The sequence below is a fragment of the Acidiphilium sp. MT5 genome (genome assembly GCF_054767495.1).
This window is the reverse complement of record NZ_BAABMR010000005.1, coordinates 171910-229580: the sequence shown is the minus strand read 5'-3', so window position 1 is coordinate 229580 and position 57671 is coordinate 171910. Positions and strand designations below refer to the sequence as shown.

Here is a 57671-nt window from a genome sequence, read left to right as displayed (position 1 = left end):
CCATCGGGCCGGAACTGGCAACTTCGCGGGCGCGCGCCAGCTCGTGATTGAAGGCGTACAGCAGGAACAAAGCAGGGCGCTTGGCGGCGGGGGCGAAGGCAGCCGCCAGCATCCGATCCGGATCGGCGCGGCGCAGCGCATGGAGGTACGATTGATCGATCATTGGTCTCGCTGGTTCGGGCGGGTTGACGGGGAGCGGGTTGGTTCATAGCTAGGAGTGACAGCCCGATGCGGTTCGCGCGGCGGGAGCGTATTTCATTCCACCAATTTGCGGAGGATAACCATGGCGTTCGAACTCCACTCGCTGCCCTATGCGCATGGCGCGCTGGCATCTCATGGCATGAGCCAAGAGACGCTGGAATTGCATCATGGCAAGCATCATCAGGCCTATGTCACGGCTCTGAACGGGTTTGTCGAGAAAAATCCCGACCTGCAGGGCAAACCTCTGGAGGAAATCATTCATTTCACCCACGGCAAAGCTGATATGGCGCCGGTCTTTAACAATGCTGGGCAGGATTGGAACCATAAATTATTCTGGTCATGCATGTCGCCGACCGATGGCGGGAAAATTCCGGGCAAGCTGGAAGCCAAGCTGATTGAGGATTTCGGCAGCGTGGCGCAATTTAAGGACGCGTTCAAAACCGCCGCGACCACTCAATTCGGCTCGGGCTGGGCCTGGTTGATCTTGAAGACCGACGGCAAATTGGCAGTGACCAAAACGCCGAACGGCTCGAACCCGTTGGCAACGGGCGAGGGGCATGCGCTGCTTGGGCTCGATGTGTGGGAGCATTCTTATTATTTGGATTTCCGCAATCGCCGTCCGGATTACGTGACCAACTGGCTTGATAAATTGTGCCATTATGAGCATGCCGAATATCGGATGCATCACAAGGGCTGAGCAATAGGAAAGGGCCGCGCCCGGTTTGGGGCGCGGCTTTTTTTATTTCGCCGGTTTTTTGGCCGACGGCTTGGTATCATTGGCCGGGGAATCGGCTCTGCCACCGGTCAGCACGGTGGTGATGGTGCTGCGCAGCACGGTCACGCGCATGTTGGGTGCCAGATCGACCTCGATTTCCTCGGCGCCTTCCGGCGCTTTGGCGACTTCGGCGATGATGCCGCCGGCGGTGACCACCTTATCGCCGCGCCGGATGGCAGCGAGCCTAGTTTTTAGCGATTTTTGCGCGGTTTGTTGCGGACGGATCAACAAAAAATAGAACACGAGAATGATCAACACGATCGGGCCGAAATTGATCAATGTCGCGAGCGTGCTGTCGGGTGCCGTGGCGACGCCCAGGGCGGCCTGTGCGAAAAGAGGGTTGGTCATGCTTGGTCCTGATTTGTGGCTTTGAACGCCGCGGACCATAGATGGCGCGAGCGGCACGTCAAGCAGGGGCGATGCGATCAGGGATTACGGTTTGGTTTGGAGATGGTGATGAGTGATGCGACGATGATGACGTTGCTGGAGCGAATTGCAACGGCTTTGGAGCGATTGGCACCGATGCCGCCCAAAGCCGTGGCGCTGGATGCGGCGGATGGGTTCGTTTGGCATGCGGATACAAGCCGCCTCGCGCCGGTGGCGCAGATTGCGCATGTTGGCATTGATTTATTGCAGGGCATTGACCGCCCCAAGGCGCTGTTGGTTGAAAATACCAGGCGGTTTGCGCGTGGATTGCCCGCGAATAATGCGATGCTGTGGGGTGCGCGCGGCACCGGGAAATCTTCATTAGTCAAAGCGGCGCATGCGCTGGTGAACCGAGAATGCGGTGCGGGGCAGGGGCGGATCGGGTTGATTGAGATCCATCGCGAAGAGATCGAAACGCTGCCAATATTGCTGGGGTTATTGCGCGGGCAGACCAAGCGCTGCATCATTTTTTGCGATGATTTGAGTTTTGAGCGGGAGGATGCCGCCTACAAGGCCCTGAAATCGGTGCTCGATGGTGGGATCGAGGGGCGGCCGGAGCATGTATTATTCTATGCGACCTCGAACCGCCGGCATTTGATGCCGCGCGACATGATTGAGAATGAGCGGGAACGGGCGGTGCATGCTTCCGAGGCGGTGGAGGAGAAAGTTTCGCTGTCTGATCGCTTTGGCTTGTGGATTGGGTTTCATAATATCGATCAGACCCAATATCTCGCGATGATTGATGGGTATGCCGCGCATTATCGCTTGCCGATAGAGCGAACAGCATTGCATGCGGCGGCCCTGGAATGGGCGGTGACGCGCGGCGCGCGGTCGGGGCGGGTCGCGTGGCAATGTGTGCAGGACGTGGCCGGGCAGTTAGGGGTTCGACTGGAGGAATGATTCGGCAAAAATTGCCGGTGACGTGGCGCGAATATGGGGCTGAGGGGCGGAATCAAGCCCTGTTGCATGAATTATTGCAATCGATTGCAAAATTATCGCAACGTGGTCCTCGCGTATAAGATTGATTATGTTAAAATAAATGTCAAATTAATTATTTAATTGCGTTTATCGCAGGCTTTTCCTTGTTTTGATATCGATTCGACAATCGGTTTGCTGTTTTGATTTTGTTGCAAAATCAAGGCAGTAAACTTGTTGGGCGGTTTGGATTCATCGGAGCGAGATCGGGCTGTGGCACATGGCTGATCAGCGAAATTGACTGTTCAACGCCTTGGCCCTATGTCGGTCGCGGTTTGACAATCTCGACAGATCGCTTTGCCTGTTGCTCCCGCGCCGTGGCGGCTTGAAAAGCTTCTTCAGGACGGAAAACAGCCTTCGGACCGGTCGCATATTTATGCGGCTTGATCCGAAGTTGTAGGTATCGGTTGAACTATTGTTGCTGATTTGAATTGCGCAAAGGGGTGCCACCCGTGCAATTTGATAAGACTGGCACAGTACGAGGGGGACTTTGAGTGGATTTTGCTGGCGATCGCAGACCAAGTACGGGTAAAATAATCGGAATTATCGCCGTTCTCTTGCTGCACGTCTTTTTGATTTACGCGCTGGTCAGCGGTTTGGCGACGAGCGCGGTTGAATTGATCAAAAAGCCGCTGGAGATCAAGATTATCAAGGCGACACCGCCGCCGCCGCCGCCGCCACCAAAAGTGGTGCTGCCGCCGCCGCCGCCGCTCGCGGCGCCGCCGCCTCCTTATGTGCCGCCGCCGCTGATCCATATTCAGGCGCCGCCGCAGACGGTGTTTGCGATCACCACGACGAAAAAACCGACCGCACCGCCTGCGACCGCACCCGCGGCGCCGAACACCAATGTTGGTGTTGTGTGCCCGAACGTGGTGCAGATTGCTGGCGATTTGTCGCGGCAGTTTGGCCGCATCTCGCAAGAGACGGGCGTTAATCAGGCCAATGTCACCGTTGAGGTGACGATTTCGCCGACGGGCCAAGTGAGCGCGCCGCGCATCGTGTCGTCGAGTTCGGGCGCGATGAATGATCTTGCCATTCGCGGTGCGGCGCAATTGCGATGCAAAGGACAGGGTCAGGCGGTGAACGTCATGGTTCCGTTCGAGTTCCGCTCGTCAAACTGATCAGGGCTTCAACCAATGCTCGATATCTTACGTTTCTTGTCCACCCATTCACCTGAGAGACCTGCTATGAACATCAAGAAATTGGCGCTTCCCCTCGTTTTCGCTGTGGCGCTGGGCGCTGGCGGAAGTTTTGCCACCATCGGCACCGCGATCGCACAATCCTCGACGCCCGCGCCGGTAGCGCCGCCGGTCGCGCCGCCCGCGACGGCGACGACGAATGCGACGACCAATGCGGCGGCGGATGCGACCACGAACGCGACGACCAATGCCACGACGAACGATACCACCAACGCGACAACCAACAGCGCGACCACGAATACTGCGACGACGAATAGTGCGACGACTAATAGTGCCACGGGGCCCGCCGCGACGCCGCCGATTGCGCCGCCGAGTGGTGGTGGCATCACCACGACCCATGTGGCCAACCCATATGGTTTGGGGGCGCTGTGGGATTCGGGCGATTTCGTTGCGCGCGGCGCGCTGGTGTTGCTGGCCCTGATGTCGATGGGTAGCTGGTATGTGATGATCACCAAGGCGTTGCAGCAGGGCAAGATGCTGCGCGAGGGCAAGCTGGTTGCTGGTGATTATTGGACCAAGAATTCGGTGCGCACTGCCGCTTCGACGCTCAAGCAGGGCACTGCGTTCCAATTTGTCGCACAAGCCGGTGTTGATGCGCTCGATAACCATGTTGGGTTGCTCGACAAGGTTGGCATTGCCTCGTTCGCCGAAAGCTCGGTGCAGGATGGTGTCGATGTGGTGCAGAGCCGGATGCAAGAAGGCCTGGCGCTGTTGGCGACGGTGGGTTCGACCGCGCCGTTCGTTGGGTTGTTCGGCACGGTTTGGGGCATTTATCATGCGTTGACCGCGATCGGCATTGCTGGTCAGGCGAGCATTGGTAAAGTGGCTGGCCCGGTCGGTGAGGCGTTGATCATGACCGCGATTGGTCTTGCGGTCGCGGTGCCGGCGGTGTTTGGCTATAATATTCTGATCCGCCGCAATAAGCGGGTGATGGATCAGACCCGCCGCTTCTCGAAGAAGGTGTTGTTCGTGCTGCTGAGCAACGACGCCGCGACGAGCCGGAGCTAAGATCATGGCCGTTCAGCTTGGCGGCAATGAGGGTGGCGAAGACGAGGTGATGGCCACCATCAATACGACCCCGCTGGTGGACGTGATGCTGGTGTTGCTGATCATCTTTTTGATCACGATCCCGGTGGTGACCCATACGGTGCCGGTGCATTTGCCCCGGTATCGTAACCAGCCGCTGCAAACCAAGCCGCAGAATATCAATTTGTCGGTCAATAAGCAGGGTCAGGTTTATTGGAACTTGACCTTGCTGCCGAACCGCCAAGCCTTGATCAAAAAGCTGGAACATATTGCACCGATGGTGCCGCAGCCGGTGATTGAGGTGCGGGGCGATGCGAATGCGCCGTATAAATATATCGGCAAGGTGCTGTATGCGTGTCAGCGCGTTGGCATTCTGAAGGTCGGCTTTATTACTAAACCGAAGCCGCACGGCTGAGGGGGAGACGCGTCATGGCGATGAATTTGGGACGCAGCAAGTCCGAAGATCCAGAGGAAATGGTGGATATCAACACCACGCCGCTGATCGACGTGATGCTGGTGCTGCTGACGATGCTGATTATCACGATTCCGGTGCAGCTTCATGCGGTGAATTTGAATTTGCCGCATGGCCATCCGCCGCCGCCGCCGACACCGCCGCCGGTGGTGCAGATTGATATTAATTATGACGGGACGGTTTATTGGAATGGCACGCAAATTCCGAACCGGGCGGCGTTGGAGACGAAATTGAAGGCGGCGGCCAATGAGGTTGTGCAGCCGGAAATTCACGTCAACCCGAACAAGCTGGCCAATTATAGCTCGGTGATCAGCGTGATGGCGGCGGCTGAGCATGATGGGCTGACCAAGATTGGTATTGTCGGGAATGAGCAATATAGCCAGTGATGCTGGTTTTGATCCAAAGGGTCGGTTTATGAAGTCTTTTGCTCCTTGTTTGCTTGTTGCCGCACTGGCGATCGGTTCCGCGCCAGTTGCGTTGGCGCAGACCATGTCACCGGCCGTTGGGAAGCCGCTGTTGGCGGCTGAGCAGGATTTGAACGCGCATCGTTATATCGATGCGCTGGCGCAGGTGAACCGCGCTGCTGCACAGCCTAACAAGACTCCGGCGGAAATTTTGGCGATTGATCAGTTGCGCGCGGCGATTGATGCCGGGCGGGGCGATCATGCGGCGGCGGCGCAGGATTATGCGACGTTGATGGCCACCGGCCAGCTTTCGCCGGGCCAGATGACGCAGATGGCCGAGGGAATGGCGAGTTCGCAATATCAGGCGGGGAATTACGCGGCGACGATTGCGACGATTAACCGATATTTGCGGAATGTGCCGCAATTTCATCAGATTATGCTGCAATCCTATTACCAGATGCATGAGTGTAAATCGCTCAATGCGATGGTGCTGATGCAGCATCCGCCGGCGAAGGCCGGGCTTGATTTGGTCGAGAATTGCTACAGCAACGCCAAGGATATGGCGGGGGTGAGTGCGACGATCATCGAGCAGGTGAAATATTATCCAACGCCGGAAAACTGGCAGAATTTAATCGGTCAGTTGCAGGCGGAGCCAGTGTTCAACCAGCGGCTGGCGCTGAGTTTTTTCCGGCTGCGGCAAGCGGTTGGGCTATCAGCCACGCATCATGATTATATTCGGTTCGCCGAGGATGCGGTGGCGCGCGGTTTGCCGAATGAGGCGCTGACCATCATGCAGGCGGGGACCAAGGACGGGGTGCTCGGGGTGGGCGCGAAGGCGGCGAGTGACACGCATTTGCAGCAATTTATCGCCAAACGGCAGGCGGCGTGGCAGGCGGCGCTGCCCGCTAATTTGGCGCAGGCGAAGGCGAATAAAGACGCAGCCTCGATGTTTTCCATCGGGTTTAATCAGGTTTATGGCGGCGACAAGGCCGGTTTGGCGCTGATGGAGGATGCGATTCGCAGTGGCGGCTTGGCGCATAATGGCCAGGCGGAGCTGGATATGGGGATTGCGTTTGCGCTGAGCGGGCAGCGGGCCAACGCGTTGGCGATGTGGCATTCGGTGAAGGGGAGTAAGGGTGCTGAGCAGCTCGCGAAGCTTTGGCCCCTGGTAAAATAAGGATTTTTACGCGGCTTTAGTTGGGCCGTTTTGGGTTGATCGTTAGCCCCATGATCGCTTCGGCGGTCATGGGGTTTTTTATGGGCGTCAAGTGATTCTGCGCACATCACGAATTCGTGAAAATATTTTTAAGTGACCGTAAAGGTAATGTTGCATCGCTAATCGGCATTTTGCGGGATGAAATGTTCGCAATCATGAATTTGGAAGAAATAAAGCAATTTTAACGGGCTATTTCGATCTCTGGTGGTGGTGGGTGGGGTGAAATCAGGTTGGATTATGGCGAAGTGTTGCAAAAAGACCCTTGGCAGGCGCGCTGCTGTCATGCCAGATACACGCAACTGTAATGCCTTGGTCATAAGAACGAAGGCGGTGCGGGACGTTGGTGTCACGTTGGATCATGGGCGACGGTGCTGAATTCAGGGATTGGCGCCGGGAATTTTCAAGAGCCCAAATGGGCAGGGGAGTTGTGATGAGAGCAGTTTCAACGCGCAAGCGTTTGGTGATTTTGACCGCGTGCTCGGTTGCGAGCGGCATGGTGTTTTCAACGCGGGTTTGGGCGCAAACGGCGCCTGCAGCCAGCACGACCAGCCCTGCGGGCGGCGCTGCAACGCCGGCGCAGAATACGCAGAGTATTCAGGCGATTAAGGTGATTTATAAGAAATTGCTGCTGCGTGAGAAGAACGTTGCGGCGGCGGTCTCGCATATTAGCAAACAAGAGATTGAATCAGCGGGCACTGAGACGAGCTCCATTCAGTCACTATTGAAGCAAACGCCTTCGGTTAACGAGTATCAGCAAAATGTTGGGCAGGGCGTTCCTGTGCTCACTGTGCGTGGTGTCCGAAATTCCCAGTTGGCCGAGACTTTGAATGGCATGATCCCATTGCAAGATCTTGCCAATGGTGGACAGGGCTCGTTTTTATCCAATAATATTGGATCGCCAATCACGCTGGGTCAATTGAGTGGCACGACCGTTTATCCTGGTGTTGCGCCGCCGGACAAGCAAGGTTTCGCGACTATCGGCGGAACGATCGCCTATACGACAAAGAAGCCTTCGGCCAAGCCCTACGCAGAAATTTTTGGTGGCTTTGGTTCACTTGATTCGAGCAATGCCGGGTTTGAGATTAACACGGGTAATATTGGCAAGGGCATTGATGCGCCGCGCGCATTGTTGCGTTACAATCAGAGTTATACGGCTGGGTTCCCGGATGGCAATTCCATTCGTTCGGGGAATATGTTGTTTGACATTGTTAAGCCCTATGATGATGGGCTTTCGCATTTGTCTGCGACTGTTATTTTTAACCGAGCTGATGGCTATCTCGCGACAGCTCCGGTGCCTGTGCCGTTGATGAATGCCAATAGCTACAGCTTCAACTTCCCTCATTCTCTGTCATTCTCGAAGCAAAACAATAAGTTTCTGACAGTGATCTTGGGTGATCACACGTACGTTAATTCGCATCTCTTGCTATCTGGGAAGGTTTTTTACCTCCGGACGTCGAATGAGTTTTCGAGTTACGTTAATCCGCTGGCGATTTACAATCCGGCTGATCCAGGTGTTTATCCGAGCACCTATCCGTATGGTGGAAGTTATCCATATCAGGTCAACTTCCAGGTTCCGTTTTTCCCAAATGGTCCTTATTTTGGGCCGCAGATTCCTTTGATTCAACAGAATTCAATTCCTTTGGTGGGGTCCTTTGATCCGACTGGCGCATATCCAAACGGTTATCTCCCGCCATACGCAACATACAATCCACAGTCTTTGGGCTTGACGCTCGTGCCTGGTCAGCCGAATGGATCAGGGACGGCGACCGGTGTGATTGAGCAGGGTTTGAACGCTGAGCAGAGCTACGGTGGTTCGCAGACGATCGGTTTCACCCCGCGCGCCAACATCTTTTTACCGCATAACGACATCACAATTGGTGGCATTATTGCTAAGGAGATGGGTATTGGCGGTTCGGCCTATTACGGAAGTTCACTGCCAATTCCGCAAGACTCCGCTCATTTGGTTGGTCTCTCTGCAGGTGGGACGCAACGAACGATCTACCAAATGTTTGCTCAGGATAAAATAAATCTTTATCATGATCGTCTGCATATCGAACCCGGTTTCCAGCTAACTGGCGTATATAGCAGTTCAATATCCGGTTACTCGGCCAGTCAGTCTACGGTGACGCCTTACAATCAGGTCATCGGTGCAGGTGTAAACCCGACGGGTGACTATAAACTTAAGAATTTCTCAGCTCAAATTGATCCGTATATCGGGGTTTCGTTCGATTTTCCTGATCATATCGTGGCTTACGCTGCGTATGGTAAAGGGGCGAGATTTGCTCCGACTACCGATTATACTCTGGGTACTGCCTCAACTGGCGTTGGGGTAAGTACAACGTCTGCTCCAAAGCCCGAGGTTGTTCACGCCTATAACGCCGGTATTCGTTATGACACCTCGCGTCTTTATCTGAACGCCGATATTTATTATCAGAAGTTGACGAGTGGATTTTCGTTCTACACGAACTATGCAACTGGACAACAAAATTATCAAAACGTTGGTGTCCAGCAGTTCCGCGGTTACGAGTTATCCGGTAAGTACAAAATCTTCAAACATATCGAGTTGTTTGGGAACGGTTCATACAATCAGGCTGAATATCTGAACTCATATTTTGCTCAGGACACGCCGTTCGAGGGGCAATATGGTTTCGTGTTTAAAGGTGATCCTTTGGCGGGTATTCCCAATTGGCTCGGCAATTTTGGTATCCAATACAAGGATGGTCCGTTCACAGGTCGGTTGTCGGGACAATATACCGGACAGCAATATATCACTTTTGACCTTTCGCCCGCTCTTGCGAACATTACCAGCCCGATCATTTCGCCGGTTGCTGCAGCGGCTGATCCGGCGAGTCCGAATACGCCGCTTGGTCTTGCCACGACGCCTCTTTACCCGACACCTTCCGCTAATTTGGCGCAGCAAGTGGCGGGGCTGCCACCGATCCAGAACTTCAAATTGCCTGGTTATTTGTTGATGAACCTTTACCTAAGCTACGATATGAAGGTTCACGGCTACCATGCGTTGAAGTCGGTTAAGTTTTCGCTCCATGTTCAGAACCTGCTTGGTCTTCGTTATTACCAACATTATTTCTTGGCTCCGAGCGAGTCGATCTCGATCACGTCGCCGTTTAACGGATTTATTAACAATCCGTCTTACGCTTCAGCGTTTGCTGGTCCGCCACGTTCGATTTATTTGAGCGTGTCCGCGAAGTTCTGATCGCGGTTGGTTGTGATGCGGGGGCGGTGCTTTGGCGCCGCCCCGTTGCATTTTTCTCCCTGATTTCGATGATTTGATGGGTTTTGGGGCGTTGCTGCGCGGCATTTGGCGTGCGGTGTGCTATGGTTGGGCTTGGTCGCGCTTGTTGGTGGTTTGGCCATCGTTTCGCGGTTAACGGGTCTGGCGGTTGCGGGGGTTTTGGCATGGCGGCATGGTTCCGGCGGTTTTTGCTCGTTTGGTTGGTGCTGGTTTGGCCGGTTGTGGGATTAGCGACTGGCGCGGGGGCTGCGGCGCCGCGTGTGTGTGGCACGGTGATTGTGCCGCCAGGGGTGGGATTGGGCACGCCGCCGACGTCGGTTCCGGAATTGAATTTCTTTTTTGCCGGGTCAACCTATGACAGCGAAGCACTCGGCATCATGTATTACAATTTGCTCTGGATTAACCGGGAGCATCAGATTGATTTTTCGCGCAGTTTGGCGACAAAAATTGATGTTTCAAAAGATGACACCGTGTTTACGGTGTCGCTCAAGCCGTGGAAATGGTCGGATGGGCAGCCGGTCACCAGCGCCGATGTGAAGTACACGTTCGACATGATCAAGAAATTAGGGCCGACTTTTCTTGATTATGGGATTGGCGGCATCCCAACGGTGGTCAAAAGCTTCAAGCTGCTGGGGCCTGAGCAGTTTCAGATCACAACGATCCATCCGGTCAATCCGGATTGGTTTGAGCTGGCTGGTTTGTCGATCCTGACGCCCATGCCCAAGCATGTGTGGGGTAAATATAGCGTCAATCAGTTGTTTCGCCGGCAATCGACGCCGAGCATGTTTAAAGTTGTCGATGGGCCGTTTCGGCTGGTCAGTTTCAAGATTGGTCGGCATATCGTGTTTGGGCCAAACCCGACTTATCAGGGGCATAAGCCGCAAATTCATCGGTTCATCATGAAGTTTCTGCACTCATCGGGGTCCGAGATCGAAGGGTTGCGCACCGGTTCGCTCGATATGAGCAATTTGCCGTTCTCGCTGTGGAATGAGGGGAGAGCGTTGAATGGGGTGCGGCTGATCCGGATGATTCCCAATTTTGGGTTCAATTATCTTCAGCTCAATTTCAAGAATCCGAAGGTTTCATTTTTCCGGGACGTGCGGGTGCGGCAAGCGATTGCGGATGCGTTGGATCAGAAACGGGCCAGTCATTTGCTCTATCATGATTTGGTGCCGGTGGAATATGGGCCGGTGCCGGTGGTGCCGACGACATTTCTCTCGCCGTCAGCCAAGGCGGGGCAGTATCCGGTGGGGTATGATCCGGCGAAGGCACGGGCTTTGCTGCGAGCGGCGGGGTGGAAAAAGGGGCCGGATGGAATCAGGGTCAAGAACGGCAAGCGGTTATCGTTCACCTATCTGGCCTATTCGGGCGGGGCGACGGCGCTGCTGGATACTGAGTTGCAGCAGCAGGAATTGCGGGCGGTTGGTATCGAGATGAAAATCCGCATTGTCACGTTCAATCAATTGCTCGCGATATCGCAACGGCCGCTGGCCTGGGAAGCGACGGGGTTTGGCTGGTCGTTGGGGAATTATCCGTCGGATGGTGTGCAGTTGCGGACCAACGCACCCTATAATCAATCGGGCTATAGCGACAAAAAGATGGACCGGCTGCTGAATGATGTTGATACCCAGCCGGGAATGCAGGCTTTATATGCGTATCAGGATTATGCAGCGGAGCAGCAGCCGGAGATTTTTGAGGGTTCACCCGGTTCGATTTTGTTGGTGCGGCGCGGCATTCGGGGGGTGAATAAGTTTTTGAGCCCGACGGGGGCGTGGTCGCCGCAATATCTGCACTATACCACGCCGGATTGCCGAGGCGCGAAAGTGACGCCGAAAGGAGCAGGAGCATAAATCGGGTTTTTGCGCGGCTCCGACGCTTGTTGGCGATGGTGCCGGTGGCGGCGCTGCTGGCGGGGCTGTCTGGATTTTGGGTGGCAATGAAGCAGGCTGACGCGGCGGCGCGGGTGTGTGGCACGGTGATTGTGCCGACGGCTTTGGGAACTGGTGTGCCGCCGGGGTCAGTGACCTCGCTCAATCCGCTGTTTGCCGCTTCGGGCGATGATGATGAGGCGATTGGGCTGCTGTTTTACGGGTTGATTTGGGTTAATCGGGCGCACAAAATTGAATGGTCGCGCAGCATGGCGACCTCGATTGATGTTTCGAAGGATGACACGGTGTTCACGGTGACGATGAAGCCGTGGGTGTGGTCGGATGGGGTTCCGGTGACTAGTTCGGACGTCAAATATATGTTCGATATGATCAAGAAGATGGGGCCGACCTATCGGGGTTATGGCGATGGCGGGATTCCGACGCTGGTTAAGCATTTCACGTTGCTGGGGCCGGAAAAATTTCAGGTGACGATGGTGCATCCGGTTAATCCGGAATGGTTCGAACTGACCGGGTTAGCGACATTGGAGCCGCTGCCCGCGCATGTTTGGGGGCGCTACAGCGTTAATCAGATGTGGCGGCGGCAATCCGATCCGGCGTTTTTCAAAGTGGTGGACGGGCCTTATCAGATTGAGAGCTATGCGATGGGGCGGCATATGATTTTTGTGCCGAACCCCAGCTATAGGGGGCATAAATCGCAGATTAAGCGGTTTATTGTGAAGTTTTTGCATTCGGCTGGCTCGGAAATTGAGGGCTTGCGCACCGGCACATTGGATATGAGTAATTTGCCGTTCTCGCTATGGCCGGAGCAATATCGGTTGAGCGGGGTGCGGCGGATCAAGATGGCGCCGTCATTTCGCACCGGATTTACGCTCCTGAATTTCCGCAACCCGAAAGTGGCGTTTTTTCGCGATGTGCGGGTGCGCCAGGCGTTGGCTGATGCGATTGATCAGGCGGAGATTAGTAAATTACTGGAGCATGGGCTGGCCCCGACGCAGTACGGCCCGGTGCCGACGGTCCCGCCGACTTTTTTATCGCCCTCGGCGCGGGCGGGGCAGTATCCGGTGGGGTTTGATCCGGCGAAGGCGCGGGCGCTGTTGCGGGCGGCGGGTTGGCTGCGCGGGCCGGATGGTATCCGGGTGAAAGACGGAAAGCGACTGTCCTTTGTGGTGAAGCTGCCCTCCGGGGGGGCAACATCGATGCTGGGGACCGAGTTTATCCAGCAAGAATGGCGGGCGATTGGCGTGGAGATGAAAATTCGGGTGGTGACGCTTAATCAAGCGATTGCCATGCTCGGCAATCCGGATGAATGGGAAGCGACGATCCTGAGTATTGGTGACGGTAATTTCCCGAGTGGCGGGCCGTTTTTCCGCACCGGCGCCCCGATCAATGTTGAGGGATATAGCGATAAAAAGATGGATCGGCTGTTGGCAAAGGTCGATACCGCGCCGGGCATGAAGGCATTTTATCGCTATGAGGATTATGCCGAAGAGCAGCAGCCGGAGATTTTTTCGGGGGTGACCGGCTCGATTGTGTTGGCCCGGAAAGGCATTCGGGGGGTGAATATGTTTTTGAGCCCGATGGGAACTTGGTCGCCGCAATATCTCTATTTTACCCGGCCCGATTGCCGGGCTGCCAAGGTGAAGCCGTTGCCGCCTGCGATCATGGCGGAACAAGGAGCGAAAAAATGATCAGGATGATCACCAAGCGATTACTGACCTCGATATTGACGCTGATTATTCTGGTCAGCGTGGTGTTCGCGATGACCCATGCGACGCCGGGCGGGCCGGCCTTTTCGATTTTGGGGCAGAAGGCGACGCCGGCGGCGGTGAAGGCGCTGAATGCGCGGCTGGGGCTGAATGTGCCCTGGTGGGACCAGTATTTCATCTGGTGGTGGCATTTGTTGCAGGGGCGGTTGGGTTTTTCCTATTTGCTCAATCGGCCGGTGACGGAGCTGATTGCGGAATATTTGGGCAATACGCTGTTGCTGTATATTGGCGCGATTGTGCTCGCGGTGGTGTTATCGATTGGCATTGGGCTGGTGCAGGGCGTGACCTGGGGGCGCTGGCCGGCGCGGTTGATCGGGGCGTTTCAGTTGGCGGCGTATGCGCTGCCGACCTTTTTTGTTGGCACCATGTTCATTTTGTATTTCGGGGTTGAATGGCAGGTATTGCCGACCGGCGGGATTACGGATTTGCGGATCGCGCATCCGGGTGCGCTTGATTATGCGCGGCATTTGATTTTGCCGATTTTGACTGTGGGTTTGCTCGGTGTGTCGGGGTTGTCGCGCTATTTCGGCGCCTCGGTGCATGAGGAGTTGAACAAGGATTATGTGCGCACGGCCCTGGCCAAGGGGCTGACCTTCCGGGCGGTACTGTTTGGCCATGTGCTGCGCAATGCGCTGCGGCCTTTGGTGACGATTTTGGGGCTGTCGTTTCCGGGGATTTTTGTCGGCTCGGTGTTGGTGGAATCGGTGTTTAACTATCCGGGGCTTGGATATTTATTGTGGCGTTCGGCATTGTCGCAGGATTATCCGGTGGTTTCGGGGATTGTGCTGTTGCTCGGGGTGATCACCGTGGTTGGCAATTTGCTGGCTGATCTGGTGAATGGTTTGCTTGATCCACGCGAAATTTACGATTGAGGAGGGCGCGATGAGTCTCTCATTGGCGGAAAATATGGCGGCTCCGGGGGGCGCATTGCGCCGGAGTGCGACGGCGCGGCTGCTCGGTTGGATGGGCGATCGGACCATGTTGGTCAGCGGTTTGGTGCTGATGGCGCTGATTTTGCTGTTTTGCTTTCTGGGCGGGCTGGTTTACCCGGCGAGCCCGGTCGCGATCCATGGGCATCACGCGTTTCAGCCGCCGAGCGGGGCGTTTCCGCTGGGCACGGACCAGATTGGGCGCGACGAACTGGCAAGGCTGATCCAAGGCGGGTTTACCACCATGGTCGTGGCGATCCCGGCGGCGTTGCTCACCTTTGCCATCGGGCTGATTTATGGGTTGGCGTCCGCTTTGCTGCCGGCCTGGGTGGATAAGGTGTTGATGCGGGTGCTTGATGCGTTTTTGGCGCTCCCTGGTTTGGTGGTGTTGATTTTTTTCGCGTCGCTCTTGGCGCCGAGTAATTCCGAGCTGATTTTGCTGCTCGGGCTGACCTCGTGGCCGGGGCTGGCGCGGTTGGTGCGCAATGAGGCGATTTCGCAGCGGGGGCGGGATTTTGTGCTGGCGACGCGGCAATTTGGCGGCGGCACCTGGTATGTGGCGCGGGTGCATTTGCTGCGGGTGATGGCGCCGATTTTGGTGGTGAATTTCACCTTTTTGCTCGGTGATTCGGTGCTGGCGCTGTCGGGCTTGAGCTTTCTGGGGCTGGGGGTGAAGCCGCCGATGACCAGTTGGGGCGGGTTGTTGCAAACCGGGCTGAATTTGATCGCGCTCAATCCGTGGTGGATGATTTTTCCATCGGCGATCATGATTTTCGCGTCGATCGTGGCGACCAATTTGATTGGCCAGGGCATCCTGGCGCGTTTGGGCGAGGGGCGCTGAGATGAGTGCGGTATTGACGCTGGATCAATTCTCGGTGGCGCTCAAGCGCGGGCGCGGCAAGAATGTGCCGATTTTGGATGATATTAATCTCACCGTCGCGGCGGGGGAGATGACGGCTTTGGTGGGCGAAAGCGGCTCGGGCAAGACGATTGCCTCGTTGGGGGTGATCCGGCTGCTGCCGCGCGGGGCGAGCACGTCGGGCCGGGTGATGCTGGGCGCGCAGGATTTGACCACATTGTCGGATGCCGCGATGCGCAAGGTGCGCGGGCGCGACATTGGCATGGTGTTTCAAAATCCGCTTTCGGCGCTGAACCCTTCGACGCGGGTGGGGGCGCAGATTACCGAGGTTTATCGGCTGCATACCGGTGAGAGCGACCGGGCGGCGCGGGCGCGGGCGTTGGAATTGTTCGGCGAGGTGGGGATTCCCAACCCGGCGGACCGGCTTGATGATTATCCGCATCAATTTTCCGGCGGGATGCGCCAGCGGGTGATGATTGCGATGGCGCTGGCCTGTTCGCCCAAATTGCTGATTGCCGATGAGCCGACGACGGGGTTGGATTTGCTGGTGGCGCGGCAGATCATGGCGTTGCTGACCCGGCTGCGGCGCGAGCGGCAGATGGGGGTGTTGTTCATCACCCATGATTTGTCGGTGGTGGAGGAGCATGCCGATCAGGTGCATGTGCTCTATGCGGGACGGTCGGTGGAGTGGGGCCGTGCGCGGTCGTTTTTTGAGCAGCCCCGCCATCCCTATAGTCAGGCCTTGTTGGGCGCGGTGCCACGGCTGGGGCAGGCGCGGCTGGTCTCGATCCCGGGGAATTTGCCTGATCCAGAGACCCGCCCGCCCGGCTGCCGGTTTGCGCCGCGCTGCGCCTATCGGGAGGATGCGTGCGACGAAGCCTATCCGGCCGCGGACAGCATGGGCGGCACGATGTTTGCGTGCCGCCGGGGGCGGACGATCACGCCGGAGCCGTTGGGCGTGAGCGAGCAGGCGGTGGCGCATGCGCACAATACCGGCCCGGTGGTGTTGCAGGCCGATGCGGTGGGCGTTGATTATGCGCGCAGTGCGACGAGCTTTGTGCGCGGCTTGTTTGGCGGGCGCGATCGGCTGCGGGCGCTGAGCGATATTTCGTTTTCGCTCCGGCGCGGCCAGTGTTTGGGGGTAGTGGGCGAAAGCGGATCGGGAAAATCGACGCTGGGGCGCGCTGTGTTGCAAATGATCCCGTATCATGGGCGGGTGATTTTGGATGGGCATGATTTCTCGGTGATGCACGGGCGCGAGCGGCGCGCGGCGCGGCGCGGTGTGCAGGTGGTGTTTCAAGACCCGCGGGAATCGCTCAATCCGCGCATGCGCATTGGCGAGATTGTGGCCGAGCCGCTGAAATTGGCCGGTATGGTCGGTGCGCGGGCGCGCCGGGATGCGGCGGTGGCGCTGCTGGACCGGGTTGGGTTGAATGAGCGGATGATGTCGCAGTTTCCGATGGCGGTGTCCGGCGGGCAGGCGCAGCGCATTGCGATTGCGCGGGCGCTGGCGACCAAGCCGGCGATTATCGTGCTTGATGAGCCGACATCGAGTTTGGATGTCTCGACGCAAGCGATGTTGTTGAATTTGTTGAAGGATTTGGCCGAAAGTGACGGGTTGAGCTATATTTTGATCAGTCATGACATCGCGGCGGTCAGTTATATGGCCGATACGATTGCGGTGTTGCGGGGCGGGCAGTTGATGGAAATGGGCGATGCGGCATCGGTGCTTGGTGCGCCGCAAAGTTCCTATACCCAGGAGCTGGTCGCGGCCTCGCCGCATTTCCGTGCGATCAATCAGGCGGGGGCGGTGAGCGGGGCTGTCGCGGTCGCGGATAAGACAGGTTGAGAGCGTGACAGCGCCGTGCTCGGCGGTGGATTTCCGCGCCGCGTATTTGGCGCATCTGGCTGGCGAGCGGCGCGCGGCGGCGCTGACGGTTGCGACCTATGGGCGCGATATTGCCGAGTTTTTGGGGTTTTTGAGTCGGCATTTTGGCGCGGAGCCGGATGGTGCGGCGCTGGCGGCGGTTAGTCTCGGCGATTTGCGGGCCTATTTGGCGGACCGGGCGCAGGCGGGGATTGATGGGGCGACGCGGGCGAAGAAACTGGCGGCGATCCGTGGGTTTTTTCGGTTTTTGGAGCGGCGCTACGCGATTGCCAATCAGGCGCCGCGCTTGATCGGCACGCCGCGCGCCAAGCGGCCTTTGGCGCGGGCGCTGGAGGAGGTGCAGGCGCGCACGGTGGTGTCGGCGATTGGCGATGGCGCGATGGCGGCGCGGGATACGGCGCTGATGGCGCTGTTATACGGCGCGGGCTTGCGGATCAGTGAGGCTTTGGCGCTCGATTGGCGTGATTGGCCAAGTGCGGCGGCACCGCTCTTGGTGCGCGGCAAAGGCGGCAAGCAAAGGCTGGTGCCGGTTTTGGCGGTGGTGCGTGATGCGGTTGAGGCGTGGCGGCGGGAGATTGGCGGTGCTGCGGATCAGCCGATGTTTCCGGGCGTGCGGAGCAACAGGCTCAATCCGGGGGTGGTGCAGCGCTTGCTGCGCAATTTCCGGCGGGCGCAGGGTTTGCCTGAGCACACCACGCCGCACGCGCTGCGCCATTCTTTTGCGACACATTTGCTGCGGGCGGGCGCGGATTTGCGTGCGATCCAGGAATTGCTGGGGCATGCCAGCCTCTCGACCACCCAGCGCTATACGGCCCTCGATGAGGCGGCGTTGCTCAAGGTTTGGCGCGCGGCGCATCCGCGCGCGTGACCGGATTACTGGTTCGGTGATGCGGGAAGTGACGGGGTGGAAAGTGACGGGGCGGAAAGTGGGGGCGCGTTGAGCGGTTGGGCAGCGATGCCGCTCATGCCGGGATTGCTGGGTGGGGTGGCTGAGGGCATCGCCGCGCCATAGGCCAACCAGTCAGGCAGGCTGCGCTGGACCTGGTATTGGAATTGAACATTCATGTCGTTCATCATGTGCTCGGTCATTTGGTAGAGCGCCGCGCGGATCCGCGCTTGGCTGGCACCGACGCTGGGTGCGGGTTCGCTGCGCGAGACCGAGGCTTCGGCATAGCCGACTTGCTGGCCGTTGCTGGTGCGGATCAGAAGTTCGACGGCGAGGGTGCCGGTGAGTTGGCCGCCGATTTGATCGAGCGAGGCGCGTTTGATGATGAAGGTGGCCGCGCCGGGCGCGCCATCGGCGACCAGTCGTTGCTGCGCCATGGTGGTGAGGGCGGTGGCGGGTGCTTCGGGCGCTTGAGCAATCATGGTGGCGGCGCCGGGGCTGGGCACATAGCGATCCCGCACCCGAATACTGGCCACTTTCAGTGTGATTGGCGGCAAGTAGCTGTAGCTGAGCGGCGCGAAACGGGTTGGCACCGGCGTTGATGTGCAGGCAGCAAGGCTGAGCGGGAGCAGAAGGGTGGTGCTGAAGAGCAGGCGGCGATTGAGGGTCATGGAGGCTCCTTCCGGTGTCGGGTTAGGCATTCGGGCGTGGATGGGCGGTTTGCGCGTCTGGCTCGGCAGCGTCTGGCTCGGCAGCGTCGGATTGGCCGATCGGGGCGCGCGGGAAGCGGAAATCGACATTGCAGAACTCGCAGGTCATGGTGATGGTGCCCTCGATGGCCATGTGATCGAGATCATCCGGGGCGAAGCCGTTCAGCAGGTCCGCGAGGCGCGCGCGCGAGCAGCGGCAGCCATAGGCCAGCGGGCGCGGGCGATCGGCGGCGACGCCTTCGCCGTGGAACAGCCGGTACAGCACGCGCTCGGCGGGCAGGGTGTCATCGAGCAATTCGGCATCGGTGATGGTGGCGGCGAGGATTTTGGCGGTGCGCCAGGCTTCGTCTTGCTCGGCTTCGGAGAGGGCAGGATCGACGCCGCCAGCGCCGGCGATCCGCTCGACGATCAGGGCGGCGGCGCGCCAGCCATGCGGGGTCTCGGCGCAGGCGAGGTGGATGGCGCAGGGGAGCTGCTCGCTGGTCGAGAAATAATGCAGCGCCATATCGGCGAGGGTTTCCCCTTCGAGCGTGACGATGCCTTGGTGGCGTTCTGAGTCTGGCCCTTGATCGACGGTGAGGGCGAGATAGCCATCGCCCATCAGCGCGCGGGCTTGGTGCGTTTCGGGGAGCGGCAGATCATCGGCGATGCGGGCATAGCCGCGCAGGGCGCCGGTATCGGTGCAATCGGCGAGCAGCAGCGGCACCGCGCCATCGCCTTTGGCTTGCAGCGAGAAGGAGCCGGAGAATTTCAGGGCGGTGGCAAGACCGGCGACCAGGGCCAAGGCCTGGCCGAGCAGGGCGCGCACCGGGGCGGGATGATCATGGCGGGTCAATAGCGCATCGGCGAGCGGGCCAAGGCGCACCAGACGGCCGCGCACGGGCAGCTTGGGCAAAAAGAACGGGGTGACGCCGCGTGGCACGGACAGGTCAGGGACGTCGGGGCGGGAAACATCGAGAAAATCGGGGGTCTGGGTCATCGTGATCCCTAGATAGGGGGTTTGACGCGGATTTGCCATCATGGTGCTTGCCGGAATGCGTTTGGCAAGCTAGCCATCACCTATGGGTGAAAACCGATGAGCGAGTTGGGCGATGGCGATCTGATCGGGGCGGTCGGGCAGTTGGCACGGGCGAATGTGCTGGTGGTCGGCGATCTGATGCTGGATCGGTATGTTTATGGTCGGGTGGAGCGGATCAGTCCCGAAGCGCCGGTGCCGATTTTCACGGTGACCCGTGAGATTGCGATGCCGGGCGGAGCGGGCAATGTGGTGCGCAACCTGACGGCGCTGGATGCGGCGACGGCTTTTGTCTCGGTGGTCGGCGATGATCAGGAAGGCTCGGATTTGACCGCGCTGATTGGCGGGCAAAATCAGGTCGAGCCATGGTTGCTGGTGGAGAATGGCCGGGCCACGACGGTCAAGACCCGGTTTATCGCGGCGGGGCAGCATTTGCTGCGCTCGGATCGTGAGCAGGTGCGGCAATTGCCCGATAAATTGGCTGATCGGCTGGTGCGCATCGCCTCGGATGCGATGGCGGCGACTTCGGTGACGATCCTCTCGGATTATCGCAAAGGCGTGCTGGCGCCGGGGATTGCCCGCAGCTTGATCAGTCAGGCCCGTGGCTTGGGGCGCACGTTGATTGTTGATCCGAAAGGGGCCGATTGGTCGCATTATGCGGGGGCGGATTTGCTGACGCCAAACCGGCGCGAATTGGCGGAGGCGAGCGGATTGCCGGTGGAGGATGAGGCGCAGATTGTGGCGGCGACGCGCAGCCTGATCGAGCGGCTGGGCTTTGGAGCGATTTTGGTCACCCGATCGGAAGATGGGATGAGTTTGGTGACCAATGACGGAACAGTGCGCCATTACCCGGCGGAGGCGGCGGAGGTTTATGACGTGTCCGGCGCGGGGGATACTGTTGTGGCCGTGGTGGCGGCGGGGCTGGCGGCGGGGTTGGAACTGCCGGTGGCTTGCCGGTTGGCCAATATCGCGGCGGGTCTGGTGGTGGGCAAGGTGGGCACCGCGACGGCGCGGCCCCATGATTTAATCGACGCGATCAAGCCGGCATCGGGGGCGTTGCGCAAGGTGGTGACCCGGGCCACGGCGGCGGAGGCGGCTGAGCGTTGGCGCCAGCGCGGCTGGCGGGTGGGCTTTACCAATGGGTGTTTTGATTTGCTGCATCCGGGGCATGTGCATTTGCTGGAGCAATGCCGGGCGGCGTGTGACCGGTTGATTGTGGGGATCAACGCCGATGCCTCGGTGCGGCGGCTGAAGGGGGTGAGCCGGCCCGTGCAATCGGAGGCCGCGCGAGCGGCGGTTTTGGCCTCGCTCGCCAGTGTCGATTTGGTGGTGATTTTCGAGGAGGATACGCCGCTGGATTTGCTCTCGATGATCCGGCCCGATGTGTTGATCAAGGGGTCAGATTATACCCGCGACACGGTGGTGGGCGCCCGTGAGGTGGAATCCTGGGGCGGCAAAGTCATGTTGGCGGATTTACTGCCCGGCCATTCGACGACGGCAACGGTGCAGCGGCTACGCGGCTGAGCGAAACTCATTTAGCCACGGCGTGACAGGCAAAAAAAGAGGGCGCGGGAGTAACCCCGCGCCCTGATGCGTCATAAAGCGACGCAGGGGGGTTATTGGGCCGGCGAGGTGGGTGCCGACGATGCAGGTGCCGCGTTGGTGCCGGTTGAAGCCGGGCTGGATGATGGCGATGCGGCGGCCGGTGTGGCGGTGGCGGCAGTCATCGTGATCATCGCCGGATCGGCTTCGCCGCTGGCGGCTGGTGATTTCGGGTTCGGATCAGCAAGGTTGCCGGGGCCTTCCAGATACGGGAATTTTGCAGCCATTTTGGCCCCGAGCAGAGGCTTGTAGGCGCCCTGGTGGCAGGTGGCGCAATTGATTTTCGCCACATCACCGCTCGGACCTAGCATGGCGTGCGGGAAGGTTCCCGTTAGCGGCACCATGTAGTCGTTATTGAGGGCGCGAACCATGTGCAGGCCGTAATAGGCGATCACCCGTTGCGGTGTGCTTTCGCTCCATTTGTTGAAGGCGCGGGTATTGTGGCAATAATCGCAATTAACGCCGAGCGCGCTCGAATAGCTCATCATCAGCGCGTAGGTCCATTCGGTTTGCTGCACTGACATCCGATTGCCGTTCGGCAGTGCGGTGGTGCCGCTCACCCGGATTTTATCATGCCCGAGCAGGAAGGGGGTGAAGGGGTCTGAGGCGAGAGCCGAGCCATCGGCGGCGGCGGAGGGCAAGGCTTCGCCGGTGAAGCCTTGGGTCAGCCCGCCGGCTGCGATGCTGGGCACGCCTTTAAACCAAACCTGGCTCGGTGCGTTATTGCCACGATGGCACGTCTCGCACGTGACGCCGACATTCTTGACGTGTTGTTTCCAATTCGAATTGATGTAAAGCGTCATTTGGATCATGCGCCGGGCGACGCGTTTGGTATATTTCGCATCGGAGGCAAAATTACCAGCGACATGGCAATAGCCGCAGCCTTGTTTTGGCGCCACCCATTGGGTCATCGACACCATGATGCCAGCAAAGGCGCTGACCGGCACGTTTTTCAGCACTTGCACGTTCTTGTAGATGGTGCCGGCAGCGGGGCCGGCATTGGTGAGAGGGATGACGGCGGGTGCTTGGTTGGTCTTGAACGTCGTTTCGATTTGATGCGGCGTATATTCAAGCTGCATGCCGGTGCCACGATAGCCGCGCTGGATCGAGACGACCGGCGGACGGCTGAGCGTGAGGACGGCGACCACACCGAGTGCGAGGGCGCCGACCATACCGAGGAGCGGGATGGAGACTCTCATTGTTTTGCTCCCATAGCAGCCGGATCGGTCACGCTGCCATAAATATGGGGGTAGGGGGCGGTGATATGATGTTTCACGGCCCAGAGGAACCAATCATCGACCACCGTGCCGGTGAGCAGAATGCCGATGCCGCCGGTGAGTGGGCAGAGCACCGCGAACCACCACGCCCAGCGATGGATTGACTCCATGGTGGCGTTAAAGCCCATGGTCCAGCGCCAGAACAAGCCAGCGCGCTCCGAGGCGGTGCCACGATCAACCGTTTGTTCCACTTCGCGCTCGCCGCCAAAGCGCCCGACGGCCAGGATGGTGGCGGCATGCATCGCAAACAGCAGAACCGAGCCATAGAGGAACACGATGGAGAGCATGTGGAACGGATCGTAATAGAGATTGCCGTAGCGGAGCGAAAACGCAACCGTCCAGTCCAGATGCGGGAAGATGCCAAAGGGTGGTGCTTCGCCCCAGCTGCCCATTAGGATCGGGCGGATGAAGCCGAGCACCAGATAGAGCCAGATGGCCGAGGCAAAGGCCCAGGCGGTATGGGTGCCGATGCCGAGTTGGCGCGAGCGGCGATAGATGCGCGCACACCAGAGAATGAGCGAGGTGGTGAGGAAGAAACCAGCCAACAGCCACCAGCCGCCTTGCGCTAATGGCGGCAGATGCAGGCCGTAGGAGGGCGGCGGTGGTTCGAGCGCGAGCCAGGGCAGATCGCGCACGAACAGGATCGGGTTCCAATGGACCGAGGCCCACATATTCAGCCCGATGATTTCAAAGGCGATGAAGCCGCAGATCAGCGAGGCCATTCCCAACGTGCCGAGATAGACCGGGCCGACCTGAGCGTTGCCGATTTGGCCGAGCAGATGGCTGAATATCGGCTTGCCTTGCCGGTTCCAGATTCCGCCCGGTGCCACGGGAATGCCGTGACTTGCCGGACCGCGCACTTGCACGCGGGAGAACAGGTTTTGATATTCAGGCATGATAGACCTCTAACTGACGGGTTGTTATGATTGTCGTCATGTTCATGCTCCTGTCTAATGGCCTGCCGCAGTCCAGATCGGCAGATGCAGCCACCAGCCCCACCAGGAGGGCCATCCTTGGGTCCAGAACGGGCCCGAAATCAGAATACAGGCGGCTGACGCGAACACCGCACCCAGCGCGAGGAACAGGCCAAGACGATGGATGCCCAATGTGCCGATTGAATAGCCGATGATATCGCGGAAGAACGTGTCTTCATGTTCGGCGAATTTCACGACCTCGCCTTTGGCCGGGTTGATCGCCCCCAGCACCAGGGAGCCATGCAGCGACAAAGCGAGGGTGGTGGTGAAGAACAAGGTTACCGCGACCATGTGCATCGGGTTATATTCGAAATTGACGTAGGCGTAGCCGGTGTTCGAGACCCAATCGAGATGGCTCATGATGCCATAAGGAAATGCCACCCCCCAGGCGCCCATTAATAACGGCCGGATCACTTCGAGCGAGACATAAGCAAAGATCGCGACGCCGAAGGCGGCGGGCACATGCAGGCCGATGCCAAGTTTGCGAGAGATTTCCACTTCGCGCAGGGCCCATGAGAAGAATGCGCCGAGAGCACAGACCGTGATGATTTGCCAAAGGCCGCCATGGGCGAGCGGAGCGAGGCCGAGCCCGTAATGCAGGGCAGGGGGGGCTATGTTGATGCGCCAGATATTCCAGGTCGGCCCGATTGCGGCCCCCCAGACGATCAGCAGGGTGCCGAGGAGTGAGAAAAATGCAGTGGTGACCCCAAAGAAGCCGACATAGAAGGGGCCAACCCAGAAGTCGAATAAATCGCCGCCAATTAACGTACCGCCGCGGACGCGGTATTTTTGTTCAAAACTGAGCATCGCCATCGGGTTGGTCCTTTCCGTGCCCTAACCTGTTAGTGTCGGTGGTCCCCGAGCCTCGCAAAGCGAGCCTCGGGGTTCCGATCACGCTGAGCGTGAAGGCTATTTGCTCGCCGGCATTGACGACATTTGTGCCGCCGTCACGGCCGGTGCGCCACCCAGCCAATCGAACCGGGGGGTGCTGAGCAGGATGAAGTGAATCAGCAGAGCCAACACAAACAGGAATACCCCGAGTGCGGTGAGAACTCTGCGCGGATCGAACAGCAGCCACATGCGCCACATGATCTATCCTCCTTAACCAATGAGCGTGGTCAGATGACTGACCCCGACCCGTGCATGATCGAGCATCAGCATGGCGTAGCCATGGGGTCCCGGAATCCAGGGGCGCCATTGCCAGACCAGGAAATGCGCGATCGCGGCGATCACGACAAAAGCGACAAAGCTCATCATGAAAATTCCATGAAACTCTTTCGCTTCCCGTTCGGTGAGCCCGCTAAGCGAGCCTTCCCGTTCCTGAGTTGAGGTTGACATAATTACTCCGTTACCAAAGAACATAATGCCTTGCGGCACCATGCCGTTTCCGTGCGCACTCCGCGCGGGGAGATGGAACCACCGGTGAGGATGGCGTCCATGGGGTTGCCCGGCCAAGGCCGGTGCATGCTGTGCCGCACCATCATGCCGGCACCCGATCAGGGGCGGCGCTGGCGAGATGGCTGAGGGTTACGCGATCGCTGCCGGCGGCGCGGGCCGCCGTTTCGGCACGATCGCGCAGGCGTTTGGCGGCGGAAATGCGGATCAGGAACGGCTCACTCGCCACGGCTTGATCAAGCGCGCGCAACGCGGTGTCATCCCAGAGCAGAACCGCATCGGATTTCGCGGGTGTCGGATCGATTTTATCAAGCTCGGTGCCGAGCGGCAGGATGAAGAACAAGGCATCGAACAAAGCGTTGCAATATTCTTGAACAATGTAGGTTGCACCTGCATATCCCATGAACGGCGTGCCCGTGGCACGGCGAATGATCGCGCCGGGAAATGAGGCCGGGATATACATTGAACGGCCACCGCGCTCAGCGGCGTACATGCGCTCATTATAGGAGCCAAATAACACCAGTGGCGGGTTTTCGGCGATTTTCCGGCGCACGGCGTCATTGTCAGGTTTAACGCCTGGTTTGCGCTCGACCGTGAAACTGCAGGGGATGCCCAGCTCCTCATGCAGCAGGCGATGAATGCCCCGGGCATAGGTTTGGGTGGCGACCACGCCGAAGCTGGCGGTGGCGAAGAAATCCTGGGTGACGCTGCGCCAGAGATCCCAGATCGGCTTGATGGTTTCGGTTTTTTCGCGGGCGATGAAGGGTTCGGGGTCAAGGCCGGTCAATTCGCCGAGCTTGCGCAGGAAATTGGTGGTCGCGAAGAACCCCATCGGCGCCATCAAATAGGGCTTGCCCAATTCCTCGCAGAGTTTGCGACCAAATTCATGATAGAGACAGATATTGACGCTGGCATCGGCCAGTTTCGGAATATCCTTGATTGGCGCACCGAGCGGGAACACCATGTTGATTTCAGCGCCGATCCCCTCGACCAGACGGCGGATTTCCGCGAGGTCCGAGGGCATGTTGAAGGTGCCATACATCGGGCCGATCAGATTGATCAGCGGTTTTTCGGTTTTGCGCTCCGGACGCTTGGCTTTGGCGTTGCCAAATTCGTGCCACAGCCAAACCAAGGCCCGGTCCGCACTTTGCCATTGATCTTCATCGATGGTGCGCGGCAGGAACCGCTTGAGGTTGGAGCCTTCGGGGGTGACGCCGCCGCCGATCATCTCAGCGATGCTGCCGGTGACCACCACGGCGGGTAGTTTTTGATCGCCCGCCGCGGCGGCGCGCTTCATCGGCCCTTCGGTGCCGGTCATTGAGAGCGAATCTTCATCCAACCCGGTGACCACGATGGGTAATTCATGCGGGGGCAGCGCGTCGGTATAATGTAGCACGGCGGTGACGGGCAGGTTTTCGCACCCGACCGGCCCATCAATCACCACGCGCAGGCCCTTTACCGCGCTGAACGCATAGACCGCCCCCCAATAGCCGCCGGCGCGATCATGATCCTGCACTAACATGATGCGGGCTCCTTATGCGCGGTTTGGGCGGTGGCTTTGGGTGGATCGAAAAAGCTGATCATGCGCGAGAAGCGCTCGCGCCCTTTGCTTTGGGTGTTGACAATGGCGGGCAACGCGGCAGCGCCGGCAGCGCCGAACACCGGGCGGGCGGAGACGATGTTGGTGAAATAGACCGCCGGTGTGCCTTGCTCTTTGGCGGCTTGGACAAGCGGGGTGGTGCCCAAGGCGAGGTCAGGGTTAACCTCGCGCATCGCTGCGATGTCTTGTTCCAGCGAGGCGCGATATTGCACATGGGTGCCTTGGGCTTCGAGCCATTCGCGATCAGGATCGCTCCATTCGGTGCGCGGCAAAGCGGTGCCGACATAGGGAATGGTGGCACCCGCTTCGATCAGCAGCCGGGCGATCAAGAGTTCGGAGCCTTCGTAGCCCGAGACGATCATGCGCGCATCGACCGGGTTGGCGGCCATGACAGCACGGATGGGTGCTAGGGCTTTGGCTTTGGCAAGATCGATGGTTTTGGCATCGATATTCACGGCCCGGCCAATGGCATCGAGCCAATCGGCGGTGGCGGCCTCGCCAACCGGGGCTGATCCGACGACGGCACGGCCCGCTTCGCGAAATTCGCGGATACTCGCGGTGTAGAACGGATGCACCGCAGCGGCGATTGCGCAATCAAGCGCGCCATATAGATCACGCCATTCGCGCGCGGGAACTGCTGGGCTGAGCGATAGGCCCATCGGCGCGAGCAGGGCGGCGATTCCTGGCGGGTCGGCGGGGAATAATTCGCCGATCAGCGTTACTTTCGGGCCTGCAGCGAGCGGGCCACGGGGCCGTGCCACCGCACCCGCTTCGGCTTCGAGCCTAGCGTAGCGCAGCATGGCGCCGGTCAGCACGTCTTTGGCTTCGGCATGGGTGGGCACGCCAAAGCCTGGCACGTCGATCCCGATGATCCGCACCCCATCGATTTCTTTGGGCAGCAAATCGAGCGGCACGCCGGAGGCGGTGGGGACGCAAAGATTGATAATGACGACGGCATCATAATCGGCGGGCCGCGCGGTTTCACGCACCGCTTTGCGGATGTCTTCGAAGAGCTGGCCGGTGACCAGGGTTTCGGAGTCGAACGGCACATACCCCACGCTGCGGCGGGCGCCATAGAAATGCGAGGTGAAGGTCAGGCCATAGACGCAGCAGGCCGAGCCAGAGAGAATGGTCGCGACCCGGCGCATCCGCAAACCAACGCGCAGCGAGCCGAAAGCGGGGCACATGGATTGCGGTTGATCGTGCGGGCCTTGCGGGTAATCGGCGGCCAGCTTGGCCAGGGTTGCGGATTTGCCGGCGGCGCGGGCGGCCTGCTGCATGGTTTCCTTGCCGCCATGACAGGATGCAGCGACGGGCGGCACCGGGATGGGCGGCGCCGGAATGGGCGGCGCGGGGGTGGGGGCAAGACCATCAGGCGGGGTCATGGCTCAGGCCCCCTCGTAAACCACTTCGAGCGAGGGCTTATTCAGCACGTCCGATCCACACATATCCTCCAATGTTGCCGGATTGAGGGTCACGCCCCGGCCAACGGCATCGCCTTTGAACAGACCGAGCAGCCCCTCATGGCTCAGCGGCTTTGGCCGGATCGGTGGGGCATCGGCCACTTGCACGCCGAGCGCCTCGAATAATGGCGCCCAACGCCCGCCGAGCTGGCCGACGATTTCGTAATTGGCGGATTTGCGGCGAATATCTTCATCGGCAGGGATCGCTGCGAGCACGGGGATGCCGACAGCTTCGGCAAAGGCCTGGGCTTCGCCGGTGCCATCATCCTTATTGATCACGAGGCCAGCGACGCCCACATTGCCGCCGAGATTGCGGAAATAATCAACCGCCGAGCAGACATTGTTCGCGACATAGAGCGATTGCAAATCGTTCGAGCCGACCACGATGACTTTCTGGCATAAATCGCGGGCGATCGGCAGACCAAAGCCGCCGCACACCACGTCACCAAGGAAATCGAGCAGCACGTAATCGAAATCCCATTGGTGAAAACCGAGCTTATCGAGCAGTTCGAACCCGTGAATGATGCCGCGCCCGCCGCAACCGCGACCAACTTCCGGCCCGCCTAATTCCATGGCAAAGACGCCATCGCGCTTGAAGCACACATCGCCGATTTGGACGGCTTCGCCTGCGGCTTTTTTGCGCGAGGAGGTTTCGATGATGGTGGGGCAGGAGCGGCCACCAAATAGGAGCGACGTGGTATCGCTTTTGGGATCGCAACCGATCAGCAGCACGCGCTTGCCGAGCTGTGACATCATGTAAGAGAGATTGGCGAGGGTGAAGCTTTTACCGATGCCGCCCTTGCCATAGATTGCGATGATCTGGGTTTTTTTGGGCGACGCCGCGCTGAGGCTGGCGGCGATGTCAGTATCCGGGGCGATGCGGCCAGGGTTGGCGTTCATGCGCTATGTCTCCAGTCGATGAGCAGCTTCAAACAATCGGCGGCGCCGAAAGCGGTATGGTAAGCGTCGGCCGCAGCGTGGGCCGGGGCGTGATGGGTGATCAGCCCGTCGAGCGAGAGTTTTTGGTGTTGCAGGCAGGCCAGCACATGATCGAGGTCGGCGGGCTGCCATTCGGCGGCGATGGCGATGCTGGCTTCACGCATGAAAGCCGGCGCGAAGGCGAAATCGAGCCGGCCAGGGTAAAAGCCGGCGAGCACGATCCGCCCACCCCGGGTGAGGCGCGCAACCACGAGATCGATGATTTTGGCATCGCCACTGGCATCGATCACGCAGCGATAATCGCGGCGCTGATCCGCCTCGGGGTGGAGGACGTGGTAGCCAGCCTCGCTCTCCTGGCGTGCTGGATTGGTCTCCCACACGATCGGTGCATGACCGGCGGCGACGGCGAGGCGCGCCATCAGGCGCCCAAGCACGCCATGGCCGATAATCAGGTCCGGCGCTTGGCCAGCGATGGCGAGGGCATGTTGGGCGGTGGCGGCGAGGGCGAGCAGCACACCGCGATCGCCGAGATCGGCATCGATGGTGATCGCACGGGCGGCAGGCAGCACCACCCGCGCGGCATTGCCGCCGAACAGGCCGCGCACATCGCCAAAGCAACGTGCGCCGGGCACGAACACGGTTTGGCCGATGCGGGCTTTGGCAGTGCCGAGAGCATCGGTAATGCGTCCGACCGCCTCATAGCCCGGCACCAGCGGATAGCCCATGCCGGGGAAGGGCGGCATGGTGCCAGACCAAAGCAGCTTTTCGGTGCCAGCGCTGATGCTGCTCCAGTCGATCTCGACCAACACATCGCCATCGGCCATCGGGTCCAACGTCAGGCGGCGCAAGGCGACCTGCTTGGGCGCGTCGATGACGACGGCGAGGCTATCGAGGATGGGTGACTGGGGCAATTGTTTCTCCGGTTAATTTTTATCGGCGGCGCGGTGCCATCGACGATGGCTTGACTGTCAGATTAAACCGACACGTAAACTTGTCAATCAAAACTTACATATGGAAGTGAATTGACCCGATTTCTTTTCATGATTGGCGGTCCGCCGCCGTTGCGACCATGATTGAGGTCAGCAAAGGCTGGCTGGTCTCGATTGAGCGCGGGTGCGCGAATCCGGCTTGGCGCAGCATCGCGGCGATTTCGGCGGCGCGACGGGGGCGGCCGCGCCCCATGGCCCGGAGATAAAAGCCAAAATAGGCGTCGCCCATCGCGGCGGCACCCTTCGCACCGGCCATCGGTTCGGCGATCAGGATGATGCCGCCGGGTGCCAAGGCGGCGCGGGCGTTGGCGAGCAGGGTTTGGGCTTCGGCGTCGTTATGGTCGTGCAGAACCCGCACCAGCGTGATTAAGTCGGCACCCATCGGGAATCCGCCTTGATGCATATCGCCGCCGAACACGTGAGCGCGCGCGGCCAAGCCATGAGCGGCGAAACGTTGTTCGGCCAGGGCGGCAACCGGCGGCAAGTCGAACAAGCGCAGCGCCAAATGCGGTGCGTGCGCGGCGAGTGCGGTCAGGAAACTGCCATCGCCCCCGCCGATATCGAGCACCAGCCGATGCTGGCGAAACGGATAGGAGGCGAGGATTTCGGCGGTGACCATCGGCTGAGAATCGGCCATCAACTGCGAATAGGTGCGCGCTTGCTGCGCATCGGCGCCGTCATATGGCCAGAACTGGGCCAAATCGCCGGGCTCTTCACGCCGCAACAAAGCGAGCGGATCCGCGAGGTCGCGATAGAGGATTTTATGGTGCCTGATCATCGCGACCGCGCCGGGATTGCCGCGCAGCGCGGCACCGAGGGGGCCGAGCCTGACCGTTTCGCCCTCGAGTTGCAGCAGGCGCAGCGAGTCGGCACCGCGAAGCAGACAGAGCATCGCCGATTGATCGAGCTGATGGGCGTCGGCGAGCAGCGCAATCGTATGGGGGCCGCTGGCCAGCGTTTCGAACAGATCAAGCTCGACGCAGGCGGTGAGAATTTGAGTGTAGACAAAGCCGGCGCAGAGATCGAACAGCGCGTTGGCCTCGCGCCGCGCCATCGGGCGGGTGAGGGGAAAGCGTGCCGCTCGCTGCTGAAACCGGGTATCGGCCAGCAGCCGGTCGCGCAGGCTGCGCCAACGCTCACGGGCGGCGGCGACCCAACTCATTGGCAGCGCGGGCAGGGTGGCGCCCATATTATGATCAGGCGGCGACCCGGGCCAGCGATTTCGGCACCAAGCGTTTCGCCTCCTGGATCATCAGGGCTTGCAGACCGGCGCGGCCAGGGCAAGGTGGGATTGAGGCGGCGGCGGCATCGGCGAGTTGGTCGAGATAATCGAGCGCGCCTTCGATGCCGCGCTCGCGCACCATGCTCGGGCGGGCTTTGGCGGCGTCGCGTCCGGGTAATTTGCCGGATTCGGCGAGCGAACCGGCTGCATCGCATAGATCATCGGCCACTTGATACGCATCGCCCAAGGCTTCGCCTAATCCGCGCCACGGATCGGCGGGTTGGCCCGCCGCCGTCGCCCCGGCCATCGCGGCACCGGCGAATAAGGCGCCGGTTTTCGCGCGTTGATAGCGTGCGACATCGATTTGCGCCTCACTTTCCCAGGCTTGTCCGGCGACGATGCCGCTCGGCATGCCCACGGCTTGAGCGATGATTAAGGTCAACGGGGCGAAACGCGTCTGATCGGCCATGCAGCCATGGGCCAATGTTTGAAAGGCCAGCACGATCAGCGCATCACCGGCGAGCACGGCGATGGCCTCGCCGAAAGCGGCATGGACGGATGGTTTGCCGCGCCGCAAGCTCGCATCATCGAAACAAGGCAAATCATCATGCACCAAGGACGCACAATGGAGCAGTTCGAGCGCGGCACCGGCCGCGATGGCCGGGGCAAAGGCGGTGGCGCCGCAAGCCGCTGCAACCGCAATGGCGAGTCGCGGTCGCACGCGGGCGCCGCGCGGAAATAGTGCGTGGCGCATGGCGCTTGCCAGCTTGGGCGGTGCGCCGTTGGCTTCGGCGCGGAGCATCGCACCTGTTAATTCGGCTTCGATGAGGGCGAGTGCGTCCATGCGAGCCTCCCGGCAACTGTCAACTTAACTTGTCATTTAATACTGTGATACGAGATTGACAGATGGTCAAGCGATTTCGCATACTGCAACGCGCAACCGGATCGGATGCGCTCAAAGTTCGATTCGACTGAGAAAATTATGCGATAAACGCCTCAAATTACTCACGTTAAGGAGTGCGCCAGTGCGCGTCCGTCGTGCCCGGCCCGATCAAGAGAGTGCTGCGGATGGACAGGGCGCAGCATCGCGGGGGTCAAGCCTGCCGATTGTGGTGATCGGCGCTGGCATGGGCGGGCTGGTGGCGGCGCTGGAGCTGGCCGTGGCCGGGCGCGATGTCATTTTATGTGAAAAGGCGGCACAGCCGGGCGGTAAATTGCGCCAAGTACGACTGGGTGACGCGATGATCGATGCCGGGCCGACGGTGCTGACCATGCGGCCCGTTTTTGAGCAGATTTTCGCTCATGCCGGTGCCGATTTATCGGCTTTACTCCCGCTGCGCCCGCTTGAGATATTGGCGCGCCATGTGTGGAGCGGCTCACAAGCGTTTGATTTGAATGCTAATCCAGAAATTAGCACAACAGCGATCGAAGCCTATTTCGGTGCGGCTTCGGCGGCGGGCTATCGGCGATTTTGTGGCCTGAGTGCGCGGATTTATGACGCGCTCGACGCGAGCTTCATGCGAATGCCGGTGCCGAGTCTGCCGGCACTGATTGCGCGCACTGGGATTAGTGGGCTGGCGGCGCTGCGCAGCGTCTCACCGTTCGCGAGTCTGTGGACGGCCTTGGGCAAGAATTTCCGCGATCCGCGCCTGCGCCAGCTTTTCGCCCGGTATGCGACCTATAGCGGTGCGTCACCCTTTTTGGCACCCGCGACGTTGATGCTGATTGCGCATGTCGAACAAAGCGGGGTCTGGCGGATTGAGGGGGGGTTGACCCGGCTGGCCACCGCGCTGGCCGACCTCGCGACAGCGCATGGGGCGCAATTGCGCTACGATAGTGCGGTTGAGGAAATTTTGATCGATCACGGGCGGGTGGATGGGGTGCGCCTGCGCGGCGGGGCAACGATTCGCACCGATCGGGTGATTGCCAATGTTGAATTAGGCGCCCTGGCGGCGGGGCAGTTCGGCGCGGCGGTGCAAACGGCGGTGGCACCGGCGGCGCGCGGCGCGAAACGCTCGCTCTCGGCGGTAACATGGCAGGTGGTGGCGCGCACGCGCGGATTTGCGTTGAGCCATCATAATGTCTTTTTCAGCGCCGATTATCCGGCAGAATTTGCGCAGATTGCGCGCGGCGCGCTGCCGGATGATCCCACGATTTATCTCTGTGCGCAGGATCGCCAAGGCAGCGCGACCGGCGATGAGATGAGTGGAGTCGAGCGGATGTTGGTGCTGATTAATGCGCCGGCCTTGGGCGATACGGCGCCGCTTTCGGAGTTGGCGTTGGAGGGGTGCTGGCGGCGGGTCATTGAGCGGCTTGATCGGGCCGGTTTGACGCTGGAGGTTGAGCATCGGGGCCGAACCGATCCGACCGGGTTTGCCGCGTCATTTCCCGGCGCGGGCGGCGCGTTATATGGCCGCTCGCTCGATGGCTGGCGTGACCCCTTTGCCCGGCCACCCGCGCGGACTGCGCTACCTGGATTATATTTGGCTGGGGGATCGGCCCATCCGGGGCCAGGATTACCGATGGCGGCCTTATCGGGCCGGTTCGCGGCGAGTGCGGTGCTGGATGACGCGCCTTGATCCGCTTTGATCAGGCGGTGCCCGACAATGGCTATGCGTGGTGGTATATCGATGCGATCAGCGATGATGGCACCGAGGCGTTGACCCTGATTGGCTTCGTTGGCTCGGTTTTTTCGCCCTATTATGCCCGAGCGATCAAGCAAGGGCGCGGGGTGGCCGAGCGATTTTGCGCGATCAATTTGGCGCTGTACCGCCCGCGCGCGGGGCGCTGGGCAATGACCGAGCGGAGCAGCGTGCAGCGTGATGCTGAGACATTATCGATTGGCCCGAGTGCGCTGCGTTGGACCGGATCGGCCTTGGAGGCGGAGATTTGCGAGGTGAGCGTGCCGGTGCCGCACCGTCTGCGCGGGCGCATCCGGGTGTTGCCGCAGGCGGTGGAGGCAACGCGTTATTTTCTTGATGCCGCGCAAAACCATTATTGGCAGCCGATTGCGCCCTGTGCGCGGATCGAGGTGATGTTTGAGCGCCCGGCGCTGCGCTGGAGCGGCCATGCTTATCTGGATCACAATGCCGGGTCCGAACCGGTTGCGGCAGCGTTTCGCGCCTGGAGCTGGTCACGCATGGCCAGCGGCGCGGGGGCGGTGGTTTGTTACGATGCGCGAAGGCGCGATGGCAGCGCGTTGGAATTGGCGCTGCGATTTTCGGCCTCTGGTGGGGCGAGTCCGTTTACGCCACCGCCCTTGGCAGCGCTTGATCGCACCGCCTGGCGGCTGGAGCGCGAGGCGCGGGCCGATCCGGGGGTGCGGCCCGAGGTGCGGCGGCGTTTTGAGGATGCGCCGTTCTATGCGCGCGCCCAGATCGACACGGTGATTGCCGGCGAACGGGGCGATTGCGTGCATGAGAGCTTGGATTTGGATCGGTTGCGCCAGCCGATTGTGCAAGCCATGTTGCCATTTCGGATGCCGCGCTGGGGTTAGATTTAATCGGCCATCAAAGCATGCACAAAGCGGCGAAATCGCCCCGGATCGGCGATGAATTGATCGGGGGCGGTTTCGGTGATCCCTTGGGTCAGATAGGCTATGGGTTGACCGCGCAGGGCGGCGATGAAGGATTGATCCGGCGCCATGAAGCGCAGCACGCCGATCCGTGCCTGGGCGGGCGCGAACAGGGCGAGATGCATCGCCGAGCCGGCTTGGCCCAAAATCAAGTCGGCATTGGAAATTCTCCGGACCTGCTCGGCAAACGCCAAGGTTTCCGGGTGCAGCACGGTGCAGCCAAATTCGACCTCAGCAATGCGGGCAATATCCGGCTCATTGAGCAAAACGCGTTGGGCCGAGGCGGGATTGCGATAGGTGCCGCGCGCGATAAAAATTTTTACACGGCCAGTTTCGCCGTCGCGGTGATCCGTCAGGCGGTTGGTGAAAGCGTTGAACAGCGTTGCGGTGTGTGGATGATAGCCGCCCGGGCGCAGCAGGTTCGGGATCAGGATGGCTTGATCGAGGCTGAGTTGTTCCTGGCGCGAATCAAACCAGATGGCGCGCTCTTCGGTGATGCCGAATTGTGTGCGCAAGATGGTCAAAAACCAATCGGGCATGGCACGGTCAAGCACCGGCATTGCCCCGTGCAGCGACGGGCTGTGCGCCTGTGCCAAGAGCAGTTTTGGTAGCATTTCGATCAGGAAATGGCCGAAAACTTGGATCCCCCAGCCGAGAAAAATATAGGCTGGCCTGGATTCGTGGCGGCGGGGTAGGGCGCGTGGCGCGGTGAGAAAATGCGCGGGCGCGGCGTGTAGCTGCTCGATCACATAGGCGGGTAGAATTTCTGGGCCGGTGAGCAAATGCCCATCCTGCCAGATCAGGCCGTGAGCGCTCAGGGTCAGCGCGATTGGGCCGGTGAAAGCGAGGTCGAACGCTGGACCGTCAAGCCCGCCGCGATGCAGATTGACCCAGGCTTCATCAACCAAATCAGGATCGGTTACCGCAAGCGTTGGCACGCGCGCAGGCTTGGCCACCGCCGCGATCCGCAGCCGCTGGACATGGGTGCGATTGACCCGCACCCAGCCCGGCATTGGAGGCAGCGCCACCGTGGGAACCGGCAGCGCTGTCAAACAGCTTGACCCATCCTGGCGTTCGGACCGGGCAGATTAATGCTCGTAATGCTCGGAGACCAGACGATCCAACAAGCGCACGCCGAATGCCGTTGCGCCTTTCGGGGTGACGCCGCCAGCCTTGGTGGCCCAGGCCATGCCGGCGATGTCCAGATGCGCCCAGGGCATTTTTGCCGATGATGTATCGACGAAACGTTGCAAGAATTGCGCGGCTGTCACCGCCCCCGCACCCCGCGAGCCGCTGATATTTTTCACATCGGCGATATCGCTATCGAGCAATTTGTCATAGGCCGGGCTGAGCGGCATGGGCCAAATTTCCTCGCCGGTTGCGGTGCCTGCGGCGACCAATTGTTCGGCCAGGTTTTCGTCATTGCAGAACAGGCCGGCATGCTCATGGCCGAGGGCGATGATGATGGCGCCGGTCAGGGTCGCGAGATCGATCATGAAGCGTGGGGCGAAGCGTTTTTGGGCGTAGGCCAGCACATCGGCGAGCACCAAGCGGCCTTCAGCATCGGTATTCAGCACTTCGATGGTTTTGCCGGAATAGGATTTGACCACATCGCCAGGGCGCTGGGCGGTGCCGGAGGGCATATTTTCGACCAACCCGATTAGCCCGACCGCATCGACGCGCGCCTTACGGCCGGCCAGGGCAGCCATCAGACCGACAACGGTGCCCGCGCCGGCCATGTCCCATTTCATGTCTTCCATGCCAGCGGCTGGCTTGATCGAAATACCGCCCGTATCAAAGGTGACGCCCTTGCCGATGAACACCAGCGGATCATGCGGCTTGGCTTTGCCAGTTTTTTTGCCAGATTTGGCGCTGGTTTCGGTGCGCGAAGCCCCGAGCCACTGCATGACCACCATGCGCGGTTCATTGGCGCTGCCTTGCGCGACGCCGAGCAGGGCGCCGAAGCCGAGTTTCTCCATATCATGACGATCAAATACCTCGACTTTGACACCGAGCGCTTCCAGCGTTTCGGCGCGGTCGGCGAACTCGGCGGGGGTCAGAATATTGGCCGGTTCGCTGACCAAGTCGCGCGTGCGCTCAACGCCGGCGGCGAGGGCTGCGAGCGGTGCGAAGGCCGAGCGTGCGCGGGCCAAATCAGGGGTCAGCAGCGTGACATGGCGGAGTTTAGCCTTCTGATCCGGTTTTTTTTGCGTGTGGTAATGATCGAACCGGTAGCTACGCAGCCGCGCGCCGAGGGCGGCATGGGCGAGCAGGGCGGGGCTGAGCGCTTCGGCGATGATGGTGCCGTGCGCGTCTTTATTCAAGGCGGCGGCGGCGGCGGCACCGGCTTGTTCTGCGCGATGCGGCGTTAATTCATCGCGCTCGCCCAAGCCGACGACCACGACCCGATCAAGCCCGGCACCCGGTGCCAGCAGCGTCGCGGTTTGTTCATGCTTGCCGGTGAACGAAGCGACGCTCAGGGCGCGGGTCAGTCCGCCATCCAGCGCCTGATCGAGAGCGGCCGCCAGACCATCAAGCTTGTCATGGGGTGCGAGCAGGAGGGCGACGGCGCCCGATTGCGGCAAAACGGGCTTGGCAAAGGTGATATCGATCATGACGCGGTTCCCCATAGCTGAATGGTTGTGACGATGTCTGTCATGCTTCTATCCGCGATTACGCGAAGCTGCAAAACAATGTCGCGCAGGGTGCAAGGGTTCGTGGCGCGTGACTTGGCGTTTCGCGGCCTAGCCTGTATCAGACCGCGATGCAGTCCTTACCTGATCGATCTATTGATTTGCCGTTTTTGCTGGAACAGGCGGTGCGCCTAGTTGGCGCGGCTTCTGCCGAGATTCTCGCGGTGCGCCGGGCTGGTTTTGCGGTGGATCATAAAGAGGATCAATCGCCGGTCACCATCGCCGATATGCGTGCGGAGCGGTTGATTGTGGCGGGGTTGCGCGATGCGACGCCCGATATCCCGGTGATTGCAGAGGAGGAGGTGGCGGCCGGACGGATGACAAAGCCGGGGCGTTGCTTCTGGCTGGTCGATCCGCTGGATGGCACGCGCGAATTTGCCGCCGGGCGCGATGAGTTTGTGGTGAATATCGGCTTGGTTATCGACGGTCGGGCGGTTTTGGGTGCGGTGGCCGCGCCCGCGCAAGGGATGATTTATGGCGGCATCGTGGGGCGTGGCGCCTTCTGTCAGCAGGATGATCGGCGCCAGGCCATTCACGTGCGCGCGGTGCCGACCGAGGGCATGACCGTGTTCGCTTCGCGCCATTATGCGGATGATCCGGCATTAGAATCTTGTTTGGCGCGTTATAAAGTTGCGCATTTGACCAATATCGGCTCCGCGCTAAAATTTTGTCGGATTGCGGAGGGGGTGGCGGATTTCTACCCGCGCTTGGGACGTACCATGGAATGGGACACGGCGGCCCCGCAGGCGCTGCTCGAAGCCGCTGGCGGGCGCGTTGTTGTCGCGGATGGTTCGCCCTTGACCTATGGCAAATCCGGGTTCGAAAATCCGCATTTTTTCTGTTACGGCGCAGCGTGATTGGCGGGCCGGATACCCGCCTAGGTTGTTTTTAACAATCTGTGTTTGTCGTCCGCTATCGGCTCTGGTCGATTCTCGTTTCGGCCAAAAGATCAAACGCGACTTTCAAATTGATGAATAATCCGACATAGTGCTAACGTCAGCGCCTCGCAAAGGGTGGACCCGGTTGTTATTGGGCACCTGAGCCGTGGGCGAAATGATATTTTACGACGGCAATAATTTTGAGGATTGCGGGAATGGACGGTCAGGCTAGGCATGACACGGGATGGCGCTCACGGCGGAAAACGCTCGCCTATGGCCTTGCTTGCGCGGCTGTTGGCGCGGCACTGACCGGCCAGGCTGCCGCGCAATCACCGTTGCAGTCGCCGGGTGCGGCGGTGCCGCAAGTTTCGCCGTTGGAGCATATTTTGCCGCCGTCCAAGCCGAAATTGGGCGCGGGCTTGCCGAGCTTCCAGCCGGTGGGACCGGCGGCGGCGATGCCCAACGAGACGGTATCGATTAACGCGGTGACCACCATCGGCGTTACCGCGTTTCCGGCGGCCAAATTGGCACCGATCACGGCGGGTTTGACTGGGCCGGCGGTGAGTTTAGCGCGCATCGATGCGGCGCGGCGCGGGTTGCTGAATTTATATCGCGATCATGGTTACGTGCTGACGGCAGTGTCAGCAGAAATCAACAAGGCTGGTGATTTGCGTTTCATTGTGACCGAAGGGCGGATCGTCTCGGTCAAGCTTTCGCGCAATATCGGCCCGGCGGGCGCTTTGATTCTGGGGTTTCTCGATCACCTGACCCATGAGCGGCCGGTGCGTGAAGCATCCCTCGAGCATTGGCTGTTGTTGGCCGAACAGACGCCGGGCGTTGATGTGCATGCGGTTTTGGAGCCTAACGCGGCGGCACCGGGGGCGCTGACATTGGTGGCGGAGGTCAGTCACAAAGTGGTTGGCGGGCTGCTGACTGTGGATAATCGCGCCTATCGCGATACCGGGCCGATTGAAGCGTTAGGGGTGTTTGATTTAAACAGCCTCACCCGCTTTGGCGATCAGACCCAATTATCATTGTTTCATACCTCGCATGGCACCGATAATTTCGGCCAATTCACTGAGAGCTTTTTTGTTGGCACGGATGGGGTGCGCGTTTCGATCTATGGCGGCACGGGCCGCGCGCAGCCGACAGGGCCGCTCGCGCTGATCGGCTATCACAGTTTTATCACGTTGTTTGGTGCCAGTGCATCATATCCGCTGCTGCTGCGCCGGGGTGAGGCGCTCACCGGGGTGGTTAAATTCGATGCCTCCAACAATGTTATCGACACCCAGGGCAGTTTGGCGAGTGATGATGCGGTGCGGGCGGTTCGCGCGGAGTTTGACTATGATATTTCTGACAATGCGCTGGCTAATCGATCAGCGTTGACCTCGATGCAGGTGACGTTTTCCAAGGGTCTGCCATTTTTGGGGGCATCGGCCAATCGGCGCTCAGCCCCGCCATCGGGGCGGTTGGGCGAGCGGATCGATTTCTGGAAAATTGATGCGTCATTGTCGCGCATGCAAACATTATTCTCGCCTTGGGCCGGCGCCAGCGTTGATCTTCGTGCTGCAGCCGGTGGGCAGTTCACGACCGACATATTGCCGACCTCCGAGGAATTTTATTTGGGCGGCAGCCAATTCACCCGTGGGTATTATTCTGGCCAGGTGACGGGCGATAAGGCGATTTATGCCACGGCGGAATTGGATTTGAACACTGGCCTCAATTTCCGCGTCTTTGGCCGGCGGGTTGAAACAGGGGCGCAATTCTATGGCTTTTATGATTACGGTGAAAACTTCCAAAATGATCAGATTGCAGGGCAAGTTTCCGCCAATCATCGCCTTGCCAGCTTCGGTGGTGGGGTGCGGTTGGGATTGACGCGCTATTTAGAGCTTGATGTCGAGGGTGTTCATCGGTTGGTGACGCAGCTTGTACCGGTCGGGGCGGGTCAGCCTTTGTCGGAAACGGCGATCTATTGGGCGGTAACGGCGCGTTATTGAATGTCTGCTCGGTGCGAGCAGCGTAAGGGGTGATGCAGATGGTTGAGCAAAACGCTTGGCGGCATGGTGAGATCGGCAGCAAGTGGCGGGTGCGGCGCGCCCATCGGCTGTTATTGGCCAGCACGGCTCTATCGGCGGCAATTTTGCTCTCGACTGCGGTGGGCCGTGCGCAAACACCACCGCTGCCGCCGGCGAATATGACGCCACAAGGTGGGCAAGTCGTTGGTGGATCAGCCACGATTGTGCAAGGAAACGCGAGCACCACGATCAATCAGGCGAGCGAGCGGACGGCGATTAATTGGCAGAGCTTCAATGTTGGCTCAAATGCGCAGGTCACGTTTAATCAGCCGAACGCGCAGGCCGTCGCGTTGAACCGGGTCATGGCGAATAATCCATCGGTGATTGCTGGGCATATCAACGCCAATGGCCAAATTGTGCTGATGAACCAGGCGGGTGTGGTTTTTGCCAAAGGCGCGCAAGTCAATGCCGAGGCGATTGTGGTCTCGACTGCTGGTATTTCGACCAAGAAATTCATGGCTGGTTCGACCGATTTCAACCAGGCCCCGCATCCAGGGGCCTCGATTGTCAATGACGGCACGATTACGGTGAAGCAGGCCGGGCTGGCTGCTCTGGTAGCGCCGCAAGTGATTAATCATGGGTTGATCACGGCGAAATTGGGGCATGTTATTCTCGCTGGCGCCGAGACATTCACCCTTGATTTATACGGCGATCATTTGATTTCGCTTGATGTTACCAAGGCTGTGACCAAAGTTGACCTCGGCGGTAAATCCGTCAATGCGCTTGTCACCAATGATGGCGTGGTGATTGCGGATGGTGGCACGATCCAAATTACGGCGGCGCAGGCGGATCAATTGGTGCAATCGGTGCTCAATGTTGGGGGGGTGTTGCGTGCCGATAGTGTGGGGCAGTCGAAAGGCAGTATCCTGATTCAGGGTGTTGGCGGTGACATTCAGATTGCGGGCAATGTCTTGGCGCGAGGCACCACCCCAGGTTCCTCCGGCGGGACGATCGGGATTGATGCGACCGGTGCTGTTAGTGTCAGCAGTGCGGCGCGGATTGATGCTTCAGGTGCCGCTGGGGGCGGGGTGGTGGCGCTTGGCACCAGCGTGCAGCGTGCGCAGCAAGGCCCGAGTGATAAGACGGCGCCGCGCGCTGCCTCGGTCAGTGTGGCGCAGGGAGCGGAGATTAGCGCCGATGCCACGCAATCGGGCAATGGTGGTCAGATTGTGCTGCTCTCGCATCATAAAACAACGCAAGCAGGGACTATTTCTGCGCAAGGGGCGGGGAGTGGATATGGCGGCACCGCCGAGATTTCCAGCGATGGGATTATTTTGCTCTCGGGCACTGAGAATGTTGGCGCTCCATCCGGCCATGCGGGATCGGTGCTGCTTGATCCGGCGACGTTGATTGTTGGAACGCTGAAGCGTGGATCGACATATACGACGATTAGCGGCACGACTAACGGAACGGTCGTTACGTATGGCAACAATTCTGCGTCGCCCACAGCTAGCTATGTTGACGCGTCGATCCTTAACGCTATCCCATCGGGGACGATTATTCTGCAAGCGGCCTCCTATATCGGGGTGAATCAGGCAATCCACTTAAACAGTAACGTTGCGGCAATGACCCTGTCGAGCGGCGGTTCGATTGACGTCAATCAAATTATTTCGCTCAACGGAAATCTGGAGATTAACGCCGGCGCTGGCATTTTGATCGACCACATCGGAGGGAATGGTGGCATCACGGCTAACAATTTATCGCTGGTCGATACGAGTTCAACTGACGGCATTACACTCGCCGCGCCAATATCAGTGGGAACTTTGTTCGCTGCGTCGGTCGTGGGTGGTGGATTAATCGAGCAGGTTGGTAGCCACGGTGGTTATTCGGGAACGCTCACCGCAGCGACTTTGACGTCCGATGGTGGAACGATTGATGGTGGCGTGACGCTTGGAAATACCGTGAACACGATCGGCACTTTGGGAGGGCTAACGATCAGCGGGGGAACTGGCAATATTGCGACAAGTGGATCATTGGTGCTTGCTGGAACGCTCGCGGATATCGGGCAGGCGATTACTCTGAATGGTAATCAAGGTATAACGGAGAACGCGGGCGGGGTCATTGACCTCGGTGCAAGCGGTTATCTTTCTATAATTAACCCCTCGTCGAAACATGGTATTGTCCTTGGCAATAGCTTGAACCAATTTGGTTCTATCTCAGGGATTAGTGTATCACGTGCCGATATTACTCTGGCCGATAAATCAACGCTTATCCTGAATAATTATCTATCGGCGAAAAATATTGCGTTGTATGGGAAAAGTGTTGCGATAAACTCCAGCCTTGATGCCGCGAACGCCCTAATTTTCGGCGGCAGCGGTTCATTCAACGAATTATCGGGTGCCTCGATTACAGCGGCGACGATTGAGTCCGGTTCTGGATTGCAGGGCACTGTCAATCTCACACAGGGATATAATTCCGTTGGTGCCGTCGGTGCTTTCAGTATTGCGAGTTCAACTGCAGGAGGTGGTTCATTTTCGTTGGTTGATCATGGATCACTGGCGATCAACGGGCCTGTCAACGCTGCTGGTAATGTAAGTTTCTATGCCGCAACGATAGGGGTATCAGGCACGCTCGACGCCGCTGGGATAAGCTTGACGAGTGCGGGGGCAAATGCCGGTGGCGTCTCGGCGCAAGCAGGTAGCACAATCAGCGCCTCGGGGACGATCTCGATCCGAAGCAGTGCAGGCGTCAGTCTTGCGGGTACGATTGATGCCGTCGATCTTTACGTGACTGATAGTAATAACAATGGGTATGGAGTAACCTTCTCTGGACCGATCCAGGTTGGATCATTGTTCTCGGCAACGATCACGTCGGGCGGCTTGGTTGACCAGAAGGGCGGAGTACAGAACCCGGCTTATTTGGGCGTTTTGACAATTGGCACATTGTCATCGGGTGGTGGGACGATTGGTGGCGGCGTTTTGTTGGGGAATGCGACTAATCAAATTGACACAATCGGCGCCCTGAGCGTTTCCAACGGTTCTGTGGTAATCGGTGACCGCTCGGCTTTGACGCTGAACGGGCTTGTCGGCGCGGGTGGTAATTCTGTTTATCTAATTGATTCTGCTGGGATAACCGAATCATCGACGGGTGGTATCGTTGCGAACAGCCTATCCTTGGCAAATGCCAGTGCAGCCATTGATTTGGCAAGTACGCTGAATGCGGTTGATAATTTCGCAGGTGTTTCACTGAGCAATGGCGAGTTTTCATTACTTGACTCTGGCACATTGGCCGTAACGGGGTCCGTCGAGGCGCCCTCGGTATTGCTAGGTGCAACGAGTTTGGATCTAGCGGCTTTGGTCAGCGTCGGAAATGAATTGACGCTCGCCAGTGTTGGCACGAATGGATCATATGTCTCGCAAAGTGGCACTGGATCGATCATTGCAACAACGCTGACCACCGGTACTGACTCGTTTATTGGCGCTGTGGATTTGTCTGCACCAGCGAATGCCATTAATACTCTGGCTGCGTTTTCGACGACCGGCGCATTGATACTTGATGAAGCCAGGTCGCTCACCATCGCTGGGTTGGTCAAGGCGAGTTCGATCAGCCTGGGCGCGCAAGGTGGTTTGAGTGAAAATGGGGGAACGATCAGCACGGGGCTATTTTCCGATACGGCACCGGGGACCGGGTTGACGTTGGGTCGTGCAAATACCATAGCAACACTGGCGGCGTTTAATGCCGGCACTAACGGGATTGATTTGAACGATCCGGGCGCGCGTTTGACCCTGTCCAGCGGGTCGTTTGATGCAAGCGAGATCACGCTTTCTGCTTATGGGCTAAATTTGGACGGTACGCTGAATGCGGGTGCTGGCACGGTGGCGCTGGGTAGCCGTTACGGCGTCACGCAAGGAACAGCGGGGGCAATTATAGCTTCGGTGTTGATGACTGACGGGACTTTGGCTGGCCCCGTCGCGTTGGGCGGCACCCATAATTCGATCAACACACTGGATGTGATGAGCCTGGGCACGTCGGGCAGCTTCGACTTGGCCGACTCTACAATGTTGACGATTGCTGGATCGCTGACCGCGACTGGCGTGACGCTCGGCAATCAGGGCGTCGATATCTTGGCACCGATTTCGGTGGGTACTGGCGTTGTGAGTTTCGCGGGCCAAGGCGTAATAACTGAGGGCACAAATGGCGCTGTAACAGCGGGTACGCTGGAAGGCACGGGCACGTTCGGTGCCGTCAATTTGGTTCCTTTTGGAACGGTCGTGAATTCAATTGGTTCTTTGGGTGGGATAACTGCGAGCGGCAATATTTCCCTCAGCACGTCTGGATCGCTGGTCATTATCGGTGGTGTCAGCGCCGCCTACACGCTTGCGCTTAGCGCAACAGGGTTGACCGAAACTTTGGGCGGCGCGATTGATGCGAACAGCTTAGTTGAGATATCCAGCTTTGCCAACGCGGTTGATTTGAGTGGTGCCAATAGCATCACCAATCTTGGCAGCTTTGATGTCTTGTCCGGCAATTTTATCCTGCACGACAATAATCCGCTCAGTTTGAGCAATTTGCTTTTAGCGCCGAATGTTAAGCTGATTGATCCGGCTGGATTGACGTTTGGTAGCACGATCTCAGTGAGCACGGGTGGCTCCATTGCCCTGATTAGTGATGCGCTGAGCGATCCTTCCGGGGTTTTTCTGGCGCCGAGCGGCACGATCGCGGTGGCGCCTTATAACAACACAGCTTTGTATTTAGGATCGCCCGGGAATTCCCCGCAAGCGCTAAACATTTCGAATTCCCTGGCAAATGCGTTGCTGGGTTCGGCGCAATTGGTTGTGTTGGGATCAGCGACGGCAAGTGGCACGTCATTCGCTGCATCGTCGATTATTGGCGCTGGGGTGATTGGTACGGTGACGAATACGCTCGATTTATTGAGCGATGGTGCGTTCACCAATCAGGGAATGCTCACGGGTGGTGCTAGTTCTTCGTTGCTGATCGATGTGGCGGGCAGCGTTGATAACGCCGGAACATTGCAGGCAGAAACGCTCAATGTCGTTTCCGGCGGCTCGTTTATCAGCGGCGGCCTCATTGATGCGGTCATGATGGCGGGTTCGGCGGGTGCGGGTATCAGCCTAAGTGATCGTCTGAATTCGATTGATAATATCGGCGGACTCACTGCGGGGACGACGGGTATTTTAATTGATGATAGCGCGGGTTTGACGCTTGATGGACCGATTGTGGCGGGCCCAGCGGCGCCGATATCATTTCTGGTCAACACAGTGCAGGCGACGATTGGTGCGTCGATTTCGGACACGGGCGGAACAGTGTCGTTCGCGCCGTTGGGCAGCACCTATGGCGTGGTGATTGGGACTGGTGCGAGCACGGGAACGTTGGGTCTAGGCATCAATCTTCTCGGCGCGATTAGTCCCCATGTGGCGGCTTTGGTGATTGGCGATCATTATGCTCCTATATTAGCGGTCAATCAGGGTGTGTCGCTTGGGATCAATAATGTCTCTTTCGTGGCTAAGACGATTGATATTGGCGGTAGTTTAGTCGTTCCAGGGACGCTTGATTTGCTGGCCGGCGCAGGGGGAATCAGCCAATCGGCAGCGTTGAATGTTGGCTATTTGATCGGCACCGCGTCGGGCGGCGTGGTGTTGAATGATCAGACGAACCAAATCGGTGCGCTTGGCAACTTCACCGCCACATCGCAATATTTTTCACTTTTAGATAATGAAAATCTAAAAATTGCGGGAGCGCTGTTGGCCAGTACAGCTTCGATCTCGGCGCCCTCGCTTGATTTGACCGGCTTCATCAATGTGCCGGGCACATTATCGCTATCGGGCACCCACGGCATTGACGAACCGGGATCGATTACGGGCGGGGTGCTGATTGGCGGCGGTTCCGGGGCGGTATTCCTGACGGGTAGCAACTCGATTACCGATTTGGCGAATTTTAGCGTTTCAGGGGTGGCTCCTTTCGATCTGAGTAACCGTTCATCTCTCCTGGTATCGGGTTCGGTCGCGGCGGGCGATGTGACTTTGAGCGCCGCCGGGATGAGCATTTCAGGCACAATCACGACGCCTGGTACGCTAGCACTCGGCGGCTCTGGCGCGATTACCGAGACGGGTTCGATCAACGCAACCTCAGTCAGTTCGTCGGGTGCTGTTAGCGGGAATGTTACGCTGTTGGGCACGAACAGTATTGATAATATTGGGTATCTGACGGTTTCTGGCGGCCTTACTTTGAATGATTTGAGTTCACTGACCGTGGCCGCACCCGTGTATGCTGCTGCCGCGACATTGACGGCGGCTGGTATTTCCATTCCGAGCTTGATATCGGTCACCGGCGTGTTGGCGCTCAATAGCGCTGGATTGATCAAAGAGACTGGCTCGATTGATGCGGGAAGTTTGATCAATAGCGCGCCGAATAGCAGCGCGGTCGAATTGTACGGGGCCAATAAGATTGCCTATCTGGGATCATTCTCGCAATCGAGTGCAGGCACATTGGTGTTGGATGATAACCAGAATTTGACGGTGAGTGGACCGGTTTCTGGCGGGGTGGTGTCGCTCAATGCCGGTCCAGGTGTGAGCATCATTGGCACAGTCACGGTGAGCACGCTGGCGCTGGGCGGTAGTCTGGTCACTGAGGCGTCGACCGGCTCGGTTGATACTAATCTGTTGCAATCGGTGAATTCGATTTCAGGCAATGTGTCACTGGTTGGGATAAATTCGATCGCGCAGATCGCTGACTTTTTCGATAATGGCGCATTGGTTGTGCATGATGGCGCTGATCTGTTGCTGGGCGGCACGGTATCAGCCTTGAACGCGGCTTTTGTGGTGCCCTCGCTCACGATTGGGGGGCTGCTCAGTGTCAATCAAGGTGGCACGATTGACAGCTCAGGTTTGGTGAGCGAGCCTGGCAGCCTGACGGTCGGGACCAGTTTGAACGGATCGATTGGCGGTGATTTATCACTGACGGGCACCAACAATATCGCTTCTATTGGCGCGCTGACCGATAATGCCACGATTTATTTGACAGACAGCGCGCCCTTAACGATTGCGGGCACTTTGGATGCGCAGTCGGCGTTCCTCACCGCGCCATCAATGGCGATTAATGGATTGGTCTCGGCGACATCGACATTGGCGCTGGCAGGCAGTTCGGGTGTGAGCGAAGCAGGCGCAATCGATGCCGGCTTGCTCACATGGTCAGGTGCCGCTGGGCAGAATGCGCTGCTGACGGGAACAAACACGATTGCCATCCTCAGCAATTTTGGGGCGCCTGGTGCTGGCACACTGGCGGTGCGGGATAATGGGCTGTTGATGGTTGATGGTTCGATCGATGGTGCGGTGGCGTCGTTGGTGGCCGGGACGCTTGATTTGGCGGGCGCGATATCGGTGGCGAATAGTCTGGCAATCGGCGCTTCGAATTCGGTGAGCGAAGGCGGGTCGGTGATTGCGCCGACGCTTGTTGGACTGGGTATGATTGGTGGCAATGTTTCGCTCATCGGCCAGAATCGGATCGGCGCGTTGGGAAGCTTTAGCCAGGCTCCGACCGCGACGCTTGATCTGATCGATGCAAGCGCCCTAACAATCAATGGCGCCGTGACCGGCGGCTCTGCGACCTTATCGGCCGCAGGGCTGAACTTTACGGGTGCGGTTTCGATGCCGGGTACCTTGGCGTTGGCAAGCTCGGGGGGCGTTGCGGAGGTCGGGTCAATCGCGGCGGGGGTTTTGACCAGTGCAGGCCCGATTATTGGCAATGCCATCCTGACGGGATCCAACTCCATTGCGGTGCTGGGAAACTTCAACGATCAAGGATTATTGGATCTTGCAGACAGTGCGGGCCTAACGGTTGCGGGGCCGGTTTTTGCACCAACAGCGACATTGACGGCTAACTCGCTCGCGATTGCGGGTCTGGTGTCGGTCAGCGGCGCATTGGCGCTGAGCAGTTCTTCTGCATCAGGCGGGATTAGCGAAACCGGAACCCCAACCGGAACCCCAACCGGAACCATCGATGCCAATAGCCTGGAAAGTGCCGGCGTGAGTGCAGGCAATGCGTCCCTGACCAACGCAAACCTGATCGGCACGCTTGGGGCGTGGAATAATTCTGGCAACTTCGCCTTGGTGGATGATCAAAGCTTGATCGTCGCTGGCCCGTTTGATGCTGTGTCGGCGCATTTGCAAGCACCATCGATTGATTTTGCCGGTCCAGTCACCGCCAACACTGTGCTTGCTGTGCAATCCACGGGATCGGTGGTGCAAACCGGAGGCACAATCGCCGTGCCGACCTTGGTATCCGACGGGGTCATTGGGGGTTCGGTTGATCTGGGTGCTGGCAATGCGATTTTGAACCTGGATAGCTTTGCGGTGCAAGGCAATTTGTTCTTGCATGATGCTTCGGTGCTGACGGCGGGGGACCCGGTGTCATCGGCGCAAGCGATCACGCTTGATGCATCAGGGATTAATCTGGTCGGCGATCTGCAGGCGGCAACAAAGCTACTGCTAGGCAGCTCTGGCCCCGTCACCGAGGTGGCGGGTGCGACGATTAGCACACCGTTATTGGAAAGCTATGGCACGCTGGATGGGGCTGTGCAGCTGGATAGCCAGGCCAATCAAATTGGCTCGATTGGCCAGTTCTTGCTCCTCAATCAGCCTTTCTCGCTGATCGACAATCAAGCGCTGACGGTGATTGGCCCGGTCGCGGCGAAAGCGGTCAGTCTTACCGTGCAGGGATTATTAACGCTGGATGGCGTGGCCGGTGGCGGGTTGTATATTTCTGGTGTTTATGAAACGCCCCCCGGTGCAACTGTTGCACCAATCCCCACCAGCATTGACACGGTATTGACGATCAATGGCCCCACGCCGCAATTGGTGCAGACCGGCATATTCACCATTGATGGTCCGCCGTTGGCAGGAACTGGTGTTTATCCGAATTCCGACAATACGGTGTTCGTGTTGTTTGACCCGGGCAAATCAAATTCGGGATCGAACGCGACGTTCCAGAATTTGCAGGCGAACACAACAGAGTTGATTTTAGAACTCAATAGCGGCACCGCGAGTGGGCAGCTCTTTCTCAATCGGCTTTTGGTGGTGGGCAATGCTGGCGGGCGGATCAATTTTATTGGCACGCTTGGCGGCGTGGCGGGCACAGGCGCTGCGCATAATGGCACTGTGTTTCCATTTCCGAGCAGTAATTATCAATTTAATGCGTGCCCGATTGGCTCGGTGGATTGTACCATTTTGCCCATCGAAACCGTGCCGGAAACCAGCCCGTTGCTTAATTTTGATCTAACGCCGCCGCGCCGCCGCAAGCTTGATCGAAATGTGCGGCTGCCAGGCATTGCGGCAAGGGATTACTAATGTTCAAATTTTCGCTTCTAGCGTTTGGGTTGGCTGCCATGTTGGTGAGCTGCACGGCGCCACCGCCGTCCGCTTATGTGAGCGGCGGCGGGACAAAAGTTTCGACAGCGCGGATTGCTCTCGGCGCCAACCAAGCCGGTGAGCAATGCGCAGCGACGCGTGATGCCCACGGGGCGCTGATTTATTGCGGAAATTGGTCGCAGCCCAGTGCAACGGTGGTCGATGGGCCATCAAGCAATCGAGCTGGAATTTTGACGCTGGCCACATCGAGCGATTGGCGGGCCGGCATTGAGCAGCAATATGCTTGCGCCGCACCAACCGCGACATCGATTTTGAACGGCGATCCGGCGGAACTGCTGACATGCACGCAGCGCCTCGGAGGCTGGCCGCATGTGGCGTTAGTGGCATTGGTGCGCGGGAGAGCCTTTTATGCCGATGGGGTGCAGCCTGCTTTCCCGGTGATGCAACGGGCAATTGGGATCGCGGCGGGGGTATTGCCGGCCCGGAAGGCGCGGGCGTTGCCGGTGACAACGTCGGATCGGCTATTGGCCAATCGGTTGGCGGCTGAAGCGTTTAGCTCGGGTGATATTGGCACCTATGACAAACTGATGCGCGTGGGCGCCGAGGCCAACCAGCAGGAAGATTTCCCGGCTGCGATCACGGCGTATCGCGCGGCGCTGGCCTTGCAGCAAAAAACCCTCGGCATCGACAACCCCAATACCGTGACCGCGCTAACCGATTTGGCGTTGAATTTATCTGATGCCCAGCGATATCATCAGGCGGCCTCCTTATTTGCAACCGCCGAAACCCTGGCACCCCAATCAGCGGACCCGACAGCGCTGCCCGCCCTTGAGCATGCGCGGGGGCTTGATGCGTTGAACCAACATCACCCGCACCGTGCTTTGACATTGCTGCGCCAAGCAGCGCTCGAATATGCGGGGACGTTGCCGCCCGACTTGCTGCATCCGCACGGTGACCAAGCCTCGCACGCTGGTTTGTTCGGCTTGGCGCAAGGTGCCAGCAGCACGGCGCAATTGCTTACGTCGCAATCGATCGTGCTGGACCCGGTGACCCAGCTGCGCTTGCTCGGATTGATCGAATCACTGCGTTATCAAGCGATTGCTGCTTTAGAATTGCATCAAGCGAGCCGCGCTGCTGCGTTGATTCGGCGCGCCAATCAAATTGCCATCGGCAACGGGATTGCTCCGGTGGTGCTGAATGCCCGACTTGATCGGACTGAGGCCGCGATTGATGTCGCGAACGGGCAAGATGCCAATGCGGATGCGAAATTAAGCGAGGCGGGCGCCGGGTTTGCCAGGGCCTTGCCGGGGTCAAGGCCGGTTGCGGATACTGGATTGTTGCGCGCTGACGTGCTGGTGCGCCAGCACCACGAATCCGAGGCGGTGCCGATTTGTCGAAAATCGGTCGCGTTATTGACCGGGCTGCGGCTAGGCACCTCCGCGCAGCTCATTTCGCCTTGTTTAAGGGCGCTGGACCAACGAGCGAAACAAAACCAAGCCAAGGCGGAGGCGATCCATGCCGAGATGTTCGCCATGGCCGAGCTTGCGCAAGGCACCACAACCAGTGCTGAAATTGCCGAGGCGGCGGCGCGGCTCGCGGCAGGTGCTAAGAACCCGAAAGTTGCTGCCGCCATAAGGGCGCATCAGGACGCGGTCACGCGGTTGAACCGGCTCTATCGCCAGCGCGACCAACTGGCGCGGGCGCAAAAATCCGGCAAGCAAGTAACGCCCGAAGCCATCAAGGCGATTGATGGTCAAATTCGGGAAGCGACCGATGGGCTGAATGCCGCCGATCTTGCAGTGCAGGCAGCGGCGCCCAATTTCGGCCAATTGGTGCAGGCGGTGGTACCCGCGAGCGCCGTGCTCAAGCGGTTGCGCCCGCAGGAAGCGTTCTTGGATATCATGGTATCGCGGAACCATGCTTGGCTGTTTTATTTGAGCGACGACCAAGTGCGCGTGGCGCGCACCGGCACGGGCGATGCGACAATGACTAAGCTGGTGCAAACCGTGCGGAGATCGGTCGAGCCGACCCAAGCCGGTTTACCGCCCTTTGCCATGCACGCCGCCTATCAGATTTATCAGGCGACGCTTGCACCTTTTGCCGCGCCGCTCAAACACACCGATGCTCTGGTGATCGCGCCGTCCGGCTCGTTGCTCTCGCTGCCATTCGCACTCCTGCCAACCCGCGACGTTGCCCCCGACGCCTTGGCAACGGCCCCTTGGCTGGTGCGTGACGCGACACTCGATTACGTGCCAGCCGCCGCCAATTTCGTCAGCCTTCGCAAGATCGCCGGCACATCGACGGCGACGCAGCCTTGGTTTGGCTTTGGCGATTTCCATCAAGTGACCGACGCCCAAGCCGCAGCGAGTTTCCCGCCAGCCACGTGCGGAGACAGCGCGCGGCTATTTGCGGGTTTGCCGAACTTACCATCGGCCAAACTTGAGCTGGCAGCGGCCAGCGCCCTGTTCAAGGCATCGCCGCAGGATGAGCTGCTGGGGGCGCATTTCACCGTTCCTGCGGTTGAGCATGAGGATCTGGCACCGTTTCGTATTTTGCATTTTGCCACGCATGCAATTTTGCCGTCAGAATTGCCCTGCACCACGGAGCCCGCGATTATCACCTCAGCACCGCCCGGTGCGCCCTCAGCCGCCCAGGCGATGCTCACCAGCGCGGACGTGGCCAATCTTCATCTGAACGCTAATTTGGTCATTCTCTCCGCCTGTAATACCGGCGGCGGCAATGGGCGGTCAGGCGGTGAAGCGCTCTCGGGTCTTGCCCGCAGCTTTTTCTTCGCCGGCGCGCGCGCTTTGATGGTGACCCAGTGGTCGGTGAGCGATCAAGTGTCTGCCTATTTGGTCGCGACTGACTTGGCCCATGTGCAGCAAGGGCAGGGGGCGTCCGCCAGCTTACGCGAGGTGCAGCTCGCCTTGATTAATGGGGCAGGGCATGGCTTGCCCGCCGGGATTGCCGATCCGTTCTACTGGGCGCCCTTTGTGGTGATCGGCGATGGCGGGAAGGCGGATCGAACGGCAGCGTCATCACCCCCGGTTGGCAGCTTCAGCGGCAAGTCGTAACCTGTGGCGATGGATTTGGAACGGCTAGGCAAATACGAGATCAAGCGCACGCTCGGACGCGGGGCCATGGGCGTTGTCTATGAGGGGTATGACCCGATCATTGCCCGCCGCGTCGCGATCAAGACGGTGCGCGTTCCCGATCCAGACGATGTTGAGGCCCATGAGGATCTTGCGCGGTTTCAGCGCGAAGCGCAGGCGGCGGGACGGCTGAGCCACCCAAACATCGTGGGGGTTTTCGATACTGGCGAGGCTGATGGCGTCGCTTACATCGTGATGGAATTTGTCTCCGGCGCGACGCTGAAATCGTTTCTGGATCGCGGTGATCGCTTCACCGTGCCTGATGTCGCGCGGATCATGACCGAACTGCTCAACGGTCTCGCATACAGCCATGCGAACGGCGTGATTCATCGCGATATCAAGCCCGCCAATGTGATGATGACCGATAATGGTCAGATCAAACTTGCCGATTTCGGGGTTGCTCGTATCGAGAGCTCGAGCATGACCCAGGCTGGCACCATGATCGGCACCCCGTCCTACATGTCGCCCGAGCAATTTATGGGGCAAACGGTCGATGCGCGCACCGATTTATATTCGTGCGGCGTGTTAATGTACCAATTATTGACCGGGGAAAAACCATTCGAAGGCAGCGTGACCTCGGTGATGCATAAGGTGCTCAACACTGAGCCGCCAGCTCCATCGGCCTTGTCCATTGCGGTGCCGGCGGCGCTGGATGCGGTTGTTGCGAAAGCCATGGCGAAACGGCCTGAAGATCGATTTGATTCTGCTAGCGCGTTCAGTGACGCGATCAAGCAGGCGATGGAACCGGTTGCCGCACGACCCCAAGTGCCGCTTGCACCGGTTGGTGGGTTTGAGGACTATTCTGACGCGACGATGATCGCCAGTAATCTGACGCGCCCGGCATCGGCGGCCACCACCTCCTCCGCCAGCGCGGTGCGCCCGCCAGACCCGCCAGCTTCCTCGGCGCCAAGCCCCTCCAGTAAGCGGATGGTCTTGATCGGCGGCGGTGCTGCTGCTGTGCTGGCGCTCGGCGTCGTGGCTTTCTTCTTGCTCCAACCACCGCCCCCGCCCGTGCCCGCGCCCGCGCATCCACAGGCGCCGCCGCCCGTTTCTCAAGCGTCTTCCCCTACTCAGGCTCCTGCAATCTCGTCCGCCGGTAAGGCGATGATGTTAAAAACGATGACCAAGGCGAAGATCGAGGAATTAGTGGCGCCAGCCACGTGCTCGGTGGTTCATGCCACCATTGCCGATGATCGAGTGACACTGAACGGCATCGCCTCGACCCGGCAAGCCGCCGCGATTTATGCGGGGCTTCCTACAATCCCGATGCCCGCGCAGGACAATGTCGCACGCTTCGATGGACCTTACTGCGCGTTATTGACCACTGTGAATTTATACAAAGCCACGATCTTGCCGCCGTCTGAGCAAGCCCATGTCGCGCTGGCGAGCGGTGCCGCTCTGCTCACCAAGGGGCAGGCGATCACGCTCCGCCTGTCATTGCCTGCGTACACCAAATTTCTGGAAATTGATTACGTCTCGAGTAATGGCACTGTCTATCATCTGCCGCCACCAAAGACGCTCGCGCCGTTCATAGCGCCCAACACCAGCACGCTACCCCTCGGCCATGTCGGCCCCCCCTATGGCACCGATATGGTGCTGGTGATCGCCAGCGCGCAGCAGATTTTTCCCTTCGCCCGGCCCGCCGAGGAGCCGGTGCACCATTTCGCCACCGCCCTGAATTCGGCCCTCGATCAAATGCTCGATGACCACGGCATCACGGTTGGCGCAACCTTGGTCAATACGGCGGCGAAAAATGCGACTGGCAACAATCCGTAATGTGGTTGAGTTGATCGCGCCCACGCATATCGCTTCCCCACGTTAAATTCTTAGCTCGTGGCTTGATTGGCATCGAGCATCCGGCTGATCAGCCACTCGCCGTCGATTTTTTGCTCGGTCAGCGCCATGGCCAGGAATTCGCTGCCAAACACAGGTGCCGCAAAGATCATGTCCGGATGCACCCGGCGCACGCGGTCGATATTTTTGCGCGAGCTGACGGCGGCCACCAGCTTCGCCTCGGTGCCAAGCTCGCGCGCAGCGAGAATGACAAACGCGTTTTCCGAATCATCATCGGACAAAGCCAGGATTGCCTTCGCGACCGTTGCCCCTGCGGCGCGCAACGTCTCAAGATCAGTGGCGTCGCCGAGAATAATCTCGGCATCGCCATAGAGGCTGCTCTCAACCTCAATAATCGCGACCACCGGCTCACCGCGATTGCGCAGTTCGCGCGCGGTATTGCGCGCGAGCACGCCATCGCCCGCGATGATGAAATGATTGACATGGGGCATTTTTCGTTTCCGTTCACCAAGAGTGCGGGTAATCTGATTTTGCAGCACCGGCCCGAGCACCGCCGTTAACGCCGTTGCGAAAACGGTCAGACCCAGGACGATCAGCGAAATCACAAAAAATCGTGCATCCAAGCTATGCGGCACGATATCGCCGTATCCCACCGTCGACATCGTTTCTATTTCAAAATAAAGTGCTTCGGGCAAGGTCGTGATCGGCGGTGAAAACCCAGCGCCCAGCAAGAATGCGCCCAGCACCCCATAAATCAGCAGCACAATAACCGAGGCAAGAGCGAATAAGGTGCTGGCAGCCAGCGATGATCGCTGAAAGCTGCGGCGAAACACCACCAAAAAACACAGCAACACAATCACATAGAGCGATTGGTTGGTGATGATCGCGCCACCATTATGCACGGCCAGCACCAACTGCGACAGGGTCATGCCGATCGCCGAGAGCCAGGCAATGCGCGAGCGGCCCAGCAATCCGAGCGCGATCAACACCTGCAGAAGCCCAACAACCGCACTCGGGACGCCGGACAGGATCAGTGCGGGGATGGCCCCAGAAATAGGGTGTAGCGCGTCAAATAATTTTGCCAGATGCAGATGCAGATACTGGGCCGCAAAATGCCGGATCGTCGGCAGCAGGGCGAACGCCCCGGCGCCACCCACGGCCAGCGCGAGCGGCACCTGCGGAAACCAAATATCCATCCGCACTTGTCGGTACAACCGATTGCGCAGACGTATGACGCGCATGCGCCCATCACGCACATTGGCTGACAGACGCGTGATCACCAAACGATACCGACGAACATGTCCTGGCTCATGTCAGAAAACATGGGCAATGGGGCCCGCGGCTGCAACCGCTATCGATCGCTCGCGCGTGATTGCTGGTCACCGATCACGCTCCAGCCTTTGTTTGTCGATCAATTTCAGAGGTTCAGCGCGAATCTATCGATCCGACCGAAATCGATATTGATCTAGCCAAGCGCGATTTCAAACCGTTCGATCACGGTGTTGGCCAGGAGTTTGCGCGCCATCGCCTCGCCTTGCGCACGGGCGCGCTCAGGGTCGGTCTCGGCGATATCGAGCGTAATCACCTTGCCGACCCGCACCTCGCCAAGACCGGCAAATCCAAGTCCTTCAAGCGCATGCCCAATCGCTTTGCCCTGCGGGTCCAGCACGCCGTCTTTGAGCATCACCGTGACAATCAGCTTCATCGCGCCTTCCTCACTGCATCATCTCCGGCCCCTTCAAGTCGCGCACGCCGGCCTCGGGCAGAATTCCCAGCCGCTTGGCGACTTCCTGATAGGCCTCTTCAACCTTACCCAAATCACGCCGGAACCGATCCTTATCCATTTTTTCGTTGGTTTTCGTGTCCCATAACCGGCAATTATCGGGGCTAATCTCGTCCGCGAGGACAATCCGCATTTCCTCGCCTTCCCAAAGCCGACCAAACTCGACTTTGAAATCAACCAGGCTGATACCCACACCCAGAAATAATCCTGTCAGAAAATCATTAATCCGCAGCGTCATATGGACGATATCATCCATGTCTTGCGCGCTGGCCCAGCCAAAGGCGCTGATATGCTCTTCTGAGACTATCGGATCATTCAGCGCGTCATTCTTGTAGTAATATTCAACGATGCTGCGCGGTAATCGGGTGCCCTCGGCAATGCCAAGCCGGGTTGCGAGGCTACCCGCCGCGATATTGCGCACCACCACCTCAATGGGAATGATTTCCACTTCGCGGATCAGTTGCTCGCGCATATTCAGCCGGCGCACGAAATGGGTCGGCACCCCGATTTCGGCGATGCGTTGCATCAAAAACTCGCTAATCCGGTTATTGAGCACCCCCTTGCCGGTGATGGTCCCCTTCTTTTGCGCATTAAATGCGGTCGCGTCATCTTTGAAATACTGCACAAGTGTGCCCGGCTCCGGACCCTCGAACAGAATTTTCGCTTTACCTTCATAGAGTTGACGGCGCCGTGCCATGGTGACCTCGTGGATTAATGAAAGCGGGGCAGGGGTGCCGCGCTTATTCATAGTTCGGCTATACCGGTTTGGTGCGGGATGCGCCATGCCATCCGCGCATCGGCGCTGCTCGCCCGCGCCTCAGGCGCTGCGGCGAAACGCGGTGGGCAGGCCCGAAATTGCTTGATCAATCATGGCGCGATCATGCTCCGCATCGACCGTTTCGCGGAGCGAGATCTCGGTGGCCCGCACCGCCAAATCGGTCGCCCGCGCCCGCAATTCAGCCACCGCCGAGGCTTCCGCCGCCGCAATCCGATCAAGCGCCATGCGTTCGCGCCGTTTGGCTTGCAATTCAGCGTCTTTCATAAATTCG

General features: G+C 59.2%; 44 protein-coding genes (2 of these 44 only partly in view). 22 read left to right on the top strand and 22 right to left on the bottom strand.

Annotation, left to right across the window (positions count from 1 at the left end):
- On the bottom strand, window positions 1–163 hold the 5' portion of the coding sequence (locus ACYUCQ_RS07780; protein ID WP_460253949.1) for a squalene/phytoene synthase family protein. The gene continues 611 nt to the left of window position 1, outside the view; 163 of the gene's 774 nt are visible here — the first part of the coding sequence; it begins with the start codon at window positions 161–163; its stop codon lies off the left edge, out of view.
- Window positions 164–283: 120 nt separating this feature from the next.
- Here ACYUCQ_RS07780 and ACYUCQ_RS07775 point away from each other — a divergent pair, with 120 nt between their 5' ends.
- On the top strand, window positions 284–898 hold the full coding sequence (locus ACYUCQ_RS07775) for a superoxide dismutase (protein ID WP_460253948.1): 615 nt from the start codon (window positions 284–286) through the stop codon (window positions 896–898).
- A gap of 42 nt (window positions 899–940) precedes the next feature.
- On the opposite strand, the gene yajC is transcribed toward ACYUCQ_RS07775, so the two are convergent.
- Window positions 941–1324: a preprotein translocase subunit YajC gene (yajC, locus tag ACYUCQ_RS07770; protein WP_460253947.1), complete on the bottom strand. Its 384-nt coding sequence runs from the start codon at window positions 1322–1324 to the stop codon at window positions 941–943.
- 108 nt (window positions 1325–1432) lie between these two features.
- On the opposite strand from yajC, the gene ACYUCQ_RS07765 reads away from it, so the two are divergent.
- The 6 genes from ACYUCQ_RS07765 (at window position 1433) to ACYUCQ_RS07740 (ending at window position 6655) form a co-directional block, all read left to right on the top strand.
- Window positions 1433–2302 carry an ATP-binding protein gene (locus tag ACYUCQ_RS07765; protein ID WP_460253946.1) on the top strand — a complete coding sequence of 290 codons (870 nt, stop codon included), beginning with the start codon at window positions 1433–1435 and terminating at the stop codon, window positions 2300–2302.
- 632 nt (window positions 2303–2934) lie between these two features.
- A complete protein-coding gene (locus tag ACYUCQ_RS07760) occupies window positions 2935–3498 on the top strand; it encodes an energy transducer TonB (RefSeq protein ID WP_460253945.1) in 564 nt (187 codons plus the stop codon).
- 66 nt (window positions 3499–3564) lie between these two features.
- Window positions 3565–4584: a MotA/TolQ/ExbB proton channel family protein gene (locus ACYUCQ_RS07755; RefSeq protein ID WP_460253944.1), complete on the top strand. Its 1020-nt coding sequence runs from the start codon at window positions 3565–3567 to the stop codon at window positions 4582–4584.
- Between the two features lie 4 nt (window positions 4585–4588).
- Window positions 4589–5017 carry an ExbD/TolR family protein gene (locus ACYUCQ_RS07750; RefSeq protein ID WP_460253943.1) on the top strand — a complete coding sequence of 143 codons (429 nt, stop codon included), beginning with the start codon at window positions 4589–4591 and terminating at the stop codon, window positions 5015–5017.
- A 14-nt stretch (window positions 5018–5031) separates the two neighbouring features.
- Window positions 5032–5460, top strand: coding sequence for an ExbD/TolR family protein (locus tag ACYUCQ_RS07745; RefSeq protein WP_460253942.1), 429 nt, complete (start codon window positions 5032–5034; stop codon window positions 5458–5460).
- A 103-nt stretch (window positions 5461–5563) separates the two neighbouring features.
- On the top strand, window positions 5564–6655 hold the full coding sequence (locus ACYUCQ_RS07740) for a hypothetical protein (RefSeq protein WP_460253941.1): 1092 nt from the start codon (window positions 5564–5566) through the stop codon (window positions 6653–6655).
- A gap of 158 nt (window positions 6656–6813) precedes the next feature.
- Here the strand turns inward: ACYUCQ_RS07740 and ACYUCQ_RS07735 are convergent, their stop codons facing one another.
- A complete protein-coding gene (locus tag ACYUCQ_RS07735) occupies window positions 6814–7044 on the bottom strand; it encodes a hypothetical protein (RefSeq protein ID WP_460253940.1) in 231 nt (76 codons plus the stop codon).
- Between the two features lie 8 nt (window positions 7045–7052).
- Here ACYUCQ_RS07735 and ACYUCQ_RS07730 point away from each other — a divergent pair, with 8 nt between their 5' ends.
- The 7 genes from ACYUCQ_RS07730 to ACYUCQ_RS07700 all read left to right on the top strand — a co-directional run bounded on the left by ACYUCQ_RS07730 (window position 7053) and on the right by ACYUCQ_RS07700 (window position 18146).
- Window positions 7053–9908 carry a TonB-dependent receptor gene (locus ACYUCQ_RS07730; RefSeq protein WP_460253939.1) on the top strand — a complete coding sequence of 952 codons (2856 nt, stop codon included), beginning with the start codon at window positions 7053–7055 and terminating at the stop codon, window positions 9906–9908.
- Window positions 9909–10111: 203 nt separating this feature from the next.
- Window positions 10112–11797 carry a peptide ABC transporter substrate-binding protein gene (locus tag ACYUCQ_RS07725; protein WP_460253938.1) on the top strand — a complete coding sequence of 562 codons (1686 nt, stop codon included), beginning with the start codon at window positions 10112–10114 and terminating at the stop codon, window positions 11795–11797.
- 35 nt (window positions 11798–11832) lie between these two features.
- Window positions 11833–13524 carry a peptide ABC transporter substrate-binding protein gene (locus ACYUCQ_RS07720; RefSeq protein WP_460253961.1) on the top strand — a complete coding sequence of 564 codons (1692 nt, stop codon included), beginning with the start codon at window positions 11833–11835 and terminating at the stop codon, window positions 13522–13524.
- A complete protein-coding gene (locus tag ACYUCQ_RS07715) occupies window positions 13521–14474 on the top strand; it encodes an ABC transporter permease (protein WP_460253937.1) in 954 nt (317 codons plus the stop codon). Before ACYUCQ_RS07720 ends, ACYUCQ_RS07715 begins: the two co-directional genes overlap by 4 nt.
- Before the next feature lie 10 nt (window positions 14475–14484).
- Window positions 14485–15372 (top strand): ABC transporter permease, encoded by an 888-nt coding sequence (locus ACYUCQ_RS07710; RefSeq protein WP_460253936.1) that lies wholly within the window; start codon window positions 14485–14487, stop codon window positions 15370–15372.
- Between the two features lies 1 nt (window position 15373).
- Entirely contained in the window at window positions 15374–17239 is a 1866-nt protein-coding gene (locus ACYUCQ_RS07705) for an ABC transporter ATP-binding protein (RefSeq protein ID WP_460253935.1), read from the top strand.
- A gap of 4 nt (window positions 17240–17243) precedes the next feature.
- Window positions 17244–18146, top strand: a complete 903-nt coding sequence (locus ACYUCQ_RS07700; protein WP_460253934.1) for a tyrosine recombinase XerC — start codon at window positions 17244–17246, stop codon at window positions 18144–18146.
- Between the two features lie 5 nt (window positions 18147–18151).
- On the opposite strand, the gene ACYUCQ_RS07695 is transcribed toward ACYUCQ_RS07700, so the two are convergent.
- Complete coding sequence (locus ACYUCQ_RS07695; protein ID WP_460253933.1) at window positions 18152–18835, bottom strand: hypothetical protein; 684 nt, start codon at window positions 18833–18835, stop codon at window positions 18152–18154.
- Window positions 18836–18857: 22 nt separating this feature from the next.
- Window positions 18858–19853: an Hsp33 family molecular chaperone HslO gene (gene hslO, locus ACYUCQ_RS07690; RefSeq protein WP_460253932.1), complete on the bottom strand. Its 996-nt coding sequence runs from the start codon at window positions 19851–19853 to the stop codon at window positions 18858–18860.
- Window positions 19854–19949: 96 nt separating this feature from the next.
- On the opposite strand from hslO, the gene rfaE1 reads away from it, so the two are divergent.
- Window positions 19950–21413, top strand: coding sequence for a D-glycero-beta-D-manno-heptose-7-phosphate kinase (gene rfaE1 / locus ACYUCQ_RS07685; RefSeq protein WP_460253931.1), 1464 nt, complete (start codon window positions 19950–19952; stop codon window positions 21411–21413).
- 92 nt (window positions 21414–21505) lie between these two features.
- Here the strand turns inward: rfaE1 and pufC are convergent, their stop codons facing one another.
- The 11 genes from pufC to ACYUCQ_RS07630 form a co-directional block, all read right to left on the bottom strand.
- Complete coding sequence (gene pufC / locus ACYUCQ_RS07680) at window positions 21506–22690, bottom strand: photosynthetic reaction center cytochrome PufC (protein ID WP_460253930.1); 1185 nt, start codon at window positions 22688–22690, stop codon at window positions 21506–21508.
- The gene (pufM, locus tag ACYUCQ_RS07675) at window positions 22687–23664 is read right to left on the bottom strand and encodes a photosynthetic reaction center subunit M (RefSeq protein WP_460253929.1); all 978 of its coding nucleotides are present in this window, start codon (window positions 23662–23664) and stop codon (window positions 22687–22689) included. The genes pufC and pufM overlap by 4 nt, the downstream gene beginning before the upstream one ends.
- Before the next feature lie 54 nt (window positions 23665–23718).
- Complete coding sequence (gene pufL / locus ACYUCQ_RS07670; protein WP_460253928.1) at window positions 23719–24555, bottom strand: photosynthetic reaction center subunit L; 837 nt, start codon at window positions 24553–24555, stop codon at window positions 23719–23721.
- A 96-nt stretch (window positions 24556–24651) separates the two neighbouring features.
- Window positions 24652–24831, bottom strand: coding sequence for a light-harvesting antenna LH1, alpha subunit (pufA, locus tag ACYUCQ_RS07665; protein WP_460253927.1), 180 nt, complete (start codon window positions 24829–24831; stop codon window positions 24652–24654).
- A 12-nt stretch (window positions 24832–24843) separates the two neighbouring features.
- On the bottom strand, window positions 24844–25122 hold the full coding sequence (pufB, locus tag ACYUCQ_RS07660) for a light-harvesting antenna LH1, beta subunit (protein ID WP_460253926.1): 279 nt from the start codon (window positions 25120–25122) through the stop codon (window positions 24844–24846).
- A 100-nt stretch (window positions 25123–25222) separates the two neighbouring features.
- Entirely contained in the window at window positions 25223–26659 is a 1437-nt protein-coding gene (bchZ, locus tag ACYUCQ_RS07655; RefSeq protein WP_460253925.1) for a chlorophyllide a reductase subunit Z, read from the bottom strand.
- On the bottom strand, window positions 26653–28122 hold the full coding sequence (gene bchY / locus ACYUCQ_RS07650) for a chlorophyllide a reductase subunit Y (RefSeq protein WP_460253924.1): 1470 nt from the start codon (window positions 28120–28122) through the stop codon (window positions 26653–26655). The genes bchZ and bchY overlap by 7 nt, the downstream gene beginning before the upstream one ends.
- 3 nt (window positions 28123–28125) lie before the next feature.
- On the bottom strand, window positions 28126–29100 hold the full coding sequence (locus ACYUCQ_RS07645) for a chlorophyllide a reductase iron protein subunit X (RefSeq protein WP_460253923.1): 975 nt from the start codon (window positions 29098–29100) through the stop codon (window positions 28126–28128).
- On the bottom strand, window positions 29097–30050 hold the full coding sequence (gene bchC, locus ACYUCQ_RS07640; RefSeq protein WP_460253922.1) for a chlorophyll synthesis pathway protein BchC: 954 nt from the start codon (window positions 30048–30050) through the stop codon (window positions 29097–29099). Before bchC ends, ACYUCQ_RS07645 begins: the two co-directional genes overlap by 4 nt.
- A 127-nt stretch (window positions 30051–30177) precedes the next feature.
- The gene (locus ACYUCQ_RS07635) at window positions 30178–31317 is read right to left on the bottom strand and encodes a methyltransferase (protein WP_460253921.1); all 1140 of its coding nucleotides are present in this window, start codon (window positions 31315–31317) and stop codon (window positions 30178–30180) included.
- A gap of 7 nt (window positions 31318–31324) precedes the next feature.
- The gene (locus ACYUCQ_RS07630; protein WP_460253920.1) at window positions 31325–32194 is read right to left on the bottom strand and encodes a polyprenyl synthetase family protein; all 870 of its coding nucleotides are present in this window, start codon (window positions 32192–32194) and stop codon (window positions 31325–31327) included.
- Window positions 32195–32375: 181 nt separating this feature from the next.
- On the opposite strand from ACYUCQ_RS07630, the gene crtD reads away from it, so the two are divergent.
- Window positions 32376–33929 carry a 1-hydroxycarotenoid 3,4-desaturase CrtD gene (crtD, locus tag ACYUCQ_RS07625; RefSeq protein ID WP_460253919.1) on the top strand — a complete coding sequence of 518 codons (1554 nt, stop codon included), beginning with the start codon at window positions 32376–32378 and terminating at the stop codon, window positions 33927–33929.
- A complete protein-coding gene (locus tag ACYUCQ_RS07620; protein WP_460253918.1) occupies window positions 33926–34846 on the top strand; it encodes a carotenoid 1,2-hydratase in 921 nt (306 codons plus the stop codon). The genes crtD and ACYUCQ_RS07620 overlap by 4 nt, the downstream gene beginning before the upstream one ends.
- Before the next feature lie 2 nt (window positions 34847–34848).
- Here the strand turns inward: ACYUCQ_RS07620 and ACYUCQ_RS07615 are convergent, their stop codons facing one another.
- Both ACYUCQ_RS07615 and ACYUCQ_RS07610 read right to left on the bottom strand, forming a co-directional pair.
- Entirely contained in the window at window positions 34849–35952 is a 1104-nt protein-coding gene (locus ACYUCQ_RS07615) for a glycosyltransferase family 61 protein (RefSeq protein WP_460253917.1), read from the bottom strand.
- Between the two features lie 60 nt (window positions 35953–36012).
- Window positions 36013–37539: a leucyl aminopeptidase gene (locus ACYUCQ_RS07610; protein ID WP_460253916.1), complete on the bottom strand. Its 1527-nt coding sequence runs from the start codon at window positions 37537–37539 to the stop codon at window positions 36013–36015.
- Between the two features lie 149 nt (window positions 37540–37688).
- Between ACYUCQ_RS07610 and cysQ the strand changes: the two genes are divergently transcribed.
- The 5 genes from cysQ (at window position 37689) to ACYUCQ_RS07585 (ending at window position 54821) form a co-directional block, all read left to right on the top strand.
- Complete coding sequence (cysQ, locus tag ACYUCQ_RS07605) at window positions 37689–38474, top strand: 3'(2'),5'-bisphosphate nucleotidase CysQ (protein WP_460253915.1); 786 nt, start codon at window positions 37689–37691, stop codon at window positions 38472–38474.
- Window positions 38475–38710: 236 nt separating this feature from the next.
- Entirely contained in the window at window positions 38711–40492 is a 1782-nt protein-coding gene (locus ACYUCQ_RS07600) for a ShlB/FhaC/HecB family hemolysin secretion/activation protein (protein WP_460253914.1), read from the top strand.
- Between the two features lie 38 nt (window positions 40493–40530).
- A complete protein-coding gene (locus tag ACYUCQ_RS07595; protein ID WP_460253913.1) occupies window positions 40531–49872 on the top strand; it encodes a beta strand repeat-containing protein in 9342 nt (3113 codons plus the stop codon).
- Window positions 49872–52967 (top strand): CHAT domain-containing protein, encoded by a 3096-nt coding sequence (locus ACYUCQ_RS07590; RefSeq protein WP_460253912.1) that lies wholly within the window; start codon window positions 49872–49874, stop codon window positions 52965–52967. The genes ACYUCQ_RS07595 and ACYUCQ_RS07590 overlap by 1 nt, the downstream gene beginning before the upstream one ends.
- A gap of 9 nt (window positions 52968–52976) precedes the next feature.
- Entirely contained in the window at window positions 52977–54821 is a 1845-nt protein-coding gene (locus ACYUCQ_RS07585; protein WP_460253911.1) for a protein kinase domain-containing protein, read from the top strand.
- A 50-nt stretch (window positions 54822–54871) separates the two neighbouring features.
- Here the strand turns inward: ACYUCQ_RS07585 and kch are convergent, their stop codons facing one another.
- The 4 genes from kch to ACYUCQ_RS07565 form a co-directional block, all read right to left on the bottom strand.
- Window positions 54872–56080 (bottom strand): voltage-gated potassium channel protein, encoded by a 1209-nt coding sequence (gene kch, locus ACYUCQ_RS07580; protein ID WP_460253910.1) that lies wholly within the window; start codon window positions 56078–56080, stop codon window positions 54872–54874.
- A gap of 224 nt (window positions 56081–56304) precedes the next feature.
- A complete protein-coding gene (gene purS / locus ACYUCQ_RS07575) occupies window positions 56305–56544 on the bottom strand; it encodes a phosphoribosylformylglycinamidine synthase subunit PurS (protein ID WP_460253909.1) in 240 nt (79 codons plus the stop codon).
- A gap of 10 nt (window positions 56545–56554) precedes the next feature.
- Window positions 56555–57319: a phosphoribosylaminoimidazolesuccinocarboxamide synthase gene (purC, locus tag ACYUCQ_RS07570; protein ID WP_460253960.1), complete on the bottom strand. Its 765-nt coding sequence runs from the start codon at window positions 57317–57319 to the stop codon at window positions 56555–56557.
- Window positions 57320–57439: 120 nt separating this feature from the next.
- Window positions 57440–57671 carry the end of a F0F1 ATP synthase subunit B family protein gene (locus ACYUCQ_RS07565; RefSeq protein WP_460253908.1) on the bottom strand. 287 nt of this gene lie beyond the right edge of the window, so 232 of the gene's 519 nt are visible here — the last part of the coding sequence; the start codon falls outside the window, past its right edge — the gene reads right to left on this strand; the stop codon is at window positions 57440–57442.

What these genes read in the sequence shown, in the direction of transcription:
- ACYUCQ_RS07775 (WP_460253948.1), top strand. Translation starts at nt 284, where the DNA reads ATGGCGTTCGAACTCCACTCGCTGCCCTATGCGCATGGCGCGCTGGCA.
- yajC (WP_460253947.1), bottom strand. Translation starts at nt 1,324, where the DNA reads ATGACCAACCCTCTTTTCGCACAGGCCGCCCTGGGCGTCGCCACGGCA.
- ACYUCQ_RS07765 (WP_460253946.1), top strand. Translation starts at nt 1,433, where the DNA reads ATGAGTGATGCGACGATGATGACGTTGCTGGAGCGAATTGCAACGGCT.
- ACYUCQ_RS07755 (WP_460253944.1), top strand. Translation starts at nt 3,565, where the DNA reads ATGAACATCAAGAAATTGGCGCTTCCCCTCGTTTTCGCTGTGGCGCTG.
- ACYUCQ_RS07750 (WP_460253943.1), top strand. Translation starts at nt 4,589, where the DNA reads ATGGCCGTTCAGCTTGGCGGCAATGAGGGTGGCGAAGACGAGGTGATG.
- ACYUCQ_RS07745 (WP_460253942.1), top strand. Translation starts at nt 5,032, where the DNA reads ATGGCGATGAATTTGGGACGCAGCAAGTCCGAAGATCCAGAGGAAATG.
- ACYUCQ_RS07740 (WP_460253941.1), top strand. Translation starts at nt 5,564, where the DNA reads ATGTCACCGGCCGTTGGGAAGCCGCTGTTGGCGGCTGAGCAGGATTTG.
- ACYUCQ_RS07730 (WP_460253939.1), top strand. Translation starts at nt 7,053, where the DNA reads ATGGGCGACGGTGCTGAATTCAGGGATTGGCGCCGGGAATTTTCAAGA.
- ACYUCQ_RS07725 (WP_460253938.1), top strand. Translation starts at nt 10,112, where the DNA reads ATGGCGGCATGGTTCCGGCGGTTTTTGCTCGTTTGGTTGGTGCTGGTT.
- ACYUCQ_RS07720 (WP_460253961.1), top strand. Translation starts at nt 11,833, where the DNA reads ATGGTGCCGGTGGCGGCGCTGCTGGCGGGGCTGTCTGGATTTTGGGTG.
- ACYUCQ_RS07715 (WP_460253937.1), top strand. Translation starts at nt 13,521, where the DNA reads ATGATCAGGATGATCACCAAGCGATTACTGACCTCGATATTGACGCTG.
- ACYUCQ_RS07710 (WP_460253936.1), top strand. Translation starts at nt 14,485, where the DNA reads ATGAGTCTCTCATTGGCGGAAAATATGGCGGCTCCGGGGGGCGCATTG.
- ACYUCQ_RS07705 (WP_460253935.1), top strand. Translation starts at nt 15,374, where the DNA reads ATGAGTGCGGTATTGACGCTGGATCAATTCTCGGTGGCGCTCAAGCGC.
- ACYUCQ_RS07695 (WP_460253933.1), bottom strand. Translation starts at nt 18,835, where the DNA reads ATGACCCTCAATCGCCGCCTGCTCTTCAGCACCACCCTTCTGCTCCCG.
- hslO (WP_460253932.1), bottom strand. Translation starts at nt 19,853, where the DNA reads ATGACCCAGACCCCCGATTTTCTCGATGTTTCCCGCCCCGACGTCCCT.
- rfaE1 (WP_460253931.1), top strand. Translation starts at nt 19,950, where the DNA reads ATGAGCGAGTTGGGCGATGGCGATCTGATCGGGGCGGTCGGGCAGTTG.
- pufC (WP_460253930.1), bottom strand. Translation starts at nt 22,690, where the DNA reads ATGAGAGTCTCCATCCCGCTCCTCGGTATGGTCGGCGCCCTCGCACTC.
- pufM (WP_460253929.1), bottom strand. Translation starts at nt 23,664, where the DNA reads ATGCCTGAATATCAAAACCTGTTCTCCCGCGTGCAAGTGCGCGGTCCG.
- pufL (WP_460253928.1), bottom strand. Translation starts at nt 24,555, where the DNA reads ATGGCGATGCTCAGTTTTGAACAAAAATACCGCGTCCGCGGCGGTACG.
- pufA (WP_460253927.1), bottom strand. Translation starts at nt 24,831, where the DNA reads ATGTGGCGCATGTGGCTGCTGTTCGATCCGCGCAGAGTTCTCACCGCA.
- pufB (WP_460253926.1), bottom strand. Translation starts at nt 25,122, where the DNA reads ATGGTGCCGCAAGGCATTATGTTCTTTGGTAACGGAGTAATTATGTCA.
- bchZ (WP_460253925.1), bottom strand. Translation starts at nt 26,659, where the DNA reads ATGTTAGTGCAGGATCATGATCGCGCCGGCGGCTATTGGGGGGCGGTC.
- bchY (WP_460253924.1), bottom strand. Translation starts at nt 28,122, where the DNA reads ATGACCCCGCCTGATGGTCTTGCCCCCACCCCCGCGCCGCCCATTCCG.
- ACYUCQ_RS07645 (WP_460253923.1), bottom strand. Translation starts at nt 29,100, where the DNA reads ATGAACGCCAACCCTGGCCGCATCGCCCCGGATACTGACATCGCCGCC.
- ACYUCQ_RS07635 (WP_460253921.1), bottom strand. Translation starts at nt 31,317, where the DNA reads ATGGGCGCCACCCTGCCCGCGCTGCCAATGAGTTGGGTCGCCGCCGCC.
- ACYUCQ_RS07630 (WP_460253920.1), bottom strand. Translation starts at nt 32,194, where the DNA reads ATGGACGCACTCGCCCTCATCGAAGCCGAATTAACAGGTGCGATGCTC.
- ACYUCQ_RS07610 (WP_460253916.1), bottom strand. Translation starts at nt 37,539, where the DNA reads ATGATCGATATCACCTTTGCCAAGCCCGTTTTGCCGCAATCGGGCGCC.
- cysQ (WP_460253915.1), top strand. Translation starts at nt 37,689, where the DNA reads ATGCAGTCCTTACCTGATCGATCTATTGATTTGCCGTTTTTGCTGGAA.
- ACYUCQ_RS07600 (WP_460253914.1), top strand. Translation starts at nt 38,711, where the DNA reads ATGGACGGTCAGGCTAGGCATGACACGGGATGGCGCTCACGGCGGAAA.
- ACYUCQ_RS07595 (WP_460253913.1), top strand. Translation starts at nt 40,531, where the DNA reads ATGGTTGAGCAAAACGCTTGGCGGCATGGTGAGATCGGCAGCAAGTGG.
- ACYUCQ_RS07590 (WP_460253912.1), top strand. Translation starts at nt 49,872, where the DNA reads ATGTTCAAATTTTCGCTTCTAGCGTTTGGGTTGGCTGCCATGTTGGTG.
- ACYUCQ_RS07585 (WP_460253911.1), top strand. Translation starts at nt 52,977, where the DNA reads ATGGATTTGGAACGGCTAGGCAAATACGAGATCAAGCGCACGCTCGGA.
- kch (WP_460253910.1), bottom strand. Translation starts at nt 56,080, where the DNA reads ATGCGCGTCATACGTCTGCGCAATCGGTTGTACCGACAAGTGCGGATG.
- purS (WP_460253909.1), bottom strand. Translation starts at nt 56,544, where the DNA reads ATGAAGCTGATTGTCACGGTGATGCTCAAAGACGGCGTGCTGGACCCG.
- purC (WP_460253960.1), bottom strand. Translation starts at nt 57,319, where the DNA reads ATGGCACGGCGCCGTCAACTCTATGAAGGTAAAGCGAAAATTCTGTTC.